This window comes from Streptomyces sp. NPDC041784 (assembly GCF_055591025.1).
Genome location: NZ_JBVJAB010000022.1, coordinates 57,672 through 115,342 on the forward strand (window position 1 = coordinate 57,672; position 57,671 = coordinate 115,342).

The window sequence follows — 57,671 nt, forward strand, 5'->3', positions numbered from 1 at the left end:
CAGCCAGTTGGTCAACAGCCTGGAGGCCGGCGCCACCGTCAAGAGCTTCTGTACCGAGGAGTACGAGGCGGAACGCGTCGACCGGCTCAGCGAGGTCTGCCGCGAGAGCAGCCACCGTACCGACCGCTCCACCGTCCGCCACGCCGAGACCATCCGCGCCGTCACCACCGCCTCCATGACCGGCACCCTCCTCCTCGGCGGCCGCTCCGTCCTCAACGGCACCCTGCCCTTCGAGGTGTTCAGCCCGCTCATCGGACTGCCCCAGCAGGTCCTGCTGCGGCTCACCCGGCTCGGCGGCATCGTCGACCAGTACCAGCGCACCCTCGCCGCCCACGACCGCGTCCGCCACCTCCACACCCTGCCGTCCGAACCCGTCGGACACGACCACCCCGTGCACGCCGACGACGTCAAGGGCGCGGTCACCCTGGACCGGGTCACCTTCGCCTACCCCGGCCGGCCGCCCGTCCTCACGGACCTCTCCCTGCGCATCGCACCGGGCCGGGTCACCGGCATCGTCGGCCCCACCGGCTCCGGCAAGACCACCATCGCCAAACTCCTCCTGCGCTTCCAGGACACCGACTCCGGCCGCGTCCTGCTCGACGGCCGCGACGTTCGCGACCTGTCCCGGCAGGGACTGCGCCAAGCCGTGGGCTTCGTCGCCCAGGACCCCTTCCTCTTCGACGGCACCATCGCCGACAACATCCGGTACGGCAGTTTCGACGCCACCGGCGATCAACTGGAGCGCGCCGCCCGCATGGCCGAGGCCCACCCCTTCATCGAGGCCCTGCCCGACGGGTACGACACGCTGATCGGGGAACGCGGCGCGGCCCTGTCCGGCGGCCAGAAGCAACGGCTCGCGCTCGCCCGGGCCATCCTCAAGGACCCACCCGTCGTCATCCTCGACGAGGCCACCTCGGCCGTGGACAACGAGACCGAGGCCGCGATCCAGCGCACGCTGCGGACCTTCGCCGAGAACCGCACCCTGATCATCATCGCCCACCGCCTGTCGACCATCCGCAACGCCGACTGGATCCACGTCCTGGACAAGGGCGGGCTGGTGGCGGAACAGGGCACACACACCGAACTCCTCGCGCGAGGCGGGCTCTACGCCTCGCTGTGGGATCTCCAGTCGGGAGAGAGAGCGGCGTGAGGGTACGTGAGGGGAGGGGACGGGGGAGCAGGCCGTGTGATGCCGGGGCGGGGGACTGATCGCGGCCGCGTGGTGCTGAGCTGTGTCCGGACGTTCGGCCTGACGACCTGACCGCCGGCGAACTGACCGCTGGCGAACTGGCCGCTGCGAACAGGCTGTTGGCGATCTGACCGTTGACGACCTGACTCCTTCCGATGGGACCCGGCCGAGCCGGGTCCCCCGCGCCCCCCACGCCCCTCACGTGGGCGCGCATTGCCCTGCCGCGGGCCGGTCCCCCCGCGGCCGCCCGGCCGCTGCCCTGTCCCACTCGGCGCCCCCCACGCCCTCTCGCCCCATGGCCATGCCCCCGGCCCCGTAGGCAAGACCGACTCCCGCCCGCCGAATCGTCCCTCATGTCCCCCGCGCCCGGCGGTCCCGGCTCCGCACAGCAACTCTGGAGGTACCCCCATGTCTGCTCGCGATGATGTCGCCCTGCCCCTGACGGCGGCTCAGCGCGAACTCTGGTTCGCCGAACAGCGCACGGACGGGGTGATCCCGACGTACCGCATCGGCGAGTACCTGGACATCGCAGGGCCCGTCGACACCGACCTGTTCGTCACCGCGCTGCGTCAGGTCGTCGCCGAGAACGAGGCCCTGCACGTGGGGTTCACCGAGGACGGTGACGGGCCACGCCAGATCCTGAGGCAACCGGGGAGCCTGGCAAGCCAGGGGAGCAAGGCAAGCCAAGTGACTGCCCCGGCCGAGGCCGAGTGGAGCCCCCGCCAGCTCGACCTCAGCGCGCACGACAACCCCCGCGCCGCCGCCCTCGCCTGGATGACCGCCGACCGTCTCCGTCCCCTCGACCTCAGCCGCGACCGCCTCTTCAGCCAGGCCCTGATCAAGCTGTCCGACGACCACCACCTCTGGTACCACAGCTACCACCACCTCCTCTCCGACGGCCTCGGCTACGCGCTCGTCGTCCGCCGGGTCGCCGCCGTGTACACGGCGCTGGCCGAGGGCCGGACCCCGGAGCCCACCCCGTTCCCGTCCCTGCGGGCCGTCGTCGACAGCGACACCGCCTACCGCGCCTCCGACCGCTTCACCACCGACCGCGCGTACTGGACGCAGCGCCTCGCCGACCTCCCCGAACCCGCCCGCATCGGCCGTTCCGCGGGCCATCTCACCGCCGGCCCGCGCCACACCCCGCTGCCCACCGACCGCGTACGCCACGCCCTGGAGACGCTCGCCGCCCGCGGCGGAACCCGCTGGTCACGTGTGCTGATCGCGGCCACCGCGCTCTACGTCCACCGCCGCACCGGCGCCCACGATCTCCTCCTCGGCCTGCCCGTCACCGGGCGCGACCGCGCCGAGCCCGTCCTCGCGGCCACCCCGGCCGTGGTGTCCAACATGGTGCCCCTGAGGCTGACCGTACGGCCCGGCACCCGCTGGTCCGCGCTCCTCGACCAGGTCGACACCGAGGTCCGGGCCGCGCTGTGCCACCAGCGCTACCGGGGCGAAGACCTGCACCGCGACCTGGGCCTGCCCGGCGCCCCCGGCTCGGCGTACTCCGCGGTCGTCAACATCATGTCCTTCGACAGCGACCTGAGCTTCGCCGGCGTGCCCGCCACCGCGCACAGCCTCGCCGAGGGCCCCGCCACCGAACTCGCCGTATGGGCGCTGGACCGCCACGACGGCACCGGCCCGCACCTCCAGCTCCAGGCCGCCGCCGACGCCTGGGACGACGACGAACGCCAAGCTCACCAGCACGGCCTGACCATGCTCCTCGAGGCGCTCGCCGACGCCGTCGGCGACGGCGACCATGCCGTCGGCCGCATCGCCCTGCCCAGGCCTGCCGAACCGGCCTCGAACCCGGCCCCCCTCCCGGCCCGCGCCGCCCACCTCGCCGACCTGTTCGAGCGGCAGGTGCTCCGCACCCCGGACGCCGTCGCCGTCGTGGGTCCCGACGCCACCACCCTCACCTACGCCGCACTCGACGCCCGCGCCAACCGCCTCGCCCGGCTGCTCACCGCGCACGGCGCCGCCCCGGAACGCCTGGTCGCCCTGGCGCTGCCGCGCTCCGCCGCGCTGGTCACGGCCGTCCTGGCGGTCCTGAAGACCGGTGCCGCGTACGTCCCGCTCGACCCGGACCTGCCGGGCGCCCGCCTCGCCCGGCTCCTCGACGACACCCGCCCGGCCGTCCTCGTCACCGACGCCGCCACCCGCCCCCGACTCCCGTACGACACCGATCTCGCCGATCTCGTCGTCCTCGACGCCCCGGAGACGGCGGCTCGGCTCGCCGCGTGTCCGGCGACCGCTCCGGACGTGCCCCGCGACCCCCGCCATCCGGCCTACGTCATCCACACCTCGGGCTCCACCGGCCGGCCCAAGGGTGTCGTCACCCCGCACGCGGCGGTGGCGAACCTGGTCCGCCACCAGCTCGGCACCCTGTACCCCCGCCCCCGGGCGCGGGTGGCGCTGACCACCTCCGTCTCCTTCGACGCCTCCTGGGACCAGCTCGCCTGTCTGTTCGCCGGGCACGAGCTGCACGTTCTCGACCGCGACACCTGGGCCGACCCGGACGCCTTCCTCGCCCATCTCGACCGCCACCGGCTGGACTTCGTCAACGCCACCCCGTCCTACCTGCGCGTCCTCCTCGACCACGGCCTCCTCGACGGCGAGCGCCGGCCCCCGTCCGTGATCGTCGCCGGCGGCGAGGCCGTACCGGAGCGCCTCTGGGCGGAGCTGCGGGCCGCCGACGGCGTCCGCGTCCACAACTTCTACGGCCCCACCGAGTGCACCGTCGACGCGGTGACCGCTTCCCTCGACGCGACCGACCGCCCCGCGATCGGCCACCCCGTGACCGGCGCGCGCGCCTACGTCCTCGACAACGCGCTGCAACTGGTTCCCGACGGCGCGCCCGGCGAGCTGTACGTCGCCGGCGTCGGCCTGGCCCGCGGCTACCTGAACCGGCCCGCACTCACCGCCGACCGTTTCGTCGCCGACCCCTACGGCCCGTCCGGCGCCCGTATGTACCGCACCGGCGACCTCGTCCGACGCACCTCCCAGGGCGCCCTCGTGTACCTCGGCCGGGCCGACGACCAGGTCAAGATCCGCGGCTTCCGCGTCGAACCCGCCGAGATCGAGGCCGAGTTGGGCACCCACCCGGCCGTGGCCCGTACGGCGGTCGTCGCCCGCCACGACGGTGCGGACGACGGGGCCCACGCAGTCGCCCCGCGTCCGGCCGCCCCGGACCTGGCGGCTCCATGCCTCGTCGCCTATGTCGTCGTCGAGCCCGGTGCCGCCGTGTCCGGCCCGGAGGAGCTGCGCGGGTACCTGCGCGACCGGCTCCCCGACCACATGGTCCCGAGTGCCTTCGTTCCGCTCGACGCGCTGCCCCTCACCCCCACCGGGAAGCTGGACCGCAAGGCACTGCCCGAGCCCCGGACCGCCGACGGCATCACGGGCGCGGGCGCGGGCGTGGGTGCGGGCGCAGGCGCGGGTGGCGGACGGGCTCCCCGCACCGCCCGCGAGGAGCTGCTCTGCGGACTCTTCGCCGACGTCCTCGGTCTGCCCCGGGTCGGCGCGGACGACGACTTCTTCGCCCTCGGCGGCCACTCACTGCTCGCCATGCGCCTGCTGGCCCGCATCCGCTCCACGCTCGCCATCGATCTGAGGCTCGGCGACCTCTTCGGCGCCCCCACCCCCGCCGGCGTCGCCACCGCCCTCACCGCCACGGACACCGGACCCGCACGCCCCGCGCTGCTCCCCTGCGAGCGCCCCGACGCGGTCCCCCTGTCCTCCGCCCAGCGCCGCCTCTGGTTCCTCCAGCGCATCGACGGCACCGGCGCCACCTACCACATCCCCCTCGCCCTGCGCCTGTCCGGCACCCTCGATCGCCCCGCTCTGCGCGCGGCCCTCCGGGACGTCGTCACCCGGCACGAGAGCCTGCGCACGGTCTTCCCCGACGAACGCGGCGTGCCGCGCCAGCTCGTCCTGGACGTCGAACAGGCCTGCCCCGGCCTGACGGTCACCTCCGCCACCGGGTCCGACCTGCCCGAGCTGCTCACCGCGGCCGCCCGCCGCCCCTTCGATCTCGCCGCCGAACCACCCGTCCACACCGAGCTGTTCACGCTCGCCCCAGACGAGCACGTCCTGCTCCTCGTCGTCCACCACATCGTCGGCGACGGCTGGTCCCTGGGCGCCCTGGCCGACGACGTCACCCGCGCCTACGCCGCCCGCTGCCAGGGCGAGGAACCCGACTGGGCTCCGCTGCCGGTGCAGTACGCCGACTACACGCTCTGGCAGCATCGGCTGCTCGGCGACGCAGCCGACCCGGACAGTCTTTCCGCCCGGCAACTCGCCTTCTGGGAACGGAACCTGGCCGGGCTGCCCGAGCGCCTCGACCTGCCCTTCGACCGCCCCCGCCCCGCCGCCACGACCTACCGCGGCGACCAGCTCCCGCTCCACCTCGACGCCGACCTGCACCACCGGCTCCGCGACCTCGCCCGGGGCCACGGCGCGACCCTGTTCATGGTGCTCCAGGCCGGTCTGGCGGCCCTCCTCGGGAAGCTCGGCGCCGGTACCGACATCCCCCTCGGCACCCCGGTCGCCGGCCGCACCGACGAGGCCGCCGACGACCTGGTCGGCTTCTTCGTCAACACCCTGGTCCTGCGCACCGACCTGTCCGGCGACCCCACCTTCACCGAACTCCTCGACCGGGTCCGGCACGACGCACTGGCCGCGTACGCCCACCAGGATCTGCCCTTCGAACATCTGGTGGAGGAACTCAACCCGACCCGCTCCCTAGCCCACCACCCGCTCTTCCAGACGATGCTCGCCCTGCAGAACGCGCCCCTCGGCGAGTTCGATCTGCCCGGCCTGCACGTGACGACGAGCCTGGTCCCCACCCGCACCGCCAAGTGCGACCTCACCTTCAACCTCACCGAACGCACCACCCCCGACGGCACCCCGGCCGGCCTCGCCGGCACCGTGGAGTACAGCACCGACCTCTTCGACCCCGAGACGGTCGAGGCGATCACCCAGCGGTGGATCCGCCTCCTGCACACGGCGGTGACCGAACCCGGCCTACCCCTCAGTCACTTCGACGTCCTCACCGACACCGAGCGCGAACTGCTGCTGCCCGTCGCCGATGCCGCGCCCGGCGTGGAGGGCGACCTCGTGGGGTTGTTCGAGGCTCGGGTGCGGGAGGTGCCGGATGCGGTGGCGGTGGTGTCGGGGGAGGTGGCGCTGTCGTATGCCGAGGTGAACCGGTGGGCGAATCGGGTGGCGCATGGGTTGGTGGGGCGTGGTGTGGGGGTGGAGGACGTGGTGGCGTTGGCGTTGCCGCGTTCGGTGGAGTTGGTGGTGGCGGTGTTGGGGGTGTTGAAGGCGGGGGCCGCGTATCTGCCGTTGGATCCGGATTATCCGGCTGCGCGGCGGGAGTTCATGGTGGGTGATGCGTGTCCGGTGCTGGTGATCGATGATCTGGCGGCGTTGGACACGGACGGGTTTCCGGAGACCGATCCTGCGGTGCCGGTGCTGCCTCAGTCTCCGGCGTATGTGATCTACACGTCGGGGTCGACGGGGCGTCCGAAGGGTGTGGTCGTTCCGCACGGGAATGTGGTGCGGTTGTTCTCGGCGACGCGGGAGTGGTTCGCGTTCGGTCCGGATGATGTGTGGACGCTGTTCCATTCCTACGCGTTCGATTTCTCGGTGTGGGAGTTGTGGGGTCCGCTGCTGCACGGTGGGCGGCTGGTGGTGGTGCCGTTCGAGACGTCGCGTTCGCCGGAGGCGTTCCTGCGGCTGCTCGCTGCGGAGCGGGTGACGGTGCTGAACCAGACGCCGTCGGCGTTCTACCAGCTGATGCGGGCCGACCGGGAGAGTCCGGGCACCGAACTGGCGTTGCGTACGGTGGTGTTCGGTGGTGAGGCGCTGGAGCCGGCCCGGCTGGCGGACTGGTACGCGCGGCACGCGGACGACGCTCCGGTGCTGGTGAACATGTACGGCATCACCGAGACCACGGTGCACGTCACCCACACCACCCTGAACGCGGACTCCGCCGGCCAGTCCGCCAGCGTCATCGGCACCGCCATCCCCGACCTCCGCACCTACGTCCTCGACGACCGTCTGCGCGCCGTACCCCCGGGCGTGGCAGGTGAGTTGTACGTGTCCGGGCCCGGGCTGGCCCGTGGCTACCTGAACCGCCCCGATCTGTCGTCCGCCCGGTTCGTCGCCGATCCGTACGGCCTCCCCGGCACCCGGATGTACCGCTCGGGGGACGTCGTACGCCGCAACGCCCGGGGAGCGCTGGAGTTCGTCGGGCGGGCCGACGACCAGGTGAAGGTGCGGGGCTTCCGGATCGAACTCGGGGAGATCGAGGCCGTGCTGGCCGCGCATCCCGAGGTGGGTGACGTCGCGGTGGTCGCACGGCAGGACCGTACGGACGACACCCGGCTGGTCGCCTACGTCGTCCCCGCGCCCGGTGCCCTCGCGCACTCGGCCACGCTCCGCGAGCACCTTCGTGAGCGCCTGCCCGAGTACATGGTCCCGGCGGCGTTCGTCGCGCTGGACGCGCTGCCGCTGACCGTCAACGGCAAGCTGGACCGGCGGGCCCTGCCGGAGCCGCAGGCCGGCGGTCTGGGGGCGGGGCGGGCACCGCGCACCCCGCAGGAGCAGATCCTGTGCGAGCTGTTCGCCGAGATCCTCGGGGTCGCCGAGGCGGGCGTCGACGACAGCTTCTTCGACCTCGGCGGTCACTCGCTGCTCGCGACCCGGCTGGTCGCCCGTGTACGGGCCACGCTGGGCGTGGAGTTGGAGCTGCGCACGCTCTTCGAGGTACCGACCCCGGCCGGGCTGGCCACGAGTCTGGCGGGTGCCGGACAGGCCCGCCTCGCGCTGACCCCCTACGCCGAGCGGCCCGAGCTGGTCCCGCTGTCGTTCGCCCAGCGCCGCCTGTGGTTCCTGCACCAGTTGGAGGGGGCGAGCGCCAACTACAACATCCCCCTCGCCTGGCGGCTGAACGGCATCCTCGACCGGTCCGCCCTCGACCGCGCCCTCGCCGACGTCGTGGCCCGTCACGAGAGCCTGCGCACCGTCTACCCGCAGATCGACGGCACCCCGTACCAGAGGATCCTCGCTCCCGAGCGGGCCCGGCTGCCGCTGCGGGTGCGCGACACGACCGAGGAGGACCTGGACGCCGTACTCGCCCATGCGCTGCGCTGCCCCTTCGACCTCGCCGTCGATCTGCCGCTGTACGTCGAGCTGTTCGCGCTCGCGCCGGACGAGCATGTGCTGCTCCTGGTGATCCACCACATCGCGGGCGACGGCTGGTCGCTCGGCCCGCTGGCATGCGACCTCGCCGACGCCTACGCGGCCCGCTGCCGGGGCGAGGAGCCCGTGTGGGCTCCGCTGCCGGTGCAGTACGCCGACTACACGCTCTGGCAGCACCGGCTGCTCGGCGACGCAGCCGACCCGGACAGTCTCTTCGCCCGTCAGGCCGCCCACTGGACGAACGCCCTGCAAGGGCTTCCCGAGCAGATCCACCTGCCCACCGACCGGCCCCGCCCCGCCGTCGCCTCCCACCAGGGCGGCTTCGTCCGGGTGCGACTGGAAGCCGAACTGCACCAGGAACTACGGGAATTGGCGCGGACCCAGGGCACCAGCCTCTTCATGGTGCTTCAGGCCGGCCTCGCCGCCCTGCTGAACAAGCTCGGCGCCGGGGACGACATCCCCGTCGGCAGCCTCATCGCCGGCCGCACCGACCAGGCCCTCGACGACCTGATCGGCTACTTCGTCAACACGCTCGTCTTCCGCACCGACCTGTCCGGCGACCCCACCTTCACCGAACTCCTCGACCGGGTCCGGCACGACGCACTGGCCGCGTACGCCCACCAGGATCTGCCCTTCGAATACCTCGTCGAGGCACTCAACCCGGTGCGCTCCCTGGCCCACCACCCGCTGTTCCAGGTCATGCTCGTCCTCCAGAACGCGCCTCGGGCCGACTTCGCCCCGCCCGGACTGCACACCACCGGCGTTCAGCTCACCACCACCACGTCCAAGCTCGACCTGATCTTCTCCATGTCCGAGCGCCACACGGACGACGGGACCCCGCAGGGCATCGACGGCTTCGTCGAGTACGCCGGTGACCTCTACGACCCCGAGACGGTCCGGACGATGTGCGACCGCTGGGTGCGGCTGCTGAGGACAGCGGTCACCGAGCCGGAACGCCGACTGAGCCGCTTCGACGTTCTGACGGGGGCCGAGCGGCGGCTGTCGCTGCCTGCCGCCGTCACGACAGCCCCGGTCGGCGACAGCCTTGTGGGGTTGTTCGAGGCTCGGGTGCGGGAGGTGCCGGATGCGGTGGCGGTGGTGTCGGGGGAGGTGGCGCTGTCGTATGCCGAGGTGAACCGGTGGGCGAATCGGGTGGCGCATGGGTTGGTGGGGCGTGGTGTGGGGGTGGAGGACGTGGTGGCGTTGGCGTTGCCGCGTTCGGTGGAGTTGGTGGTGGCGGTGTTGGGGGTGTTGAAGGCGGGGGCCGCGTATCTGCCGTTGGATCCGGATTATCCGGCTGCGCGGCGGGAGTTCATGGTGGGTGATGCGTGTCCGGTGCTGGTGATCGATGATCTGGCGGCGTTGGACACGGACGGGTTTTCGGAGACCGATCCTGCGGTGCCGGTGCTGCCTCAGTCTCCGGCGTATGTGATCTACACGTCGGGGTCGACGGGGCGTCCGAAGGGTGTGGTCGTTCCGCACGGGAATGTGGTGCGGTTGTTCTCGGCGACGCGGGAGTGGTTCGCGTTCGGTCCGGATGATGTGTGGACGCTGTTCCATTCCTACGCGTTCGATTTCTCGGTGTGGGAGTTGTGGGGTCCGCTGCTGCACGGTGGGCGGCTGGTGGTGGTGCCGTTCGAGACGTCGCGTTCGCCGGAGGCGTTCCTGCGGCTGCTCGCTGCGGAGCGGGTGACGGTGCTGAACCAGACGCCGTCGGCGTTCTACCAGCTGATGCAGGCCGATCGGGAGAGTCCGGGCACCGAACTGGCGTTGCGTACGGTGGTGTTCGGTGGTGAGGCGCTGGAGCCGGCCCGGCTGGCGGACTGGTACGCGCGGCACGCGGACGACGCTCCGGTGCTGGTGAACATGTACGGCATCACCGAGACCACGGTGCACGTCACCCACACCACCCTCAACGCGGACTCCGTCACCGACCCCGCCAGTGCCATCGGCACCGGGATCCCGGATCTGCGGACGTACGTCCTGGACCGGTGGCTGCGGCCCGTGCCCACGGGCGTGGTCGGTGAACTGTACGTCGGGGGGCCAGGGTTGGCCCGGGGCTATCTGAACCGGCCCGCGCTCACCGCCGGCCGCTTCCTGGCCGATCCCTACGGTCCGTCCGGCGCGCGGATGTACCGCACGGGGGACCTGGTCCGGATGCGGGCCGACGTCACCCTGGAGTTCGTCGGGCGGGCCGACGACCAGGTGAAGGTGCGGGGCTTCCGGATCGAACTCGGGGAGATCGAGGCCGTGTTGGCCGCGCATCCCGAGGTCGGGGATGTGGCGGTGGTCGCACGGCAGGACCGTACGGACGACACCCGGCTGGTCGCCTACGTCGTCCCCACGCCCGGAGGTGACGGTGACAGCTTCTCTCTCCGGGAGTACGTGCGGGAGCGCCTGCCGGAGTACATGGTCCCGGGCGCGTTCGTCGCGCTGGACGGGCTGCCGTTGACCGTCAACGGCAAACTGGACCGACGGGCCCTGCCCGAACCGGAGTTCACGCCCGACGCTGCCGGGCGCGTGCCGCGCACGCCGCAGGAGCAGGTGCTCGCCGAGCTGTTCGCCGAGGTGCTGGGTGTCGAACGGGTCGGCGTGGACGACGACTTCTTCGCTCTGGGCGGCCACTCGCTGCTCGCCACCCGGCTCGTGGCCCGGGTCCGCGCCGCTCTCGGGGCCGAGGTGGAGCTGCGGGCCCTGTTCGAGACACCGACGGTGGCCGGGCTGGCCGCGGGGCTGACGGCCGCCGGGGCGGCGCGCCCCGCGCTGGTGTCGGCCGGACGGCCGGAGCGGATGCCGCTGTCCTCCGCTCAGCGCCGTCTGTGGTTCCTGCACCAGCTGGACGGGACCAGCGCCGCCTACCACATCCCGCTCGCCTGGCGGCTCAGCGGTCCGCTCGACCGCGAGGCACTCGCCCGTGCGCTTGCGGACGTCGTGGCCCGTCACGAGAGCCTGCGCACCCTCTACCCGCACGCCGCCGACGGAGTTCCCTACCAGCTCGTGCTCGACGCCGGGCGGGCACGTCCGGAGCTGCCCGCCACCGAGACCGACGAGGCCGGGCTGCCCGCGCTCCTCGACGGCGCCGTACGGCGGACCTTCGACCTGGCCGCCGAACTCCCGCTGCGGGCCCACCTGTTCGTGACGGCGGCCGATCGGCATGTACTGCTCGTCGTCGTGCACCACATCGCCGGCGACGGCTGGTCCCTCGGCCCGCTGTCGCGGGACCTGGCGGCCGCGTACACCGCCCGCCGCCGGGGCGAGGAGCCCGGCTGGGCGCCGCTGCCCGTGCAGTACGCCGACTACACGCTCTGGCAGCGCGACCTGCTCGGCGAGCCGGCCGACCCCGGCAGCCTCTTCGCCCGGCAGGCAGCCCATTGGACGAACGCGCTGAAAGGGCTTCCCGAGCAGATTCCGCTGCCCACCGACCGGCCCCGCCCGGCGACGCCCTCCTTCCACGGACGGCACCTGCCCGTCGCCGTCGACGCCGATCTGCACGCCGGGCTCCTCGGCCTGGCCCGGCAGCACGGCGCCAGCCTCTTCATGGTCCTCCAGGCCGGTCTCGCCGCCCTGCTGAAGAAGCTGGGCGCCGGCGACGACATCCCCGTCGGCAGCCTCATCGCCGGCCGCACCGACCAGGCCCTGGACGACCTCGTCGGGTTCTTCGTCAACACCCTCGTGCTGCGTACCGACACCTCCGGTGACCCGAGCTTCGCCCAACTCGTCGGTCGCGTGCGGGAGTCGGCCCTGGGTGCCTATGCCCACCAGGAGCTGCCCTTCGATCACCTGGTCGAGGCGCTGAACCCGGCCCGGTCACTGTCCCGCCAGCCCCTGTTCCAGGTCATGCTGGCCCTTCAGAACGTGCCGCGCGGCGACTTCGAACTGCCCGGCCTGGACGCGGAGATCGTGCCCGTGCACCCCGCCACGGCCATGTTCGACCTGTCCTTCCACCTCCTCGAACGCGGCACCGGCGAGGCGGCCGGCCTCCACGGCTATGTCGAGTACGCCACCGACCTCTTCGACGAGACCACCGTCGAACGCCTCCTCACCCGCTGGACGCTCCTGCTGCGGCAGGCGGTCACCGAGCCGGACCGGCCGCTGAGCCGCTTCGACCTCCTTCTCGACGACGAGCGCGACCGGATCCTCGCGACCCCGGAGAGCTCCCTGCCGGACGACGTCGGCGTGCCCGAACTGTTCCGCGCCCAGGTCCGGGCCACCCCGGACGCCCCCGCCGTCGTCCTCGAGGACACCGTCCTGACGTACGCCGAGCTGAACGCCCGCGCCGACCGGCTCGCCCACGCGCTCATCGGGCGGGGTATCGGCCCGGAGGACGTCGTCGCGCTCGTCCTGCCGCGTTCGGCGGAACTCGTCGTCGCGATCCTCGCGGTCCTCAAGAGCGGCGCCGCCTACCTGCCCGTCGACCCCGACTACCCCGCCGCCCGGCGCGCCTTCATGCTGGAGGACGCCTGCCCGGCCCTCGTACTCGACGACCCCGACCACATTCTCGCCCTGGCCGACGGGTGCCCGGCCACCGTCCCCACACCCGTCCGCGACGGTCGCCATCCCGCCTACGTCATCTACACCTCCGGCTCGACCGGCCGGCCCAAGGCCGTCGTCATGCCGTCCGTCGCGCTCGTCAACCTGCTGCGCTGGCATCACCGGGTCGTCGGCGGTGGCCCCGGCACCCGGACCGCGCAGTTCACCGCGGTGAGCTTCGACGTATCCGTTCAGGAGACGCTGTCGGCGCTGTTGTTCGGCAAGACGCTCGTCATCCCCACCGACGAGCAGCGGCGCAGCGCCGACCTTCTCACCGTCTGGCTGGAGCGGCACAGGGTGGAGGAGCTGTTCGCGCCGGCGTTGGTGCTGGAGGCCGTCGCCGAGGCCGCCGAGGAGCACGGCCGGGAACTGCCGGACCTGAGGGTGATCGCGCAGGCCGGCGAGGCGATGCGGCTGGGCGACGCCCTGCGCCGCTTCCAGGCCGGCCGTCCCGACCGGCGTCTGCACAACCACTACGGCCCCGCCGAGACACACGTCGTCACCGCGTACACCCTCCCCGCCGACCTCGACGACTGCCCGCTGCCGGTGCCCATCGGCCGGCCCGTGGACCGCACCCGCGCGCTCGTCCTCGACGCCGGGCTGCGCCCCGTACCCCCTGGTGTGCCCGGCGAGCTGTACCTGGCCGGGACCTGCCTGGCCCGCGGGTACCTGGACCGGCCCGCGGCGACCGCCGAGCGGTTCGTCGCCGACCCCTACGGCCCGCCCGGCACCCGTATGTACCGCACCGGCGACCTGGCGCGGTGGCGCACGGACGGCGAGCTGGAGTTCCTCGGGCGCGCCGACCATCAGGTGAAGGTACGCGGCTTCCGTATCGAACCCGGCGAGGTGGAGGCCGCTCTCACCACGCATCCCGCCGTCGCGCAGGCCGTGGTGGTGCCGCGCGAGGACCGGCTCGTCGCCTACGTCGTCCCGGCCGCCGGAGCGGCAGTGGTTCCCGCCGCTCTCCTCGACCACGTCCGCGACCGTCTGCCCGACTACATGGTGCCGAGCGCGGCCGTCACCCTGGACGCCCTCCCGCTCACCCCCAACGGCAAGCTCGATCGTGCCGCCCTGCCCGTCCCCGCCCCGGACTCCAGGGCGAGCCGCGCCCCGCGCACCCCGCGCGAGCAGATCCTGTGCGACCTGTTCGCCGAGGTGCTCGGCCTCGAACGCGCCGGTGTGGACGCCGACTTCTTCGACCTCGGCGGTCACTCCCTGCTCGCCACCCGTCTGGTGTCGCGGGTCCGCGCCACCCTCGGTGTCGAACTGCCCCTGCGGCACCTGTTCGAGGCCCCGACCCCGGCCGGACTCGCCGCCCGCCTCGACGACGCGGCCGACGCGCGTCCCGCGCTGGTCCCGGCCGCGCGCCCCGAGGCCCTGCCACTGTCGTTCGCACAGCGCCGTCTGTGGTTCCTGCACCGGCTGGAGGGCGCGGGCGCCACCTACCACATGCCGCTCGCGCTCCGGCTGCGCGGCCCGCTCGACCGGCCCGCACTGGAAGCCGCCCTCGCCGACGTCGTCGCCCGCCACGAGACCCTGCGTACGGTGTTCCCGCACACCGACGGCATCCCGTGTCAGCGGATCGTGGCCGCCGCCGAGGCCCGCGCCCCGCTCACGGTCACCGAGGCCGGCGAACCGGAACTGCCCGGCCTGCTGGCCGAGGCCGCCCGTCACGACTTCGACCTGGCCACCGAACTCCCCCTGCGCGCCCACCTGTTCGCGCTCGCGGACGACGACCACGTCCTTCTCCTCGCGCTGCACCACATCGCCGCCGACGGCTGGTCCCTGCGCCCCCTCTCCACCGATCTGGCGGCGGCGTACGCGGCCCGCCGTCGGGGCGAGGAGCCCGGCTGGGCGCCGCTGCCCGTGCAGTACGCCGACTACACGCTCTGGCAGCGCGAGCTGCTCGGCGACGAGTCCGACGCGGACAGCACCTACGCCCGCCAGCTCACCCACTGGACCGGCACCCTCGCCGGCCTGCCCGAACGCCTCCACCTCCCCACCGACCGGCCGCGCCCCGCACACACGACCCACCGCGGCGGCCTGCTCACCACCTCCGTCGACGCCGACCTCCACGGCGCGCTCGCCGCCCTCGCCCGGCGCAACGGCGCCAGCCTCTTCATGGTCCTCCAGGCAGGCCTCGCCGCCCTCTACACCCGGCTCGGCGCGGGCACCGACATCCCCGTCGGCAGCCCCTTCGCCGGCCGCACCGACCAGGCCCTGGACGACCTCGTCGGGTTCTTCGTCAACACGCTCGTCCTGCGCACCGACACCTCCGGAGACCCCAGCTTCTCCGAACTCCTGGGCCGCGTAAGGGAATCCGCGCTCGCCGCCTACGCCCACCAGGACGTCCCCTTCGAGCACCTCGTCGAGGCCCTCAACCCGACCCGCTCCCTTGCCCACCACCCTCTCTTCCAGACCCTCCTCGCCGTCCAGAACGTCCCCGCCACCGACTTCGCCCTCGACGGCCTGGACACCACCCCCCATCCGGTCCGCACCGGCACCGCCCGCCTCGACCTGGCCTTCGCCCTCACCGAACGCCGCCGCCCCGACGGCACGCCCGACGGGCTCGACGCGATCGTCGAGTACAGCGCCGACCTGTTCGACGAGCACACCGTCCGCACCCTCTTCGACCGCTGGGTACGCCTCCTCGCCGCCGCCGTCACCACCCCCGACCGGCCGATCGGCACCCTCGACCTCCTCCACCCCGACGAACGCCACGCAACTCTGCACACTGAATCCCGACTCCCGCTCCCCGACGCCACGTTCGTCGACCTGCTCCGGCAGCAGACGGCCCGCCGCCCGGACGCGATCGCTCTCGTGTCCGGTGAGGTCGAGTTGTCGTATGCGGAGCTGGACGCGCGGGCGAATCAGTTCGCGCATGCGGTGATCGAGCGGGGGGTGGGGGCCGAGGACGTGGTGGCGTTGGTGTTGCCGCGTTCGGTGGATCTGGTGGTGGGGATCCTGGGCACGATGAAGGCCGGTGCGGCGTATCTGCCGGTGGATCCGGAGTATCCGCGGGCGCGGATCGCGTACATGCTGGAGGATGCCCGGCCTGCTCTGGTGGTGGACGAGTTGGCGTTCGCCTCTCGTCATTCGCAGGCCGATCCGCGGGTGGGGATCGATGTGCGGCAGCCCGCTTACGTCATCTACACCTCCGGTTCCACCGGACGGCCCAAGGGTGTCGTCGTCACCCACGGCGGTCTGCCCAGCCTGGTCGCGGCCCAGGTCGAACGGCTCGCCCTCGACGAGACCAGCCGCGTCCTCCAGCTCAGCTCGCCGAGCTTCGACGCGTCCTTCTGGGACCTGTGCGCCGCGCTGCTCACAGGCGCCTGCCTGGTCCTGGCACCGGCCGACGACCCGCTGGCCGGCCTCACCGAGACGGTCACGCATGTGACCCTGCCGCCGTCCGCGCTGGTGGCGGTGGAATCGCTCGCGGTGTCGACGCTGGTGGTGGCCGGTGAGGCGTGTGGGGTGGAGTTGGTGGGGCGGTGGGCTCCGGGGCGGCGGATGATCAACGCGTACGGGCCGACGGAGACGACGGTGTGCGCGACGATGAGCGAGCCGCTCACGCCGTCGGGTGGGGTGCCGCCGATCGGTCGGCCGATCGTGAACGCGCGGGTGTATGTGCTGGACGGCGCGTTGCAGCCGGTGGTGCCGGGTGTTTGCGGTGAGCTGTATGTCGCCGGTGCGGGGCTGGCCCGGGGGTATCTGCGGCGGCCGTCGCTGACGGGGTCCCGTTTCGTCGCCGATCCGTTCGGGGTTCCCGGCAGTCGGATGTACCGCACGGGTGATCTGGTGCGCCGACGGGCGGACGGGCAGCTGGAGTTCGTCGGGCGGGCCGACCAGCAGGTCAAGGTACGCGGCTACCGCATCGAACCCGGCGAGATCGAGACCGTCCTCGCCGCCCACCCGAGCATCGCCCACTCGGTGGTGGCGGTCCGCGAGGAACGGCTCGTGGCGTACGTCGTCCCCGAGTGCGTGCCCGAGCGCCTGCCCGAGCGCGATGCCGCACCGCAGCCCACGCGTGTCTCCCTCCCCGTTCCCGCGCTCGTCCCCGCCCTCCTGGCATTCCTGCGAGAGCGGCTGCCGGATCACCTCGTGCCGAGCGCGGTCGTCACCCTCGACGCCCTCCCGCTCACGCCGAACGGCAAGCTGGACAGGGCGGCCCTGCCCACCCCGGAGTTCGGGTCCGAGACCCCGGCACGGGCGCCGCGCAGCCCCCGCGAGCAGATCCTGTGCGACCTGTTCGCCGAGGTGCTGGGCCTGGAACGGGTCGGTGTCGACGACGGCTTCTTCGACCTGGGCGGTCATTCGCTGCTCGCCACCCGGCTGGTGTCCCGCGTCCGGGCCGTGCTGGGCGCCGAACTCGCCCTGCGCACCCTGTTCGAGACGCCGACCGTGGCCGGGCTGGCCGCGGCGCTCGACGGCGCCGGACGGGCCAGGCCCGCGCTGCTGGCCGGGGACCGGCCCGAGCGGACACCGTTGTCGTTCGCGCAGCGCCGACTGTGGTTCCTCCAGCAGATGGAGGGGCCGGGCGCCGGATACAACATCCCGCTCGCCCTGCGCCTGTCCGGCCGGCTCGACCAGCGGGCCCTGACCGAGGCACTCGCGGACGTCGTCGCCCGGCACGAGACGCTGCGCACGGTGTTCCCCGAGGCGCACGGCATCCCCGGCCCCGATGGCGCCCCGTATCAGAGGGTGCTCGACCCCGACATCGCGCGGCCGCGGGTCGATGTGACCGACACCGACGAGTCCCGGCTCGCCGCCGCGCTCGCCGAAGCCGCCCGTCGGCCCTTCGACCTGGCTGCCGAAGTCCCGCTGAGGGCCCATCTGTTCGCGCTCGGCGGAGACGAGCACGTGCTGCTCCTCGTCCTGCACCACATCGCCGGGGACGGCTGGTCCACCGGTCCGCTCTCCCGGGATCTCGCGGAGGCGTACGCGGCCCGTAGCGCGGGTCACAAGCCCGAGTGGGCGCCGCTGCCCGCGCAGTACGCCGACTACACGCTCTGGCAGCGCGACCTGCTCGGCGACCCGGCCGACCCCGGCAGTGTCTTCGCCGCCCAACTCGGCTACTGGAAGGAGAAGTTGGCCGGACTGCCCGACCAGCTCCGGCTCCCCGCCGACCGGTCCCGGCCCGCCGTCGCCTCCTACCGGGGAGAGTACCTGCTGGTCGAGCTGGACGCCGGTCTGCACGCCGGACTCGTGCGGCTCGCGCGCCGCTCGGGGGCGAGCATGTTCATGGTGCTCCGGGCCGCGCTGGCCGCCCTGTTCACCCGGCTCGGCGCGGGCACCGACATCCCCGTCGGCAGCCCGATCGCGGGCCGCACGGACCAGGCGCTGGACGGCCTGGTCGGGTTCTTCGTCAACACGCTCGTGCTGCGCACGGACACCTCCGGCGATCCCACGTTCTCCGAACTCCTGGGCCGGGTAAGGGAGTCGGCGCTGGGCGCCTACGCCCACCAGGACCTGCCGTTCGAGAACCTCGTCGAGGAACTCAACCCCGCCCGCTCGCTCTCCCATCACCCCCTGTTCCAGGTGATGTTCGCCCTCCAGAACGCCCCCATGGGCGCCTTCGACCTGCCCGGTCTGCGGGTCGCGCCCCTGGTCGTGTCCACCGGCACCGCCAAGTTCGACCTCGGGTTCAACCTGTACGAGCGGCACGACGGCGACGGCCGTCCGGCCGGTGTCGCCGGGGCGGTCGAGTACGCCACCGACCTGTACGACCGGGCCACCGTGGCCGACCTCGTCGACCGCTGGACACGGCTGCTGCACGCCGTCGTGGCCGACCCCGATCGGCACCTGGCCCGGATCGACCTCCTCTCGGCCGAGGAGCGCCACCACCTCCTGCACGACGCCGACGACACCGCCGTACCCGCCGTACCCGTCGAACCGGTCCCGCTGCCGACCGCTTTCGCGGCGCAGGTCCGCGCCACACCGGACGCGATCGCTCTCGTGTCCGGTGAGGTCGAGTTGTCGTATGCGGAGCTGGACGCGCGGGCGAATCAGTTCGCGCATGCGGTGATCGAGCGGGGGGTGGGGGCCGAGGACGTGGTGGCGTTGGTGTTGCCGCGTTCGGTGGATCTGGTGGTGGGGATCCTGGGCACGATGAAGGCCGGTGCGGCGTATCTGCCGGTGGATCCGGAGTATCCGCGGGCGCGGATCGCGTACATGCTGGAGGATGCCCGGCCTGCTCTGGTGGTGGACGAGTTGGCGTTCGCCTCTCGTCATTCGCAGGACGATCCGCGGGTGGGGATCGATGTGCGGCAGCCCGCTTACGTCATCTACACCTCCGGTTCCACCGGCCGTCCCAAGGGTGTCGTCGTCAGCCACGCGGGCATCGCGCACCTGGTGGCCGCGCAGGTCGAGCGGTTCGCCATCGACGCGAGCAGCCGGGTGCTCCAGTTCGCCTCGCCGAGCTTCGACGCGTCGGTGTCCGAGCTGTACACCGCCCTGCTGACCGGCGCGACCCTCGTGCTCCCGCCGGCCGGTGACCCGCTGGCCGGCCTCGCCCAGGACATCACGCACGTGACCCTCCCGCCCTCGGTACTGGCGGCCGTCGACTCCCTCGCGGTGTCGACGCTGGTGGTGGCCGGTGAGGCGTGTGGGGTGGAGTTGGTGGGGCGGTGGGCTCCGGGGCGGCGGATGATCAACGCGTACGGGCCGACGGAGACGACGGTGTGCGCGACGATGAGCGAGCCGCTCACGCCGTCGGGTGGGGTGCCGCCGATCGGTCGGCCGATCGTGAACGCGCGGGTGTATGTGCTGGACGGCGCGTTGCAGCCGGTGGTGCCGGGTGTTTGCGGTGAGCTGTATGTCGCCGGTGCGGGGCTGGCCCGGGGGTATCTGCGGCGGCCGTCGCTGACGGGGTCCCGTTTCGTCGCCGATCCGTTCGGGGTTCCCGGCGGTCGGATGTACCGCACGGGTGATCTGGTGCGCCGACGGGCGGACGGGCAGCTGGAGTTCGTCGGGCGGGCCGACCAGCAGGTCAAGGTACGCGGCTACCGCATCGAACCCGGCGAGATCGAGACCGCTCTCGCCGCCCACCCCGGCGTCGGCCGTGCCGTCGTGGCGGTGCGCGAGGAGCGGCTCGTCGGGTACGTCGTCCCCGCGTCTTCCGCGTCCTCCGCTCCCTCTGGGTCCTCCGCTGCCTCTGGGTCCTCCGGGTCCTCCGGGTCCTCCGCGTCTTTCGGGGAACGCGATCACAGCCAGGAGCAGCACCACATCGCGGGCTGGCGGGAGCTCTACGACGCGCTGCCGGTCGCGTCCGCGCGGGCCGCTCTCGGCGAGAACTTCACGGGCTGGAACAGCAGTTACGACGGCCTCCCGCTCCCCGAGGAGGAGATGCGGGAGTGGCGGGACGCCACGGTGGCCCGGATCCGGGCGCTGAATCCGCGCCGGGTTCTCGAGGTCGGCGTCGGGACCGGGCTGCTGCTGGCCCCGCTGGCGCCGGACTGCGAGACGTACTGGGCGACCGACTTCTCGGCCACCGCGATCGACGCGCTCGCCGAACACGTCCGACGGGATCCGGTACTGGCGGAGCGGGTCGTGCTGCGGACCCGGCCCGCGCACGACGTCGAGGGGCTGCCCGGCGGATTCGACACGATCGTCCTCAACTCGGTGATCCAGTACTTCCCGAGCGCCGACTATCTGCTCGACGTCGTCCGGAAGCTGACCTCGCTGCTCGCGCCCGGCGGTGCGCTGTTCGTCGGTGACGTGCGCAACCTGCGGCTGCTGCGGCCCCTCGCGACCGCGATCCAGGCACACCGGGCGCCCGCCGATGCCCCGGAGACGCGCCGGGCCGTCGAGCGGGCGGTGCGCGGGGAGGAGGAACTGCTCGTCGATCCCGACTTCTTCGCCACGCTGCGGGACCGGGTCGAGGGGATCGGCGCGGTGGCCGTCGAGGTCAAGCGGGGCCGCCACCACAACGAACTCACCCGCCACCGCTACGACGTCACCCTGCACACCCGGCCCATCGTGGACGCCCTGCACGCCCGGCCCACCGCGGAGCGGGACGCCGTGGTGGAGGCGGCGTGGGGGGCCGCCGTCGCCACGCCGGAGGAGGTCCGTGACCTTCTGACCTCCGCCGACCCGGCCGTCCTGCGGATCACGGGCGTGCCCAATGCCCGCCTCACCGGCGAGGTCGCCGCGGACCGGGCGCTCCACGCCGAGGGTGCCATCGGCACCGCCGCCGGCACCCTCACCATCCCCGGCATCGACCCCGAGGTATGGCACACGCTCGGTTCCGTGCTCGCCCGTCGCGTGCACATCACCTGGTCGCCGGTCGCCCCGGACGCGCTGGACGTCGTCTTCGTCGACCCGGCCCGGACGGCCGACCCGCAGGCGCCCGTCGAGGCGTACCGGGCCGACCGGGCCCCTGCCGCGGATCGGACAGGGCGGGCCCGGCCGCTCACCAACACGCCCGCCGGCGGGCGCGGCACCCGGGGTTCCCTGGTCCGGGAGCTGCGGGACTTCCTGCGGGCGCGGCTGCCCGAGCACCTCGTCCCGTCCGTCCTCGTCGTCCTCGACGCGCTCCCGCTGACCGCGAGCGGCAAGCTCGACCGGGCCGCGCTGCCCGATCCCGCCGTGGAGAGCCGGGCGGGCCGGGCACCACGCACCCCGCAGGAGGAGCTGCTGACGCAGCTGTTCGCCGAGGTGCTCGGGGTGGGCCGGGTCGCGGTGGACGACAGTTTCTTCGACCTGGGCGGCCACTCGCTGCTCGCCACCCGGCTGGTCTCCCGCGTCCGCGCGACCCTGGGCGCCGAACTCGACGTCCGTGCCCTGTTCGAGGCGCCCACCCCGGCGCTCCTCGCGGCCCGGCTCGACGCGGCCGGCGAGGCCCGGCCGCCGCTCACGGCCCGTGTCCCGCGCCCGGAGCGCGTGCCGCTGTCGTACGCCCAGCGGCGGCTGTGGTTCCTGCACCGGATGGAGGGGCCGGGCGCCGCCACCTACGTCATGCCGCTGGCGCTACGGCTGACCGGCCCCCTCGACCGTACGGCGCTGCGGCTGGCGCTCGGGGACGTGACCGGGCGGCACGAGAGTCTGCGCACAGTGTTCCCCGAGGCGGACGGCGCGCCGTACCAGCGGGTGCTGGACGTCCGTCCGGAGCTGCCGGTCACCGACACCGACGAGGAACGGCTGACGGGGCTGCTCGCCGAGGACGCCCGGCGCGGTTTCGACCTCGCCACCGAACCGCCCCTGCGCGCACGGCTGTTCGCCCTCGCGCCCGACGACCACGTGCTGCTTCTCGCGGTGCACCACATCGCAGGCGACGGCTGGTCGATGGGCCCGCTGGCCCGGGACCTGGCGGCCGCGTACACGGCCCGTCGTGAGGGGGAGGAGCCCGACCGGGCGCCGCTGCCGGTGCAGTACGCCGACTACGCCCTCTGGCAGCGCGAGCTGCTCGGCGAGGCGGGGGACGCGGACAGCCGTCTGGCGGCCCAACTCGCCTACTGGACCGACACGTTGGCCGGGCTGCCGCAGCAGATCCCGCTGCCGGCCGACCGGCCCCGGCCGCCCGTCGCCTCGCAGCGCGGTGCCACGCTGCCGCTGCGCGTCGACGCCCCGCTGCACGGCGCGCTGCGGGACCTCGCGGCCGAGCACGGCGCCAGTCTGTTCATGGCCCTCCAGGCCGCCCTGGCCGCCCTGTTGAGCCGGCTGGGCTCGGGCACCGACATCCCCGTCGGCTCTCCCGTCGCCGGGCGCACCGACCAGGCGCTGGACGACCTCGTCGGGTTCTTCGTCAACACGCTGGTGCTGCGCACGGACACCTCGGGCGACCCGTCCTTCACCGAACTCCTGGGCCGGGTACGGGAGTCGGCGCTCGCCGCCTACGCGCACCAGGACGTGCCGTTCGAGCATCTGGTCGAGGTGCTCAACCCGGCCCGGTCGCTCTCCTGCCACCCGCTCTTCCAGGTGATGCTGGCCCTCCAGAACGCCCCCGGCGGCACCTTCGCGCTGCCCGGTCTGACGACCGAGCCGGTGGCCGTGCCGACCGGCACCGCACGTTGCGACCTCACCCTCAGCCTCGCCGAGCGGTGCGCCGACGACGGCACCCCCGAGGGGCTCACGGGCGCGGTCGAGTACGCCACGGACCTGTTCGACGAGGACACCGTCCGCACCCTCGTCGCCCGCTGGGTCCGGCTGCTGGAGGCCGTCGTCGACCGGCCCGGGGAGCCGCTCGGCGCGATCGACCTGGTCGCGCCCGACGAACGCCGGATGCTCCTCGTCGACCACAACGCCACCGGCGCGCTGCCCGCCGCCCGTTCGCTGCCCGAGCTGTTCGCCGAGCGGGTGCGGGCCACGCCGGACGCCGTGGCCGTGGAGTGCGGCGACACGACCCTGACGTACGCCGGGCTCGACGCCCGCGCCAACCGGCTGGCGCACGCGCTCGCCGGGCAGGGCGTCGGGCCGCAGACCCCGGTGGCCGTGCTCATGGAACGCTCCGCCGACCTGGTCGTGGCGGTCCTGGGCGTGGTCAAGGCCGGCGGGGTGTACGTGCCGCTGGACCCCGGGTTCCCGCCCGCCCGGATCGACCTCGTCGTGCGGGAGACGGGGGCCGCGCTCGTCCTCACCGAGGACGTGCTCACCGCGCTCCTCGCGGCCGAGGCCCGCACCAGCCCACCCGAAGTGACCTGCCGGCCCGCGCAGTTGGCGTACGTGATGTACACCTCCGGCTCGACCGGCCGGCCCAAGGGCATCGCGGTCACCCACGCCGATGTGGCCGGACTCGCGCAGGCGCCCTGCTGGAACACGGGCGCGGAACCCGGTGGGGGCGCGCACGAGCGGGTGCTGATGCACTCGCCGACCGCGTTCGACGCGTCCACCTACGAGCTGTGGGTGCCGCTGCTGGGCGGCGGCCGGGTGGTGGTCGCCCCGCCGGGACGGCTCGGCGTCGGCGAGCTGTGCGCGGCGGTGGCCGGGCACGGTGTGACCGCGCTGTGGCTGACGGCCGGGCTGTTCCGGGTCGTGGCCGAGGAGCGGCCGGACGGGCTCGCCGGGGTGCGCGAGGTGTGGACCGGCGGGGACGTGGTGTCCGCGCAGGCCGTCGCCCGGGTCCTCGCGGCCTGCCCGGGGCTGCGGGTCGTCAACGGCTACGGGCCGACGGAGACGACCACCTTCGCCGCGCACCACCGCATGGACACCGCCCCGGACCCCGCGCGCCCGGTGCCCGTGGGCCGCCCGATGGCCGGGATGCGGCTGTACGTCCTGGACGGGCGGCTGCGGCCCGCCCCGGCCGGCGCGGTGGGGGAGCTGTACATCGCCGGGACGGGCGTCGCCCGCGGCTATGCCGGCCGGCCCGGCGCCACCGCGGAACGGTTCACGGCCGATCCGTACGGTCCGCCCGGCGCCCGTATGTACCGCTCCGGCGACCTGGCCAGGTGGCTCGGCGACGGCACCCTGGAGTTCGCCGGCCGCGCCGACGACCAGGTGAAGGTACGCGGATTCCGCGTCGAGCCCGCCGAGGTCGAGGCCGCCCTGGCCCGCTGCCCCGGCGTCGCCCAGGCCGCCGTGCTCGCCCGCGAGGACCGGCTCGTGGCCTATGTCGTGTCCGGCCCGGAGTTCCGGCCGCGCGACACGGCCGACCGGCTCCGCCGCGACCTCCCCGCCCACCTCGTCCCCGCCGCGTTCGTCACCCTCGACGCGCTCCCGCTGACCGCCAACGGCAAGCTCGACCGGGCCGCTCTGCCGGCGCCCGAGTACGGTCCCGACGGCGACCGTGACCGGGATGGTGACGGGTGCTGGGGCGGGCGCGGGCCGCGCACCCCGCACGAGCAGGTGCTGTGCGATCTGTTCGCCGAGGTGCTCGGGCGGGACCGGGTCGGGGTCGACGACGGGTTCTTCGACCTGGGCGGTCACTCGCTGCTCGCCGCGCGCCTGGTCACCCGGATCCGGAACACCCTCGGCGCCGAACTCGGGCTGCGCACCCTGTTCCGGACACCGACCGTCGCCGGGCTCGCCGAGCGTCTCGCGCTGCGCGACACCGACGACTCCCTGGACGTCCTGCTGCCGCTGCGGCCGGAGGGGCCGGCCACCCCCCTCTTCTGCGTCCACCCGGGCGGCGGCATCAGCTGGTGCTACAGCGGCCTGCTGCACCACATCGCCCCCGAGCACCCCGTGTACGCGCTCCAGGCCCGCAGCCTCGGCCGCGACGAACCCCGGCCCACGTCCTACGAGGAGATGGCCGCCGACTACGTCCAACAGATCCGCAAGGTGCAGCCGGAGGGCCCCTACCTGCTGCTCGGCTGGTCGGCCGGCGGGCTCGTCGCGCACGCCGTCGCCACGGAGCTGAAGCGCCAGGGGCAGCGCACCGCCCTGCTCGCGATCCTCGACGCCTACCCGGTCGCCGACCTCACCTTCGACGAGCCGCCCGTGCCCACCGAACGGGACGTCCTGGTCGGCATGCTCGACTGCGACCCGGACGAGGTCGGCGAGGAGCCCCTCACCCACGACCAGGTCATGGAGGTCCTGCGGCGCCGGGGCAGCGCGCTCGGCGGGCTGACCGAGCGGCATGTCGAGGCCGTCGTCGCCATCATGATCAACAACGCGAGCCTGGCGCTCACCTTCCGGCCGGCCGTGTTCGACGGGGACATGCTCCTGTTCAACTCCACCATCGACCGCGAGCAGGACTCCCCGGGCGCCGACGTCTGGCGCCTCTACGTGACCGGTTCCATCGAGTCGTACGACATCACCGCCCGCCACGACCGCATGACCCAGCCGGGCTCGCTCGCCCAGATCGGCCCGGTCCTCGCCGCCCGGATCACCGAGGTCCAGCGGCGGTTGTCGTCCACCACGGTCTCCCACACCACCTCTACCTCCACCTCTATCTCTACCTCCACCTCCACCTCCGAGAAGCAGGAGAACCCCTCGTGACCAACCCCTTCGACGACCAGGACGCCTCCTTCCTCGTGCTCGTCAACGACGAGGCCCAGTACTCGCTGTGGCCCGCGTTCGCCGACGTCCCCGACGGCTGGAGGGTCGCCCACCCCGAGGACACCCGTGAGGCATGCCTGGACTACGTCGAACGCACCTGGACCGACATGCGGCCCAAGAGCCTCGTCGAGGCGATGGACGCCGCGGATGGCGCGGACGCGGCCTCGTGAGCACCACCGCCTCCTCCACCGCCTCCCTCTCCGCCGCCACCGGTGTGGAGGACTTCGCGGCGGTCATGCGGTCGGACGCGTTCCGCCGCGACCCCTACCCGGTCTACGCCCGGATGCGCGCCGCGTGCCCGGTGTACCGGGCGCCGCAGGGCGTCTGGTACGTCACCCGGCACGCGGACGTCGAGCGGGCCCTCGGCGACCTGCGGCTGTCCAACGACCGTGAGCGCATGACCGACGCCCTGGTGGCCCGCGACGGCCGGATGCGCGACCTGAGCCGGCTCACCGCACGGCTCGGGCGGGTGATGAGCAACACCGACCCGCCGGACCACGCGCGGCTGCGCGGGCTGGTCAACAAGGCGTTCACCGCCCGCCGGGTGCAGGGGCTGCGGGAGCTGATCCAGGCGGTCGTGGACCGGCTGGTCGACGACGCCCTGGCCGCCGGGCCGCCCACCGACCTGCTCACCGCCGTCGCCTCGCCGCTGCCGCACACCGTGGTCTGCGAGCTGTTCGGCATCCCCGAGGCGGACCGGGAGCGGGTCAAGGAGTGGTTCCGCGGGCTCGGCCGGATCCACGAGGACATCGCCCGCGCCGAACAGGTCGTCGACCGGTTCGAGGCGTACCTGATGGAACTCGTCGGCGAGCGGCGCGCCACGCCCGGGGACGACCTGATCAGCGCCCTGGTCGCCGCACAGGCCCGCGGCGACCGGCTCACCGACCACGAACTGCTGTCGACCTGCTTCATGCTCATCACGGCGGGCGACGAGACCACCACCAACCTCATCGGCAACGGCGTCCTCGCTCTCCTGCGCCACCCGGACCAACTGGCCCGGCTGCGCGCCGAACCGGCCCTGATCCGCACGGCCGTCGACGAGATCGTGCGGTACGACAGCCCCACCCAGGCCATCGTCCGGGTGGCCGCCGAGGACGTCCCCCTCGGCGAGGAGACCGTGCCCGCCGGTGATCTCGTCTACCTCGTGCTGGCCTCGGCCGGCCGCGACCCGGAGCACCACGACCGTCCCGACCGGCTCGACCTGACCCGCCCGGCCCACCGCCATCTCGGCTTCGGCCACGGACCGCACTTCTGTCTCGGCGCGCCGCTGGCCCGGCTGGAGACCGAGCTGGCCGTCGGCACCCTGGTGCGCCGGCTGCCGGACCTGAGCCTGGCCGTCGGCCCGGAGGAACTCGACTGGCGGCCCAACCCCCTGCAACGCCGCCTGACGGCGCTGCCCGTCACCCACACCTCCCAGGAAAGCCCCATCACCCAGGAAACCCCCACTCCCCAGGAAAGGAAGTGACCCGCATGTCCCGCGAGTTCCGGGTGCGCCGCGAGCAGGTGCTGCCCGCCCCGCCCGAACAGGTGTGGAACGCGGTCGCCACCGGCGAGGGCAACCTCGGCTGGCTGTACCCGATGGACATCGAGCCCCGGGTCGGCGGTGCCGTCTCGCGCGGCTCGGCCACCGTCGTCACCTGGGAGCCGCCCCACCGGTTCGCCTGCCGCACCCCCGACCAGGACGGCTTCACCAACACCCTCGACTACGCCGTCACCCCGCACGGCGAGGCGGGCGCCCTGTTGTCCATGGGCATCCACTGGGTGCACACCGGCACCCCCGACGACGGCTGGGACACCCGCGCCGACGCCGCCGAGCGGCACTTCGACTTCTACCGGCACAGCCTCGCCGAGTACCTGCGCCACTTCGCCGGCCGCCCCGCCCGTTACGTCAGGGCCACCGGGTCGGGCCCGGCCGGACCCGGCGCCCTCACCGCCGTACGCGAACGGCTCGGGATGCCCGCCGGGGCCGGAGCCGGGGACACGGTGAAGGTGACCCTGCCGCACCGGCCCGGCGGGGTGGACGGGCCCCAGGAGGCGGTCGTCGATCAGGTCGAGACCGGTTTCCTCGGGTTGCGCACCGCCGACGCCCTGTACCGCTTCTACGACGGAAGCCCCTGGGAGTGGCCCCTGTGGCTCGGCCACCACCTGTTCGCGCCGGCCGGGGACAGGGACGGGTCCGCGGATGCCGACACCGAGGCCGCCACGCGTGCCTGGGAGAGCTGGCTGGCGGAGGTGGCCGCCTGATGGAGACCACCCAGGGCACCCAGAGCACCCAGAGCACCCGGACCACCCCCCTCTACTCGGCCGAACTCGTCGAGGAGAACGGCGTCTACACGCTCGTCGTCACCGATCTGCGCCAGGACACCGTGCAGACCGCGCAGGTCCCCAAGCGGGCCGTGGACAAGCTGCCCTACTTCCTGTCGCTCCTCGGCTCCCGTCAGTTCAGCGCGTTCCGCTAGCCCCGTTGGAGGCCGCCCGACCATGGCGCCCACATCTCTCACGACCGCCGCGTTCCCCGCTCCCCGCTCGCACCACGCGGACCGCTGGCTGCGGGTGCACCAGTGCCGCGCGCCCCGGCCCGCCCGCCGCCTGGTGTGCTTCCCGCACGCCGGCGGCACCGCCCACCTCTTCCACGGCTGGCCCGCCCGACTGCCCGACGACGTCGAACTCCTCGCCGTGCGCTACCCCGGCCGCCAGGACCGGCTGGCCGAGCCGTGCGCCGAGGACATGGCCGAACTCGCCGACGCCGTCACCGAGGCCCTCGCCCCGTACACCGGCCTGCCGCTCGCCCTGTTCGGCCACAGCATGGGCTCCGCCGTCGCCTACGAGGTGGCGCTGCGCCTTCAGGCCCGGGGCGCGGGCCCCGCGCACCTGTTGGTCTCCGGGCGCGCCGCCCCGCACCGCGCCCGCCCGGCCGGCGTCCCCGACGGCGACGACGAGGCCCTCCTCGCCACCGTGCGCGCCCTGGGCGACCACCAGTCGGAGGCGTACGACATCCCCGAGCTGAGGGATCTCCTGCTGCCGGCCCTGCGCGCCGACTACCGCCTCATCGAGCACTACCGTCCCTCCCGTCCCGTGCCGCTGCGCGCCCCCGTCACCGCGTACACCGGCCGCGACGACAGCAGTTGCCCGGCGCCGGACGTCGCCGCCTGGGCGGAGCTGACCGGACCCGGCGGCTTCGCCCTGCGCGCCTTCCCCGGCGACCACTTCTTCCTCGTCCCGCACGAGGCGGACCTGGTGGCCGACATCGCCGCCCGGATCCTGTGAACCGGCCCTCATCGCAAGGGAGTCGACCCATGCCGAACCCTGCGGACGTCCTCACTCGGCGCCCGTCCGACGAGCTGTACCTCCTCGACCCCGAACTGCTCGCCGACCCCGTCGGCGGCTACGGCCGGGTCCGGGAACAGGGCCCCGTGGTGCGCGCCTGGCTCACCGACACCCAGCCCGTGTGGCTGGTCACCCGCTACGACGACGTCCGCGAGGGCCTGCGCGACGCCCGCTTCGTCAGCAGCCCCGCAGCCGTCGAGGGCCACACCGGGGAGGACCCGCGCCGCGCCCTCGTCGACATGCTGAACCTGCCGGACGACGTCCGGAAGTACTTCCTCGTCTCCGCCCTGGACACCGACCCGCCGGCCCACACCCGGACCCGCGGCGCCGTCAACCGGGCGTTCGGGGCCCGCCGTATGCAGGCCCTGCGGCCGCGTGTCGGCCAGGTCGCCGCCGCTCTCCTGGACGACCTGCGCCGCGGCTCGGCGGACGGCGTCCTGGAACTGGTCGACGGTTACGCCTACCCGCTGGCCGTCACCGTCGTGTGCGAGCTGGTCGGGGTGCCCGAGGAGGACCGCGCGGCCTTCCGCCGCTGGGGCGACGACATCCTCCTCAGGGAACCGGAGCGGCTGCGGGAGTCCTCCCCGGCCGTCGTCGGGACCGTCCTTCGGCTGCTGGAGCGGCGGCGCCGGGAACCCGCCGACGACCTGCTGAGCGTCCTGGCCGTCGGCGACCCCCGGCACCCGCTGACCGAGGAGGAGGCGGTGGCGATGGTCCTCAACGTCGTCATGGCCGGCTACGACAACACCGCCCAGCTGATCGTCAACAGCCTCGCCGCGCTGCTCACCCACCCGGAGCAGCTGAAGCTCCTCCAGGCCGATCCGCAGCTGATGCCCGGGGCGGTCCAGGAGTTCGTCCGCTGGTGCGGGCCCGACATCATGGTGCGGATGCGGATCGCCGCCGAGGACCTCGATCTCCACGGCACGCCGATCCGGCGCGGCGACTGCGTCCAGTTCGTGCTGGTCTCCGCCAACCGTGATCCGCGCCGGTACCGCGACCCCGACCGCCTGGACCTCACCCGGCTGCCGGCCGACGGCTCCGAGGGGCACATCGGGTTCGGCCACGGCATCCACTACTGCGTGGGCGCCTCCCTCTCCCGGCTCCAGTGCGAGATCGCCCTGCACACCCTCCTCGACCGCCATCCCGGCCTGCGCCTCGCCGAGGGCGCGAGCCTCACGCGCGACGTCATCCTCGGCACACCGCCGCGGCTGCCGAGGCTGCTCGTGACGACGTAGGCCCGGCCTGGATCCGACCGGGTGGAGCGAGTACCCGTCTCGCAGGCAACCTAGAGGCCCCTCCGTCCCTCCTACCGGGCGAAGTACCGGGAAGCGGGTTCGCACCGAACCCGTCCGGGAGGCATGGAGAGGAGTGTCCGGTGGCCCGTCCCCTGTCCCGCCGCAGGTTCATGGTCTACTCGCTCGCGGCGTCCACCCTGACCGTCGCGGCGCCCCTCGGCTGCGACACCTCGTCCGCGGCGGGCGCCGAGCCCGCCCGCGCGGCGTCCGACGTCCTGGTGACCGGCACCGACGAGGAGATGCTCGTCCTCCAGGTCACCCCGGCCAACAGGGTCGTCGTCCGGCTGCCGCGCGTCGAGGTCGGGCAGGGCGTCACCACCGCCGTCGCCATGATGATCGCCGAGGAACTGGACGCCCGGCTCGCCGACGTCGACATCCCCCTCGCCGACGCCCGCCCCCGGGGCAACCAGTACACCGGCGGCTCCAGCTCGGTCCGTTCGTTGTACGGCCCGGCCCGCGAACTGGCCGCCGTGGCGCGCGCCAGGCTGGTGACCGCGGCCGCCCGCCGCTGGGGCCTGCCCGCGTGGACCCTGCGCACCCGGGACACGAAGGTGTTCGCGCCGGACGGCCGCTCGGCCACCTTCGGCTCGCTGACCGCGAGCGCCGCCCGGATCACCCGGACCACCGTGTCGAGTCGGCCCAAACCGGCCTCCCGGCACCGGGTGATCGGCACGCCCACGACCCGGATCGACGCCCGGGACATCGTCACGGGCAAGGCGAAGTACGCCGGTGACCTGGCGGTCGCCGGGGCGAAGCCGACCGTCGTGGCGCGGCCGCCGACGCTGGGCGGGAAACTCGTCTCGGTCGACGACCGGGCGGCCCGCGCGATGCCCGGCGTCCACGCGGTCGTCAAGGTTCCCGGCGGTGTCGCCGTGGTGGCGGACTCCTTCCACCACGCCTTCCAGGCCAAGGACGCGCTGCGGATCACCTGGGCTCCGGGCCCGCTCGCGTCGCTCTCCGACGCCGCGATCCGCTCCCGGCTGCGGGCCGCCGTCCCCCGGCTCGGCACCCCGCCGAGCGGATCGGTACAGACGGAGGGCGAGTTCGAGTTCGCCTTCGTCGGCCACGCCCCCATGGAGGTGCTCACCGCGGTCGCGGACGTCCGCGCCGACCGGGCCGAGATCTGGTTCTCCTCCCAGGCGCCGATGGACGCGCGGGACGCCGTCGCCTCGCTGGTCGGGCTGCCCGCGGCGAAGGTGAAGGTTCATGTCCTGCGCGGCGGCGGCTCGTTCGGCCGGCGGCTGAACCATGACGCCGCGATCGAGGCGGCCCTGATCTCGAAGAAGGCCCGGCGGCCGGTCAAGCTGATGTGGAGCCGCGCGGACGACGTCCGGCACGGCCGGATGCGCCCGGCCAGCCACCACCGGATCCGGGCCAGCCACGCCCGGGGCCGGGTGGTCGCCTTCACCCACGCGACGGCCTCGGTCAGCGAGGCGTACGACGGACAGGGACTGTCCGCGCAGGGCGGCGCGTCCCCCCTCGCCACCCCCCTCGCCTCTCCCTTCGCGACCGCGCTGGTCGCCCGCGCCGCGGGACCGCTGCCCAGTGACAGCGGCCTCTACAACTTCGGCCGCGTCGACGGGGACTCGGGCTCCGTCGACCTCGCGGCGATCCCCCTCGGACCCTGGCGCTCGGTGGACTCCGGGACCATGCGCACCGCCGAGGAGATCCTCGTCGACGAGGTGGCCCGGGCCCTGCGCAAGGACCCGGTCGCCTTCCGGCGCACCACTCTGCGCAGCAAGACCCTCAGAGCCGTGCTCAACAAGGCCGCGTCCGCCGGGCACTGGGGCCGGACCCTGCCGGCCGGCCAGGCCCAGGGCGTCGCCGTCCACGAGGAGTACGGCTCGTGCGTGGCCTGCCTCGCCGAGATCGACGTCACCGACCCGGAACACCCCCGGGTGACCAGAGTGGTGATGGCGGCCGACGTCGGAACGGCCGTCAACCCGCGAGGACTCGAGGCCCAGCTCATGGGTACCGCCGTCGACGGCATCTCCACCGTCCTGACGGCCGGCCTCCACATCGACCGGGGCGCGGTCCGGGAGAGCAGTTACGCCGACTTCCGCTACGCCCGCCAGCGCGACGCCCCGCTGCACTTCGAGGCGCATCTGATGCCCTCGCGGCGGGAGCCGGGCGGCGCGGGCGAACTCGGCGTCCCCGCCGCGGCTGCCGCGGTCGCCAACGCCTACGCCCGCGCCACCGGCACCAGGCCCCGCCGATTCCCGCTGGACTTCTGAGCCACCGCCCTCAGGGCCCTGGACTCCCCGACCTCTGGAAGGTGCAGATGCCGTCCCACTCCTTCGTCCTCAACGGCGAACCGGTCACCGTCGACGCGCCGGCCGACATGCCGCTGCTGTGGGTGCTGCGGGACCTGCTGAACGTCACCGGGCCCAAGTACGGCTGCGGCGTGGGCGTCTGCCGTGCCTGTACGAGCCACCTCGACGGCGCGGAGATCCAGCCCTGTGTCGTCCCGGTCGCCGACTGCGCGGGCCGCGAGGTCACCACTATCGAGGGCCTGGCCGACGGCGACGAACTGCACCCCGTGCAACAGGCCTGGCTCGACTGCGACGTGGCGCAGTGCGGCTTCTGCCAGCCGGGCCAGATCATGACGGCGGCCGCCCTGCTCGCGCGGACGCCCGAGCCGACCGACGCCGACATCGACCGGATCGAGAACGTCTGCCGCTGCGGCACGTACGCCCGGATCCGCGAGGCGATCAAGAAGGCCGCGGCCCAGGGCTGACCGCCACCGCAGCCGGGCGGTTCCCGGCGGCACGGACGCGCGGCGCGCCCGTGCCGCCGGCGGCCGTCACGCGCCGGTCAGCCCGTTGGTGCAGGCGGCACCGGGCTCCGGGGTCTGCGCCCCCTGGACGTACTTGGTGAAGAACTGCTCGACCCGGGGGTCGGACGCCTTCGCCACGACGAGCTGGCGGCCCCAGGCCGACAGCGTGATCGCCCCGGACTGGTCCTCGACCGGGCTCATCAGCGTGTAGGGCGTCCTGGAGACCTTGTCGGTCAGCGCCTCGACGTCGGCCTTCGCCGCCTTCGCGTTGTACGTGACCCAGACCGCGCCGTGCTCCAGCGAGTGCACGGCGTTCTCGTTCGGTATGGCCTTCGTGTAGACCGTGCCGTCACAGGTCATCCACGCCTGGTGGTGGTCGCCGCCGACGGGCGGGTTCATCGGGTAGTCGACCGCTTCCTTGACGTGGTTGCGCGCGAGCTTCTTCGCGTCCCAGCTCTTCTCGCCCCGCACCGGCTTCTTCGCCTCGGCGGCCCGCTGCTCCTCCTTCTCGTCGGCGCGGTTGATCGCGTACGCGCCCCAGCCGATCAGCCCGGCGACGATGACCGTGCTCAGGGTGATGGTGATGGCCCGGTTGCGCCGCTCGCGGGCCTGCTCGGCGCGGCGCATCGCCTCGATGCGCTCCTTGCGGCCGGCGGCCGCGGCCTTCTTGCTGGTCTTGCTCATGGGGATGTCCTCGTTTCTCCCGCGCACGGGGTCGCCGTGCGGCGGGACGGATACGACGGGAAGACGGACGGCGTACGCCACGGAGCCCATCGGAGAACACATGCGTGAGCTGCGTGAGCACCTGCGTGAGCCCATGGGTGAGCACCTGCGTGCGCGTGTGCACGCGGTGGCCGTGGCGCCGGGCGGCCGTCTAGGTCCGCTGTACCTGGAGGACGTGGAGATCGGGCGCGGCGTCGGGGGGTGGGCGTCCGGTGGGGAGCGCGGGGGCGTCCGGCGGAGCGGGAGGGCCCAGGACACGGCGCAGCAGGGTCGGCGCGGCCTGGACGGGCGCGGCGAGCACCGCGCCGTCGGCGTGGACGGCCGGGACGCAGCAGCTGCCGCCCGCCGGGCAGACCCCCCGGAACACGGTCCGCTCGGGGTGGTGCGCGGCCGGATCGTCCGCCGTCGGCCGCCCCGAAGAGGCCGTGCCGGACGCGGCGGGGACGGTGTGCTGGGCGACCACGCCCGGTGTCCCGTGGCCCAGGCACGTCAGCAGCGCGGCGAGCAGCACGGCCAGGGCAGGCAACAGCGCCACGGTCCGCGTGGCCCCCCACGCGCCGCGGTTCCCGCGCTGCGCCAGCGGCGCCCTGCTCGTCATCACGGGTGATGCTATGCCGTGCCTGTGGATCGCGTGCCGGTCGGGTCGGCATCGGCGATCACGGCAGCCCGGCGTACCAGGCGTACCAGGTGAACGAGGCGAACGCGGTGAACAAGGTGAACAACCGTCACGGACCGTCCGTACCTCTGGGCAGTCGTCGTCCCGTCCGCCCCGTCCGCCGGTGCGGGCGGGAACAGGGTGGACCGGAACACGGAGAGGCACGTGCCACAGCAGTCGCAGCGAGGAACCACCGGCCGAAGCACATCCACCGCCCGCCTGCTGCGCGGCGCCGCGCTCGTCGTGGGGCTGGCGCTGCTTCCGCTGGCGACGGCGTGCGACGGGGGCACGGACACCGCCGCGGACGCCACGGCGAGCAGCGACCCGTCGAAGGTCTCCGCCGCCCCCGCGGCCGGTGTCGTGGCCCCGGCGAAGGTCGAGGTGATCGCCGGACTGATCGGGTGCGAGTCGGAGATCCGCACCGACGCCGACGAACTGCGCGAGGGCACCTGCCACTCCGCGAAGGCCGACTACCTCATCACCACCTTTCCCGCGGAGAAGTTCAAGCTGACCTGGCTGGACGCCGCCGCCATCTACGGGGGCACCTACCTGGTCGGCCCCCAGTGGGTCGTCAGCGCCAAGCCCGAACTGCTGGAACAGGCCCGCGACAAGATCGGCGGGAACATCCAGCAGCTCCGGGGCATGAACGGCGCCACGCCCGCCCCGAGCGCTTCCTGAACGGTCGTCGACGGCCGGGCGTGCGGGGCAAGGGAAAATCCACTACCCGGCGGTAGCAACTGGCCTACGCTGTCGTGGATTTGACCACTTACCAGCGCTTGAGAGGTGGTAGTGCGTATGTCCCGCACACCGTCCAGACGTACCGTTTTACGGGGACTCACCGTCACCGGCACGGCGGTGATCGGCTTCGACACCGCGGCCCGCACCTGGACCGCGACCGCGGCGGAGTCCAGCGCCCAGCCGGCCGGGATCCCCCGGCTGGACGGCACGCTCGTCACCGACACGGCGTCGCGCACCGCCGCGGCCGACGACTACGGACACATCGTCCACCGCCGTCCGCTGGCGGTCCTGCGCCCGGGCTCGGTCCGGGACGTCGTCGCCATGGTCCGGTTCTGCAACGACCACTGTCTGCCGGTCGCGCCGCGCGGCCAGGGACACGCCCCGTACGGCCAGGCGCAGGTGGCGGACGGCCTGGTCATCGAGACCACGCCGCTCGCGGCCATCGGCGCCGTGGGGCCGAACAGCACCACCATCACCGTAGGGGCGGGCGCCAAGTGGAGCGACGTGGCCAGGGCCACCCTCGCCCACGGCCTCACCCCGCCCGTCTTCACCGACTACCTCGAACTGTCCGTCGGCGGCACCCTGTCCGTCGGCGGCCTCGGCGGGCAGGTCCACCGGCACGGCGCCCAGGTCGACAACGTCACCGAACTCCGGGTCGTCACCGGAGCGGGCGAGCTGGTCCGCTGCTCCCCGTCCAAGCGCCCCGACCTCTTCCACGCCGTCCTGGCCGGCCTAGGCCAGTGCGCGATCATCATCGAGGCCACCCTGCGCCTGGTGCCCGCGCCCGAGACGGTCCGCCACTACCAACTGCCCTACGACGACCTGGAGACGTTCCTGGACGACCAGCGCGTGCTCGTCCAGGAAGGCCGGTTCGACTACGTGGAAGGTCAGGTCCACGTAGACGCCCAAGGGGCCTTCCGCGCGTACAGCCTGGAGGCGGTGGCCTACGGTCCGCCGGTCGGCCCCGCACCGGACGACGCGGCCCTGCTGAGCGGTCTGCGCCACGATCCGGCCGGGGTGCAGTACACCGACCGGTCCTACTTCGACTTCCTCGACCGGCTGGCACCGCTGATCGCCTCCCTCAAGGAGGCCGGCTTCTGGACGTACGCCCACCCATGGCTCAACCTCATGCTGCCGGGCTCGGCCGCCGCGTCCGTCAGCGCACCGCTGCTGGAGAATCTCACCCCGGCCGAGCTCGGTCCAGGGGTCATCCTCTTCTACCCGATGCTGAAGGAACGTCTCACCACCCCGCTGCTGCGCACCGCCGACGAGGACGTGTCGTACCTCTTCGACATCCTCGGCGCCACCCCGCCGGACGACACGGCCGCCGTCGACCGTCGGCTGGCGGCCAACCGGTCCGCGTACGAAGCAGCCGTCGCGGCGGGCGGCACGCAGTACCCGGTGGGCAGCATCCCGTTCACGCCCGAGGACTGGCGGGACCACTTCGGCCCGGCCTGGCCGGCGCTGGAGGCCGCGAAGGGCACGTACGACCCGCAGGGGATCCTCGTCCCCGGCCAGGGCGTCTTCTGAGCCCCCGGCACCCGGCGCCGTGAGCGCGGCGCCGGGTGCCGGCCGTCGCCCCGGGGCGGCCCGTGCGGCCCCGGGGCGACGGCGGTTTCGGGTCAGCCCTCGGACGCGCCGGCGGCCCGGCGCCGGACGAGCCACCAGGCCACGCCGCCGAGGACCAGTAGCACGGCGACGGCCCCGCCGACCACCGCGCCGGTGGACGGCCCAGAGTCCTCGTCGGCCGACGCCTGCTTCGGCGACGCCGACGCCGATGCCGAGACCGACTCCGAGGCCGACGGGGGCGTGGAGGGCGACGCCGCCGCCGTCTCGGCGGGCGTGGGGCTCGCGTCGACCGGCTTCGCCCCGGGGGCCGCGGCCTTCAGCTTCAGCAGCGGCGCGGGCTGCTCGGCCTCCTCGCCGTCGGCGGGCAGCTCGATCCACCGGGAGACCTCGCCGTCGCCGTACGTCTCGACGGTCTTGAACGCCAGTTCCTCGGCGTCCGGCAGCTGACGGACCTTCACGCTGTACTCGGCGTCGACACCGGTCTTCAGCGCCGGACCGGCCAGGGTGTAGCCGTCCTTCGACACCGTGAACTTCCAGCCCTCGGGGGCCTTGGCGAGGGTGACGTCGGCGGGGGCGATGCCCTCGGGCAGGACGACCCGCACCTCACGGAAACCGGCGGAGGCGGACTCGGCCTCGGAGACGAAGGTCAGGGTGACGTTCTCCGCGAGCGCCTGGGGGCGGTCGGCCTCGACCTCGGCGTGCGCGGCGGCCGGTGCCGCCAGGGCGAGCGTGGCCGTCAGGACGAGGGCACCGACGACGCCGAGACGGCGGCCGGCCCGCGCCGGGGGACGGACGGGGTGGGACACGGACACAGGGGAACTCCTTGCTGGAACGGGAGGATCCGGCACCGTGACGACCGGTGCCGGTGAAGGACCGAGGGGTTCTCCCGACGCGGTGGGCCCCTGCGCCCCACCGCGTGCTCCAGTACGTCCTCCCACCCCGGCGCCGCCGGCGCCAGGAACGCGCCGCTGCGCCGGCCGGGCGACCTGGGCCGTACCGCCTCCGGGCGGCGCACCGGGCGGGGCAGCACCTGGGCCAGGGCGGCCGCGGCGGCCTTGCCCAGGGTACGCAGCGTGCCGAGCGCGTCCGCCATCCGGGCGTCCGCCCGGTGCAGCAGCCAGGCCACCGCCAGCGCGGCCGCCATGTGCAGCGCGGTCATCGCCGCTCCGCCGTGGTGCCAGGCGTGCCCGTCCCCGGTCGCCGCCGGATGCCCGGCGTGCGCGGGGTGCCCCGGCAGCACCGCGGGCGCGTGGCCGTCCGCGAAGGACAGCGCGAGATGCAGGGCGCCCTGGTTGACCAGCGTGGCCCCGAGGGTCACGGCCGGCGTGAGACGGCGCCGGGCCAGCGGCAGGAACGCGGCGAGCTGGAGGACGACGAGTCCCCCCACGGCCCGCCACGGCACCGCCGCCTCGGCGACCGCCTGATGCCCGAGCAGCGCGAGCACGGTGCCGAGCACGGAGAACATCCCCGCCCGCACCCACACGACCCCGCCCCGCTCCGCACGCCCGCTCACCTCGTCGTATACGGCGGCGCCCGGGGAGCCGTTCACCGGCGGGGGCCGGGAAGCCGGCCTCGGCGAGGACGGGTCACGGTCCGGTGCGCGCCGTCGTCAGGGAGGCCAGTTCCTCCGCGGTGCGGGGGCCGGGTGCCGTGGCGGGCAACAGGCCCTGCGCGCGGAGCAGTTCGGCGGCGGCGATGCCCCACGGCAGCCGCAGCCCCGCCTGTCCGAGCAGGTCCGTACGGGCGAGCATGGCCGCCGCGGGTCCGGTGTGCGCGCCGGACGGGGTGAGCAGGGCCGCGTCGTCGGCCCAGCGCAGCGCGAGGTCGACGTCGTGGGTGGCCATGACCACCGTCGTGCCGGACGCGCGCAGCCCGTCGAGGGTGGCGAGCAGCCGTTCCTGGCCGTCGGGGTCGAGCCCGGCGGTCGGCTCGTCGAGGATCAGGACGCGCGGCCGCATCGCGACGGCGCCCGCGATGGCGGTCCGCTTGCGCTGCCCGTACGACAGCAGATGGGTCGGCCGGTCGGCCAGGCCCGTGATGTCCAGGGCGGCGAGCGCCTCGTCGACCCGGGCCCGCACCTCGGCGTCGGACAGGCCGAGGTTCAGCGGCCCGAACGACACGTCCTGGCCGACGGACGCGGCGAACAGCTGGTCGTCGGGGTCCTGCACCACCAGCTGCACGGTCGTCCGCAGCCGGGTCAGGCCCTTGCGGTCGTACCCGACCGGGCGCCCCTCGACGGCCAGTTCGCCGGTGCGAGGCCGCAGCCCGCCGCTGAGCAGCCGCATCAGCGTGGTCTTGCCGCTGCCGTTGCGGCCCAGCAGGGCGAGCGCCCGTCCGGCGCGGATCTCGAAGTCCAGCCCGTCGAGCACGACGGGGCCGTCCTCGTAGGCGAAGGAGGCGCCGCGCAGGGCGACCAGCACGGGCTCGCTCATGTCAGCGGCCTTTCCAGGACGAAGGTGAGGACGGCCAGCGCCGCGAGGAGCGCGACGCTGACCGCCGTGAAGCGGACGGAGACCCGGGCCTCGGGCACGAGGACGCGCAGGGTGCCGTCGTAGCCGCGCCCGGCCAGCCCGGCCTGGAGCCGCGCGGCCCGGTCGAAGGCCCGGACGAACGCCGTCGCCCCGAGCCCGGCCAGCGCACGCCACTCCGCCGCCCGGCTGGTGTGCCCGAGCCGGGCCGCCTGGGCCTCGCGGATCCGGCGCACGGAGTCCAGCAGCAGGAAGCTCATGCGGTACGTCACCAGCGCCACGTCCACCACGGGCGCGGGCACCCCGGCCTTGACCAGGCGCGGCAGCAGATCGGACATCGGTGTGGTGAAGGCGAACAGCAGGACGCCGAGGGAGGCGGCCGAGGTACGCAGCATCAGCTCCCCGGCGCGCACCGCGCCACCGTCGGCCGGGGCGACGAACCCGTCGGGTCCGCCGACCTGGACGAGCAGCGTGACCGCGCCGGTCGCACAGAATCCCAGCGGCACCCGGTAGGCCCGCCACAGCCGACGGCCCGGCACGCCCGCCGGGCCCAGCAGCACCCCGAGCGCGGTCACCAGCACGAGGGCGGCGCCGGGCCAGGGCGGCAGCGAGACGGCGAGCACGGTCAGGCCCAGTCCGAGCACGGCCTTGTCCACGGGGTGACGGCGGCGCCAGCGACTGCTGTGCGCCGCCGCGTCGATCGGCAGCATCGGCTAGGCCCGTTCGGCGGACTCGGCGACGGGCTTGTCGGACTTCTCGGCGGACGTGTCGGCGGACTCGGTGGCGGGCTTGTCAGCGGACTCGCGGGCCGACTCGGCGGCCGACTCGTGGACGGATGCGTGGACGGATGCGTGGACGGGCCCGTCGGCGGTCGCCGAGTCCTGCCGTGCCAGCGCCCGGAGTTCGCCCTGGCGCCGCCCCCGGTGCAGACCGAAGTAGTAGGCGAGGACCCCCGCGCCGAGCGCCGCCTGGAAGGCGAACAGCGCGGACTCGATGTCCCCGGACGGCGGCTCGTACAGCGGCGAGAACCAGGGCTCGTAGTCCGGCTCGAGCTCGGTGATCGCCGTCTCGGCCTCGGCGTCCGCGCCCGTGAACGGCTCTTCCTTGTGGTCGCCGAGCCCGAGGGCCAGCGGCAGGACGGCCAGCGCGGCCACCACGAACAGCAGCAGGGCGTTGATCTTCGCGTTGCGGCTCATCGGGCCACCGCCCCGGTGCCGGTGCCGGTCTCGGTGCCGGTCTCGGTGCCGGTCTCGGCCTTGGTCCCGGTCCCGGCCTCGGTCCGACCACCGGTCACCAGCACGCCCAGCCGGGTCAGTTCGCCCTTGCTGGACTGCACCAGCAGCCGCATCACGAACACCGTGAGCAGGCCCTCGCTGACCGCGAGCGGGATCTGGGTGACGGCGAAGATGGAGCCGAACTTGCCGAGCGCGCCCAGGAATCCGCTGCCCGGGTCGGGGAACGCCAGCGCCAGCTGCACGCTGGTCACGCAGTAGGTGGACAGGTCGGCGGCGAACGCGCCGAAGAACACCGCGACCATCAGCGGCGCGTCGTAGCGTCGCAGCAGCCGGTAGACCGCGTAACCGGTCCAGGGCCCGACGATCGCCATCGAGAAGACGTTGGCGCCGAGCGTGGTGAGGCCGCCGTGGGCGAGCAGCAGCGCCTGGAAGAGCAGGGTGATGGTGCCCAGTACGGCCATGATCGGCGGCCGGAACAGGATGGCGCCCAGGCCGGTGCCGGTGGGGTGTGAGCAACTTCCCGTCACCGAGGGCAGTTTCAGTGCGGACAGTACGAACGTGAAGGCCCCGGAGGCCCCGAGCAGCAGGGTGCTCTCGGGGTGTTCCCTGACCTCACGGGTGAGCGAGCGGACTCCGTGGACGACGAAGGGTGCGGACGCGACGCCCCAGGCGACCGCGTGCGCCGGCGGGAGGAAACCCTCGGCTATGTGCATGGTTCAGCAGACCCTCTCCAGCACCTCGTGGATGGTTGACGCGCCCCGGCCGGTCTCCTGGCTGACGGGTACCACCGCCCGTGCTCCGCCTTCCCGGGTCCGAAGACCCAGTGGCTGCCCGTGAGGGCTGGAGCCGGACTTCCCGATCACAGTGGCGAGGGCCGCACCGGTTTGACACCGGATTTCCCGTTCACCGAGGCGTGGTGACAGTAGTGCCCGCACAAGGGCCCTGACAAGCGGCAACGGGGGGCGCGAGGGCGTCGTGGTACGGCTCACTCACCGGCGCACACCCCGGTGTGCTTGAGTGGAGAACGCGCCCGCCGCCCGCCCCCTCACTCCCTCCCCCTCCTCCCCTCTTCCCCTCTTCACCCCTTCACCGCCTCACCTCTTCAGGAACGGATCCGGACTCTCGTGCGTGTACTGATCCTCGGCGGCACCACGGAGGCCCGCCGACTGGCCGAGCTGCTGGACGGCGTTCCCGGTCTGACGGTGACCAGTTCGCTCGCCGGGCGGGTCGCCGCTCCCCGGCCGCTCCCGGGTGAGGTCCGCGTCGGCGGGTTCGGCGGAGCGGAGGGGCTGGCCGCCTGGCTGCGGGAGCACGCGGTCGACGCGCTCGTCGACGCCACACATCCCTTCGCCGGGACCATCGCCCGGCACGCGGCGCGGGCCGCCGCCGGCACCGGCGTGCCCCTGCTCGCCGTGCGCCGGCCCGGCTGGGTGCCGGTGCCCGGTGACCGCTGGCACGAGGCCGGTTCGCTGGAGGAGGCCGCCGCGCTGCTGCCCGGGCTCGGCCGGCGGGTGTTCCTCACCACCGGGCGGATCGGTCTGGCCACCTTCGCGGACCTCACCGAACCGTGGTTCCTCGTGCGGTCCGTCGACCCGCCCGAGCCTCCGTACCCGCCCCGGACGGAGGTGCTGCTGGACCGTGGCCCCTTCACCCTCGACGGCGAACGCGAGCTGTTGCGCCGTCACCGGGTGGACGTGGTGGTGACGAAGGACAGCGGGGGAGCGGCCACCGCGCCGAAGCTGACGGCGGCCCGTGAGGCCGGGCTGCCCGTGATCGTGGTCCGCCGGCCTCCGTCCCCCGAGGGCGTTCCGGTCGTCCCCGACCCGGAGGCGGCGGCGCGCTGGATCGCGGAGCACCTGGACCGCGGTCCTCGGGGCGTGCCGACTGAAGGGCGCCCTGACGGAAAGGCATCCTGACGGAAAGGCATCCTGACGGAAGGCGCCCTGACGGAAACCTGACGCGGGCTTTGCCGCTGCCTTCTTGTGCCTGCAAAGGATGCGCAGAAGCCTGGAGGGCGTGGCCGGGAACGGCCGTTCACCGAGAGGTGAGGCCCGCGCCCCCATGAGCACCGCCCCGGAATCCGCCCGTCCCACGAAGGCCGCCGGACGCGGTCCGTCGTGGCGCCGCATCAATACGTCCCTGACCCGCGAGACGTGGACGAGCCTCGCCGGGATGGCCGCGTTCGTCCTGGCCCTGCACGTCGTCGGCTGGGTCACGCTGGTGGCGGTCGTCGTCCCGGCGCACTACAGCGTGGGCGGCGGCGGGACCTTCGGCATCGGGATCGGGGTCACCGCGTACACGCTCGGCATGAGGCACGCCGACCGGGCCGGTCTGCACGGCCCCTTCTGGGACCGGATCGCGGGCCTGGACCTGAACGCTGTCGGCTATGTCGTCGTAGGCCTCTTCCTCGCCACCTGGCTGCTGGCCCTCGTCGTGTGGAAGGCCGGCCGCATCGAGGAGAAGTGGACGGCCCACCCGGCCGGGGCCGGGGCGGCGACACGTCCGGAGTCCTAGGACCGACGACTGATCGGCAGAACAGCACTCTTGCTGTTAGCGTGCAGCTGCATATCACTCGCAATAATGTCGGAGGACGTCGGACATGTCCGTTTACACGCTCCCGGAGCTTCCGTACGACTACGCGGCGCTCGCCCCGGTGATCAGCCCCGAGATCATCGAGCTGCACCACGACAAGCACCACGCGGCGTACGTCAAGGGCGCGAACGACACCCTGGAGCAGCTCGCCGAGGCCCGGGACAAGGCGTCGTGGGGCTCGATCAACGGTCTGGAGAAGAACCTGGCGTTCCATCTCTCCGGGCACATCCTGCACAGCATCTACTGGCACAACATGACCGGCGACGGCGGCGGCGAGCCGTTGGAGGCGGACGGCGTGGGCGAGCTGGCGGACGCGATCGCCGAGTCCTTCGGCTCGTTCGCGAACTTCAAGGCGCAGCTGTCCAAGGCGTCGGCCACGACCCAGGGTTCGGGCTGGGGCGTGCTCGCCTACGAGCCGCTCAGCGGCCACCTGATCGTCGAGCAGGTCTACGACCACCAGGGCAACGTCGGCCAGGGCTCCACCCCGATCCTGGTCTTCGACGCCTGGGAGCACGCCTTCTACCTCCAGTACCGGAACCAGAAGGTCGACTTCATCGAGGCGATGTGGCAGGTCGTCAACTGGCAGGACGTCGCACGGCGCTACGCCGCCGCCAAGGAGCGCGGCGACAGCCTGCTGCTCGCGCCGTGACACCGTGACCCGCTGAGCCCCGGGCCGTCGTCGGTCGACGCCGGCGGCGGCCGGCCCGGGCGGCTCACCACCCGGTGAGCAGCAGATGGTTGAGGAGCAGGGCGAGGACCGCCTGGGCGGCCAGCCAGGCGCGGGGACGGGTGAGGAACGCGCAGGACGGCAGCAGCCACATCGCGAACGGGAGCCAGATCCGCTCCGTCTCCGCCTTGCTCATCCCGGAGAGGTCCGCGACCAGCAGGGCGACGAGAGCGGCGGTTACGAGCAGCGCGAGCCGGACCTCGCCGCGCGGTGCGGTGCGCCGCCGCAGCAGCACGGCCCCCGTGCGCCGCAGCCCCGCCGCCGTCGCCAGGCCCGTGATCAGCACCGCGCAGGCGAGATTGGCCCACACCCAGTAGCCGTACGGGCGCACGCCCCCGGCGCCCTCGTGGTAGCGCGTGACCAGCAGCCGGTACGCCTCCCACCAGTCGAACCCGGCGAGCGTGAACGCCGTCGGCACGACGGCCAGCCCGGCGAGCAGCGCCACGAGCATCACCGGCCGCTCCCGGACCCCGGCCCGGCCGAGCAGCAGCACCGCCGCGCCGAGCGCGGCGAAGAGCGTGAGGCCGTAGGAGAGGTAGCAGGTGAGCCCGAACAGGAGGCCGGACGCCGCCGCCGAGCCCGCCGCCCGGCCCGCCGACCGTGCGGTGACCGCCGTCGCCAGCAGCGCCACCGCCCACGCGGCGACCGCCGCGAAGTACGCGTCGGCCGAGGTGCCCATCCACACCGCCGCCGGGGCCAGCACCAGGAAGGGGGCCGCCCGCCGCGCGAGGTCCTCGCCGGCCAGCGCCCGCACCGCGACGAGCACGGCCACGCACGCCGTCGCGCCGGCCACGACGCACCAGATCCCGGCCCAGCCGCCGCCCCGCAGCCCGATCCGGTCGAGCAGCACGAAGGTCAGCGTGGCCGCCGGCGGGTGTCCGGCGACATGGGCGGGCCAGTTGTCGGGGGAGTCGAGCAGGATGTGCCCGGTGAAGCCCCGCAGGGCGGCGGGGACGTCGTGGAACCGGTCGACGACCTGGAGATACTCGTGGCGGGTGGTGAGCCGTGCGGCGATACCCCGCTGCCAGCCGTCGATGAGGGCGAGGGAGACGATCCACGCCGTGGCCGTGCCCCAGACGGCCGCCGACAGGGCGCGCCAGGGCAGCCGTACGGCCAGGACGGGGCCGTACGCCGTCACGGCCGCGGCCACCAGCAGGGCGGCCGGGGTGCCGGGTCCGGTGTGCGGACCCCAGGTGGCCAGCAGCGGGGGCCAGTTCACGAACAGCGTGTGGTGGGTGTCCTGGAGGTGGCCGCCGACCAGCACGGCCACGACGACGAGCAGGGCGGCGGCAGAGGCGGCGCACAGATCACGCGGGAGGGAGCGGGTCACACCGGCACGCTAGGCCGAGCGGAGGGCGGCGAACCGCGTCCGGGCCGGACGTCAGCGTTTCGTCATGGGTCGCGGAGCCCGTTCAGGGGGTGCCCCGGCCTACGGTCGGCTCATGCGCGACGATCCACGGCTCCCCACCTCTCCCGGCTTCTGGCGCAGCCCGCTGCGCGGCCCCTGGTTCACGTCCCTGCTCGGCGTCGTCCTGCTCGTCGGCATCACGGTGCTGTTCGTGACGGGCCTGGTCTCGTACGCCGCCTACAACCCGGATCTGTCGCCGGTGAACGACAAGACGCCGGACAAGGGCGTCCTCGGCTTCTACCTCTTCGCCTGGCCGACGGACCCGCACTGGCTGTACCGGCTCAACCAGGGCGTCCACGTCACCCTCGGCATCACCCTGATCCCGGTGCTGCTGGCCAAGCTGTGGTCGGTGGTGCCGAAGCTGTTCGCGCTGCCGCCGGCCCGCTCGCTCGCCCACGCCCTGGAGCGGATCTCCCTGCTGCTGCTGGTCGGCGGCGGCCTCTTCGAGTTCGTGACCGGCGTCCTCAACATCCAGCTCGACTACGTCTTCCCGGGCTCCTTCTACCCGCTGCACTTCTACGGCGCGTGGGTGTTCTTCGCCGCGTTCGTCGCCCACGCCGTCCTGAAGGCGCCCAAGGCGCTGCGCAATCTGCGCCACCTGCGCCACCCGCGCGAGGAGGAGCAGGACGACCTGGTGTCCCCGCGCCCCGCCGAGCCGACCGTGTCCCGGCGGGGTGCCCTGTGGTTCGTCGGGGGCGGCTCGCTGCTGCTGTTCCTGACGTCCGTCGGGCAGAACGTCGACGCCCTGCGCCGCACGGCCCTCCTCGCCCCGCACGGCGGAGCCGACCCCGGCAGTGGCCCGAACGGCTTCCAGATCAACAAGACCGCCGCGTACGCCGGCATCGACCCGGCGGAGACGAGCGCCGACGCCTGGCGGCTCGTGGTCACCGGACGCACCGGCACCGTCCGCCTCAGCCGCGCCCAGCTCGCCGAACTCCCCCTGCACAGCTCGGCGTTGCCCATCGCCTGCGTCGAGGGCTGGTCGACGTCCGACCAGTGGTGGCGCGGCGTACGGCTGCGCGACCTCGCCGCGCTCGTCGGGTACGAGGACGACCCGCCGGACGTGCTCGTCGAGTCCCTCCAGCGGCACGGCGCGTTCCGCCGCGCCGCCCTGCGCGCCAACCAGGTCGCGGATCCGCGCTCCCTGCTCGCCCTGTACGTCAACGGCGAGGACCTGTCCCCCGACCACGGCCACCCCGCCCGGGTGATCGTGCCCGCCGCGCCCGGTGTGCTGAACACCAAGTGGGTGGCCCGGATGACGTTCGGAGACCTGTGATGCGACGCCCCATCCCGCTCGGCAGTCCCTTCCAACTGCTGCTGCTCGCCTGCTCGTTCGCGCTCGCCGCCTACGCGGGCGTCCGGCTGCTCGCGGACGACTGGTTCGGCGTCGCGCTGTGGATCGTGGGCGCCGCGCTGCTGCACGACCTCGTCCTGCTGCCCCTGTACGCGGCGGCGGACCGGGCGCTCTCGGGCGGGCTCGGCGCGGCGGGCCACCGCGAGTGGACGATGTACGTGCGCGTCCCGGCCGCCCTGTCCGGCCTGCTCCTGCTCGTGTGGTTCCCGCTGATCGGCGGCATGGTGGACCGGCGCTACCGCCTGGGCACGGGCCTGTCGCCGGACGGCTTCGCGGTCCGCTGGCTGCTGATCACCGCCGTCCTCTTCGGCGGCTCGGCACTGCTGTTGGCGCTGCGGCTGCGCAGGGCGAGGAAGCGGCGGTCACCGGCCGCCCACTGACCGGCCCTCCGCCAGCCCCGCGCGTACCGCAGCAGGGCCGGGGTGCCGAGCCGCGCCCAGGGGAAGGGGGCGCCGGTGGCGGCGCGGGCGTCGGTGAGGCGGACCTGAACGCGTTCGTCGACGTCCACCGGCGCGGTCTCGGCGATCAGCAGCCCGCCGGGGACGAGCAGCTCCGCCGTCCGCTCCAGGAGGGCGCGCGGATCGCCGCCGATGCCCAGGTTGCCGTCCATGAGCAGGACGGTGTCCCAGCGGCCCTCGCCGGGCAGCGGCTCGAACACCGACCGTCGCAGCGCCGGGCCGCCGAGCCGCGCGGTGCGGTCGACGGCGGCCTCGCTGACGTCGATGCCGAGGACGGTCCGGCCCCGGGCGGCGAGTTCGGCGACCAGCCGCCCCGGGCCGCAGCCGACGTCCAGCACGGCGCCCTCGCACCGGTCCAGGACGTCCAGGTCGACCGGGTCGGCCCGGGCGCACCAGCGTTCCACCTCCAGCGGCAGCAGGCGGCCGTCGGCGCGGCGCAGGAACAGCGGGCCACGGCCGGCCCGCAGAGCGGCGGCGTACGGGTCGGCACCCGCCCACGCCGAGTACGGGGAGCCTGAGGGCCCGGCGTACGGGACCGCGTACGGATGCGTGTACGGGTCCGCGTACGGGTCCCTGTGCGGGTCCGCGTACGGATCGGCCGAGGTCCGGGCTGCGGGCAGGGCGGCCGGCAGGGCTGCGGGCAGGGCGGCGGGCAGGGCGTTCGACGGCGCGCGCAGCGGCGCGGTCATCGGCGGGTCCCCGCCGTGCACCTGGCCAGCCGCGCCGCGAAACGGCCGTGCGGGGCCAGCGCGGCGACGGCGTGGGCGTCGGCGGCCGTGTCGACGTCCCGCAGCCGGGGCAGATCACGCACCCGCAGCCCGGCCGAGACCAGCCGCTCCCGCTGGACGGCCCCGGTCCCCGGTGTCGACATGGGCACGCCCCGCAGCAGGGCCGGATCGGGCTCGGCCAGCCCGAGGGACCAGAAGCCGCCGTCCTCGGCCGGTCCGAAGTACGCGTCGCAGTCCGCGAAGTCGACGCCCAGCAGGTCCGGCGTCACCTGCGGGGTGTCCATGCCGATCAGCAGGGCCGGCCCGTCGCAGCGGGCGAAGGCGTCCGCGAGCCGTTCGTCGAGACCGCCCGGGCACTGCGGTACGACGTCGAAGCCGGGCGGGAGCCAGGGGCCGGGGGTGCCGTCCAGCACGAGGACACGGCGCGCGGCAGGTGCCGCGGCCACCGCCCGGAGGGTGTCCGCGAGGGACGCCTCCGCGAGCGCCGCCGCCTCGCGCGGGGTGAACGGCGGGGTGAGCCGGGTCTTGACCCGCCCCGGCAGCGGCTCCTTGGCGATGACGAGCAGGGTGGTCATCGGGCCGTCCCTTCCGGGGCCGGGGACTCGTGCAGGACGCGGCTCATGTCCCGCACCGCGTGCCAGGTGCCGCGCCAGGTGCCCGTCACCTTCGAGGCACCGGCCCGCGGCAGGTAGGGGACGTCGTGCTCGGTGATCCGCCAGCCCGCGTCGGCGGCGCGCACCACCATCTGGAGCGGGTAGCCGCTGCGCCGGTCGGTGAGGCCGAGGGCGAGCAGCGGCTCGCGGCGGGCGGCCCGCAGCGGGCCGAGGTCGTGCAGGGCGAGACCGGTGCGGCGGCGCAGCAGCCGGGCGAGCGCGAGGTTGCCGGCCCGGGCGTGCACCGGCCAGGTGCCCCGGCCGCGCGGACGTCTGCGGCCCAGCACCAGGTCGGCGGTGCCGGCCCGGACCTCGGTCACGAAGGGCACGAGCAGCGACGGGTCCAGGGAGGCGTCGCAGTCGCAGAAGCACACGATGCCGGCGGTGGCGGCGGCCAGCCCGGCGTGGCAGGCGGCGCCGAAGCCGCGCCGCGGCTCGTGGACGACCGTCGCGCCGAGGTCCCGGGCGAGGTCCGCCGAGCCGTCGGTGGAACCGTTGTCCACGACCAGGGCGCGCCAGCCGGCCGGGATCCGGGCCAGCACCCAGGGCAGGGCCTGCGCCTCGTCCAGACAGGGGAGCACGACATCGACGTCGCCCGGCGGCGAGGGGGAGAGGGTCACGCTCTTCACCCTACGAACGTGAATCGGGCATATCGGGCTGCGGCTCCTTACGAAACGCGGACGTCGCGCCGCCGGGAGCCCTCCCGCGCCGTGCCGGCGCACGCGTGGTGCGAGGCTGGAGGCATGCAGCAGCGAGGTGATGTCCCAGAGGCCGCCCGGGTCCTGGTCGTCGACGACGACCCCACGGTCGCGGAGGTCGTCGCAGGCTATCTGGACCGGGCCGGCTACACCGTCGACCGGGCCGACGACGGCCCCACGGCCCTGACCCGGGCCGCCGCACACTGGCCCGACCTGGTCGTCCTCGACCTGATGCTGCCCGGCATGGACGGCCTGGAGGTGTGCCGCCGGATGCGCGGCCACGGGCCCGTGCCGGTCATCATGCTCACCGCGCGCGGCGACGAGGACGACCGCATCCTCGGCCTGGAGGTCGGCGCCGACGACTACGTCACCAAGCCGTTCAGCCCGCGCGAGCTGGTCCTGCGGGTGGAGTCGGTGCTGCGCCGCGCCCTGCCCCGCGCCCGGCTCCAGCCGAGTGGGGACGACCCCGCCCCCACCGGCGCCGGGGTGCTGGCCGCCGGTGGTCTGACCGTCGACCCCGCCGCCCGCCGCGCCACCCGCGACGGCGCCGAACTCGCCCTCACCCTGCGCGAGTTCGACCTCCTGGCCTTCTTCCTGCGGCACCCGGGAAGGGCGTTCGGCCGGGAGGACCTGATGCGGGAGGTGTGGGGCTGGGACTTCGGCGACCTGTCCACCGTCACCGTCCATGTCCGCCGGCTGCGCGGCAAGGTCGAGGACGACCCCGCCCGGCCCCGGCTCATCCAAACGGTGTGGGGCGTGGGCTACCGCTTCGAACCGGAACCCGAACCCGAATCCGGCGGGGAGTGACCATGCGGGACACGATGCTCATCGCCCTGTACGCCTTCGCCGGGGCGGCGGTCACCGGCCTGGCCGGGGCGGGCGCGCTGCGCCTGCTGCGCCGCCGCTCGCTCACGGCCTCCCTCACCGTGGTGGCGGCGGTCGGGGTGGTCGCGATGCTCGCGGGCACGCTGGCCGTCGCCTGGGCGATGTTCCTGTCGCCGCACGACCTGACCGTGGTGACGACGGTCGTGGCGATGGCGGCGGTCGCCGCCCTGGCCACCGCGCTGCTGCTGGGCCGCCGGGTGGTCGCGCGCAGCCGCGAACTCGCTCTCGCGGCACGCTCGTTCGGCGACAGCGGCGACTTCGCCGTCCCGGACGGCCCCGCCACCGCCGAACTCGACGCGCTCAGCCGTGAGTTGACGGCGACCAGCGCCAGACTGGCCGAATCCCGCGACCGCGAACGGGCGTTGGAGACCTCGCGGCGCGAGCTGGTCGCCTGGATCTCGCACGACCTGCGCACCCCGCTGGCCGGTCTGCGCGCGATGTCCGAGGCGCTGGAGGACGGGGTGGCCGCCGACCCCGACCGCTACCTGAGACAGATCCGCACCGAGGTCGAGCGCCTCGACGTCATGGTCGGCGACCTCTTCGAACTGTCCCGCATCCACGCCGGCACCCTGCCGCTGGCCTGCTCCCGGATCTCGCTCTACGACCTCATCGGCGACGCCCTGGCGGGCGCGGACCCGCTCGCCCGGGAGCACGGCGTGCGGCTCGTCGGCGACCGGGTGGAGCCGGTCCCGGTGGAGGTCGACGGCAAGGAGATGAGCCGGGTGCTGGGAAACCTCCTGGTCAACGCGATCCGCCGGACCCCCGCCGACGGCACGGTCGCAGTGGCGGCCGAGCGTTCGCCGGAGGGTGTGGTGGTGTCGGTGACCGACGGCTGCGGCGGCATCCCCGAGGAGGACCTCTCCCGGGTCTTCGACACCGGCTGGCGCGGCACCCACGCCCGGACCCCGCCGGCCGGCGCGGGCCTCGGCCTCGCCATCGTCCGGGGCATCGTGGAGGCGCACCAGGGCCGGGCCACCGTACGCAACATCCCGGGCGGCTGCCGCTTCGAGGTACTCCTGCCGACGGCACCCTGAGGCTTCGAGGCGGTGCCGCCGGCGGCGCCGCGAAGCTCATTCGACCGCCGCGAACTCCCGCATGCCCTCCGCGAAGCCGACCCGGGGCGTCCAGCCGAGGTCGGCCCGCAGGCGGGAGGAGTCCGCGGTGATGTGGCGGACGTCCCCCAGCCGGTACTCGCCGGTGACGACGGGCTCGGGCCCGCCGTGCGCGGCGGCCAGGGCGCGGGCCATCTCGCCGACGGTGTGCGGCTCGCCGCTGCCGGTGTTGTACACCGTCAGCACCCCGTTCCCCGTCCCGTTCCGTGTCCCGCTTCCTGGTCCGTTTCCTGGTCCGTCCCCTGTTCCGGCCTCCAGTGCGGCCACGTTGGCGGCGGCCACGTCCCGGACGTGCACGAAGTCCCGCCGCTGCCGCCCGTCCTCGAAGACCCGCGGGGCCTCGCCGCGGGCCAGCGAGGAGCGGAAGAAGGAGGCCACGCCGGCGTACGGGGTGTCGCGGGGCATCCGGGGCCCGTACACGTTGTGGTAGCGCAGCGACACCGCCGCCCCGCCCGTGCAGCGCGCCCACGCCGCGGCCAGATGCTCCTGGGCGAGCTTGGTCGTGGCGTACACGTTCCGCGGATCGGCCGGGGCGTCCTCGCCGGCCAGGCCGGGGGCGAGGTCGTCCCCGCACACCGGACAGGCGGGCTCGAACCGTCCCGCGTCGAGATCGGCGACCGCCCGGGGCCCGGGCCGTACGACCCCGTGCCGCGCGCACGCGTACCGCCCCTCCCCGTAGACGACCATCGACCCGGCCAGCACCAGACGCCCGACGCCCGCCTCCGCCATGGCGGTGAGGAGGACGGCGGTACCGAGGTCGTTGCGCGAGACGTACTCCGCCGCGTCGGCGACCCCGTCGCCGAGGCCGACCATCGCCGCCTGGTGACAGACCGCGTCGACGCCGACGAGGGCCCGGGCCACGGCGACGGGGTCGCGCACATCGGCGCCGGGATCCGCCCGGACGTCGTACACGAGCGGCTCGTGCCCGCGTGCCCGCAGCGCGTCGACGACATGGGACCCGATGAACCCGGCACCGCCGGTGACCAGTACACGCATACGGCCACGCTAGGTCCGCCGCGACCCCGCGCCCCGTGACCCGCCGGGCACGTCATCACTCCGTAAGACCTGCGCGGGGCGCGTCGAACAGGGACGGAACGGGCACGGCGCGAGACCCTTGCGCCCTGATCAACGCGTCGCTCGGCGGAGGAGGGTCCGGCGCGGCGACGGGGGACCGCGCCGGGCCCGCCCCCTTCCACCGAACGGAATCGGCACTGGAACCCGAACCGGAAACGGAACTTGAGCCGGAACGTGACTCGGAACCGGAGCTTGAACCGGGGAGCGGGCCGGCGCAGCCCGCCCCGGCCCCGCCTCCCGCCCCGCCTCCGGACTCGTCGCCGGACACAGAACCGGCAGCGTCCGCCCGGCGCGGCATCTGGAACCTGCGGGGCCGGCCGGCCCTCGGCGTGAGCGCCGCGATCCTGGTGCTCGCGGCGGGAGCATGGGCACTGATCCCAGGGACGCCGCCACCGGCGAAGACGAAGACCACGACGACGACCACGACCACAACCACAACCACAACCACAACCACGAAGGACAGCCGACTCCTCTTCTCGGACGCGTGCGCCGGGACGGTGAGCATAGGCCAACAGGACGCCTGCCTACGCGAGGTACAGCGGCTCATCGCCCGGGTTCCCCGTCCCCTTCACCGTCGGGTACCGGCCGGTGAGGTGGACACGCGTGACGCGCGCCACATATTCGCTCCGGAACCCGTGCGGCGGCCGTTCCGACTATTGAGTCGGTACGGCGCGATCCGAGTGACGCCGTACGACGTGACCTGGAGACGCGGTTGATGGACGAGTCCCGGCAATCCTCCTCGAGCGGCGCGGCCGCACTCCTGCGGAGAGCGGCGCCTCCGCCCGCGCTCTGCGGCTTTCTCCTCCTGCTGGCCCTGATCTTCACGGTGTCCTACGCCGTGGGTGTCGGCGTCGGCCCTGTCGCCCCCGGCATGCACGGCACCGGCACGAGCACGGGCACGGGCACGAGCGGCGACGACGAGGGCGGTGGCGGTGACGGGGGGATGGATGACATGGATGACATGGGAGATATGGGAGACATGCAGGGGGGACACGGCTGATGGGTGCTGAACCGTCGGCCGTTCTCGTGACGACCGATCTGACCGTCGGCGGCATGACCTGTGCGGCCTGTGTGACCCGTGTCGAGAAGAAGCTCGGCAAGCTGGACGGGGTCACGGCGACCGTCAATCTCGCCACCGGGATGGCTCGGGTGAGTCATCCGGCGGACCTCGGCCCGGACGAACTCGTCGCGACCATCGAGAAGGCCGGCTACACGGCCGCCCTGCCCCGGCCGCCCCGGAGACAGGAGTCCGCCGACGACGGCGGTGAGCCCGAGGACACCCGGCGGGAACGGCACCGCCTGGTCGTCACCACCCTGCTCGCACTCCCCGTGCTCGTGCTGTCGATGGCGCCGGGCCTGCAGTTCCGCAACTGGCAGTGGCTGTGCTTCGCGCTCGCCGCGCCCGTGGCCGTGTGGGGTGCCTTCCCCTTCCACGCGCGGGCGGTACGCGGGCTGCGGCACTCGGCGGCGACCATGGACACCCTGGTGTCACTCGGTGTGGTGGCGTCCTTCGCCTGGTCGACGTACGCGCTCTTCCTCGGGGGCGCCGGCGATCCCTGGATGCGGATGCCGTTCACGCTTGTACCGACCGCCTCGGACGGCGTCGCGCACATTTACCTGGAAGCGGCCGTCGGCGTACCGCTGTTCGTGCTGGCGGGGCGGTTCCTGGAAGCCAGGGCACGGCACGGTACGGGGGCGGCGCTGCGGTCGCTGGCCCGGCTCGCGGCCAAGGACGTGTCCGTACGGGAGGGCAGCGGAGCCGAACGGCTCGTTCCCATCGAGGAGCTGAGGGCGGGGCAGGTCTTCGTCGTACGTCCGGGGGAGCGGGTCGCCACCGACGGCAGGGTGACGGAGGGCAGTTCGGCCGTGGACCTCTCCCTGGTCACCGGGGAGAGCGATCCCGTCGAGGTCGGACCCGGTTCGGCCGTGGTCGGCGGGGCCGTGAACGCCGGCGGGCTGCTGCTCGTACGGGCCACCGCCGTGGGGGCGGACACGCAGCTCGCCCGGATCACCCGGCTGGTGACCGAGGCGCAGGCCGGGAAGGCGCGGGCGCAGCGGCTGGCGGACTCGGTGGCCGGTGTCTTCGTACCGGTCGTACTGGCGCTCGCCGTTACCGCGCTCGGGTTCTGGCTGGGCGCCGGGGCCGATCCGCAGGCGGCGCTCACGGCGTGCGTGGCCGTGCTGGTCGTGGCCTGCCCGTGCGCGCTGGGGCTCGCGACCCCGACCGCGCTGATGGCCGCGACCGGCCGGGGCGCCCAGCTCGGTGTCCTGGTCACCGGCCCCCAGGCGCTGGAGGGGCTTCAGCACGTCGACGCCGTCGTCCTGGACAAGACCGGCACGCTCACGTCCGGCCATATGACCGTCGCCCGGATCACCGCCGTACCGGACGGGCTCGGCCGCGATGAGGTGCTGCGGCTGGCGGGGGCCGTGGAGCAGGGCTCGGAGCATCCGCTCGGCCGGGCCGTCACCGCGTACGCCCGGCGGGAGCCGGCCGAGCAACGGCTGCCGGACGTGGGCGACTTCGACGCCCTGCCGGGACGGGGAGTGCGCGGCCGGGTGGAGGGACGGCTGGTCGAGGTCCTCGCGCCGGACGGCGAGGTGCCACCGGCTCTCGCGCAGGCCCTGGCGCACGCCGAAGAGGCCGCGCACACGGCGGTCCTGGTCCGCGTCGACGGGGTGGTCGAGGCGCTGATCGAGATCGGGGACGTCGTACGACCCGGCAGCTACCGGGCCGTCGAGCGGCTGCGGCGTCTCGGTGTCCGCCCCGTGCTCGCCACGGGCGACCGGGAGGCGCCCGCCCGTGCCGTGGCGCGGGCGCTGGGCATCGAGGAGGTGCACGCCCGCTGCACCCCCGAGGGCAAGGCCGACCTCGTACGGGAGCTGAAGGAGCAGGGGTACCGGGTCGCGGTGGTCGGCGACGGTGTGAACGACGCCGCCGCGCTGGCCGGCGCCGACCTGGGCATCGCCATGGGCAGCGGGACGGACGTGGCCATCGGGGCCGCCGATGTGACCCTGGTCCGCGGTGACATCGAGGCCCTCGCCGACGCGGTCCGGCTCGCCCGGCGCACGCTGGGCACGATCCGGGTCAACCTCGTGTGGGCCTTCGGCTACAACGTCGTCACCGTGCCGCTGGCCATGGTGGGCTTGCTGAACCCGATGCTCGCGGCGGCGGCGATGTCGGCCAGCTCCGTGCTGGTGGTCGCCAACAGCCTGCGGCTGCGCGCCTGGCAGCCGTCGCCGTCGCCGTCGTCGCCGTCGCCGTCGCCGTCGTCGCCGTCGCCGTCGCCGTCGTCGCCGTCGTCGGCGGCTCGCAGGAGTGCCCGATGAACGGACAGCGCCTCGGGCGGCCGACCCGTCGCCGGCTCACGGGCGCCCTGCTCGCCGCGCTCGCGCCCGTCGCCGCCTGCGGCCTCGCCCTCGGCGGGCTGAGCATGTGGACCGCCTACGGAAACGCCGGCAGCCCCGCCCGGATCGGCGTCACCGACGGCAAGGTGTTCCTGCCCTCCGGCGACACCCCGGAGACGGCGGCCTTCTTCCGGATCACCAACAGCGGCGGCTCGGCGGACCGGCTGCTGAGGGTGACGACCGCCGAGGCCGGCGACGGCACGCCCACCCTGAGCCGTCACGTCATGACCGGCGGCAACGCGGCCTCCGACCGGACGGTGGCCTCCGTCGCCGTGCCGGCCGGAGACAGCCTCGCCATGTCCCCGGACGGCCTCGACGTGATCGTGCCGGCGAAGGAGGGCTGGCAGCCTGGTGATCTCGTCTCGTTCACGCTGCACTTCGAGCACAGCGGGGCGGTGGAGACCCTCGCGGTGGTGGTCCGTCCGGGCCGGGACGGCGTATGACGCCTCGTCCGTGGAGCCGACCGGATCGTCCGTCGCGTTCCGGCGGGGCGCCGTGTCCTGTATCACTCTCTTTGGGGTGAGTGGCAGGCCCGGGTTCCGTGCGTACCCACCGGTGGCGGGCGGAGCCCGATGCGAGGATGAGGCCGTCATGACTGCTGGGTGGTGTGCGCGCACGGTACGCGCCGCGGTGTTCGCGGCCGTCTGTGTGCTGCTCGCCGCCCTCGGACACGTGCTGATGTCCGGCTCCACCGTGCCGTGGTGGACGATGGCCGCCGGGTTCGGCGCCACGAGTGGCGTCGGCTGGGGCCTGGCGGGCCGTGAACGCGGCCTCCCGCTGGTGGTGTCCGTCGTGGTCGTCGCGCAGGGGGCTCTCCACTCGGTCTTCTCGGCGGTCCCGTCGGTGCCGTCGGTGCCTTCGGGATCCGGCGCGGGCGCCGCGCAGCGGGACATGAGCGGCATGGCGACGAACGCGACGAACGCGACGGACGCGATGGACGCGATGTACATGGGGTCCATGCCGTCCATGCCGTCCATGCCGTCCATGTCGTCCATGGCCTCCATGGCCATGGGTCACTCGGCGGATGAGGGCCACTTCGGGCACCTGGCGCACGGCACGGGCGGCACGTCGTCGCTCGGCATGCTCGCCGCCCACGCGCTGGCCGCGCTGCTGAGCGGTCTGTGGCTGGCCTACGGCGAGCGGGCCGCGTTCCGTCTTCTTCGGGCCGTCGCCGGATGGCTCGCCGCCCCGCTTCGGCTGCCGCTCGGCGCCCTGCCCGCTCCGTGGTGCCGGCCCCGGCTGCGGCCGACGCGCGAACGTGCGGAGCGGGTGCCGCGGCTGACATTCCCGCACACGATCATCTCTCGGGGGCCTCCGGCCGGGATCGCTGTCGTCTGAGACAGCCGGTTTCCCGAGGCCGTCCCACGGGCGGCGCCGCGTCTGCCGGCGCCGAGGCCTCGGGCCCGGGTCGTGCACCCGCCGTACGACCCGCTCCCACTTCCGTCCCGGGACCTTTCCGCAGCGGCACGCCGTACGCCCGGCCGGCCAGGGCGCCGTACGCCCGGCCTGTCAGGGCGCTCACGCCCGGCGTCTGTCAGGGCGCTCGTACGCGCGCCGTCGTGCCGGATCGAACCCGGATCACCCGAGAAGGACATCAGGTGATCACTTCTGTCCTCCCCCCGACGGCGTCGCCCGACGACCCGGCCACGGCCTGGGCCCTCGCCGCCCGCACCGGCGACCCCGACGCCGTCGACCGCTTCGTACGCGCCCTGCATCCCGACGTCGTCCGCTACGTCAGCTACCTCTCCGCCGACCGCCAGCTGGCCGACGACCTGGCGCAGGACACGTTTCTGCGGGCACTGGGGAGCCTGCACCGGTTCGAGGGGCGCTCGTCGGCGCGCACCTGGCTGCTGTCCATCGCCCGCCGCACGGTGGTCGACAGCCTGCGGTACGCCGCCACCCGGCCGAGGCCGGCCGACGTCGACGACTG

At 73.9% G+C, this 57,671-nt stretch carries 36 protein-coding genes and 1 riboswitch (2 of these 37 cut by a window edge); of the genes, 23 read left to right on the forward strand and 13 right to left on the reverse strand.

The window, feature by feature from the left end:
• From ACZ6D7_RS34865 to ACZ6D7_RS34910, 10 genes are all read left to right on the forward strand, one after another.
• Positions 1–1,150, forward strand: the 3' portion of a protein-coding gene (locus ACZ6D7_RS34865) for an ABC transporter ATP-binding protein (RefSeq protein WP_469499824.1). The gene continues 962 nt to the left of window position 1, outside the view; only the last 1,150 of its 2,112 coding nucleotides appear in the window; the start codon falls outside the window, past its left edge; it ends in the stop codon at positions 1,148–1,150.
• Between the two features lie 447 nt (positions 1,151–1,597).
• Positions 1,598–25,801: a non-ribosomal peptide synthase/polyketide synthase gene (locus tag ACZ6D7_RS34870; protein ID WP_469499826.1), complete on the forward strand. Its 24,204-nt coding sequence runs from the start codon at positions 1,598–1,600 to the stop codon at positions 25,799–25,801.
• On the forward strand, positions 25,798–26,031 hold the full coding sequence (locus ACZ6D7_RS34875) for an MbtH family protein (RefSeq protein ID WP_469499828.1): 234 nt from the start codon (positions 25,798–25,800) through the stop codon (positions 26,029–26,031). Before ACZ6D7_RS34870 ends, ACZ6D7_RS34875 begins: the two co-directional genes overlap by 4 nt.
• Positions 26,028–27,326, forward strand: coding sequence for a cytochrome P450 family protein (locus tag ACZ6D7_RS34880; RefSeq protein ID WP_469499830.1), 1,299 nt, complete (start codon positions 26,028–26,030; stop codon positions 27,324–27,326). The genes ACZ6D7_RS34875 and ACZ6D7_RS34880 overlap by 4 nt, the downstream gene beginning before the upstream one ends.
• A 5-nt stretch (positions 27,327–27,331) precedes the next feature.
• Complete coding sequence (locus ACZ6D7_RS34885) at positions 27,332–28,105, forward strand: SRPBCC family protein (protein WP_469499832.1); 774 nt, start codon at positions 27,332–27,334, stop codon at positions 28,103–28,105.
• Positions 28,105–28,320 carry a hypothetical protein gene (locus tag ACZ6D7_RS34890; protein WP_469499834.1) on the forward strand — a complete coding sequence of 72 codons (216 nt, stop codon included), beginning with the start codon at positions 28,105–28,107 and terminating at the stop codon, positions 28,318–28,320. The genes ACZ6D7_RS34885 and ACZ6D7_RS34890 overlap by 1 nt, the downstream gene beginning before the upstream one ends.
• Before the next feature lie 22 nt (positions 28,321–28,342).
• Positions 28,343–29,128, forward strand: coding sequence for a thioesterase II family protein (locus ACZ6D7_RS34895; protein WP_469499836.1), 786 nt, complete (start codon positions 28,343–28,345; stop codon positions 29,126–29,128).
• 29 nt (positions 29,129–29,157) lie between these two features.
• Positions 29,158–30,423: a cytochrome P450 gene (locus ACZ6D7_RS34900; protein WP_469499838.1), complete on the forward strand. Its 1,266-nt coding sequence runs from the start codon at positions 29,158–29,160 to the stop codon at positions 30,421–30,423.
• Positions 30,424–30,593: 170 nt separating this feature from the next.
• Entirely contained in the window at positions 30,594–32,717 is a 2,124-nt protein-coding gene (locus ACZ6D7_RS34905; protein ID WP_469499919.1) for a xanthine dehydrogenase family protein molybdopterin-binding subunit, read from the forward strand.
• Between the two features lie 47 nt (positions 32,718–32,764).
• Positions 32,765–33,220: a (2Fe-2S)-binding protein gene (locus ACZ6D7_RS34910; RefSeq protein WP_469499839.1), complete on the forward strand. Its 456-nt coding sequence runs from the start codon at positions 32,765–32,767 to the stop codon at positions 33,218–33,220.
• A 66-nt stretch (positions 33,221–33,286) separates the two neighbouring features.
• Here ACZ6D7_RS34910 and ACZ6D7_RS34915 read toward each other — a convergent pair whose 3' ends face one another.
• Complete coding sequence (locus ACZ6D7_RS34915) at positions 33,287–33,943, reverse strand: DUF3105 domain-containing protein (protein ID WP_469499841.1); 657 nt, start codon at positions 33,941–33,943, stop codon at positions 33,287–33,289.
• Between the two features lie 190 nt (positions 33,944–34,133).
• Positions 34,134–34,580: a hypothetical protein gene (locus ACZ6D7_RS34920; RefSeq protein WP_469499843.1), complete on the reverse strand. Its 447-nt coding sequence runs from the start codon at positions 34,578–34,580 to the stop codon at positions 34,134–34,136.
• 222 nt (positions 34,581–34,802) lie between these two features.
• On the opposite strand from ACZ6D7_RS34920, the gene ACZ6D7_RS34925 reads away from it, so the two are divergent.
• Together ACZ6D7_RS34925 and ACZ6D7_RS34930 are read left to right on the forward strand one after the other, a co-directional pair.
• The gene (locus ACZ6D7_RS34925) at positions 34,803–35,315 is read left to right on the forward strand and encodes a hypothetical protein (protein WP_469499845.1); all 513 of its coding nucleotides are present in this window, start codon (positions 34,803–34,805) and stop codon (positions 35,313–35,315) included.
• Positions 35,316–35,432: 117 nt separating this feature from the next.
• Entirely contained in the window at positions 35,433–36,905 is a 1,473-nt protein-coding gene (locus ACZ6D7_RS34930) for an FAD-binding protein (RefSeq protein ID WP_469499847.1), read from the forward strand.
• Between the two features lie 92 nt (positions 36,906–36,997).
• Here the strand turns inward: ACZ6D7_RS34930 and ACZ6D7_RS34935 are convergent, their stop codons facing one another.
• From ACZ6D7_RS34935 to ACZ6D7_RS34960, 6 genes are read right to left on the reverse strand one after another with little or no spacing between them, the layout of a single operon-like run.
• On the reverse strand, positions 36,998–37,750 hold the full coding sequence (locus tag ACZ6D7_RS34935; protein WP_469499849.1) for a DUF1775 domain-containing protein: 753 nt from the start codon (positions 37,748–37,750) through the stop codon (positions 36,998–37,000).
• Positions 37,681–38,493, reverse strand: coding sequence for a hypothetical protein (locus ACZ6D7_RS34940; protein WP_469499851.1), 813 nt, complete (start codon positions 38,491–38,493; stop codon positions 37,681–37,683). Before ACZ6D7_RS34940 ends, ACZ6D7_RS34935 begins: the two co-directional genes overlap by 70 nt.
• A 37-nt stretch (positions 38,494–38,530) precedes the next feature.
• Positions 38,531–39,376: an energy-coupling factor ABC transporter ATP-binding protein gene (locus ACZ6D7_RS34945; protein ID WP_469499852.1), complete on the reverse strand. Its 846-nt coding sequence runs from the start codon at positions 39,374–39,376 to the stop codon at positions 38,531–38,533.
• Positions 39,373–40,122 (reverse strand): cobalt ECF transporter T component CbiQ, encoded by a 750-nt coding sequence (cbiQ, locus tag ACZ6D7_RS34950; protein WP_469499854.1) that lies wholly within the window; start codon positions 40,120–40,122, stop codon positions 39,373–39,375. Before cbiQ ends, ACZ6D7_RS34945 begins: the two co-directional genes overlap by 4 nt.
• 3 nt (positions 40,123–40,125) lie before the next feature.
• Entirely contained in the window at positions 40,126–40,608 is a 483-nt protein-coding gene (locus tag ACZ6D7_RS34955; RefSeq protein ID WP_469499856.1) for an energy-coupling factor ABC transporter substrate-binding protein, read from the reverse strand.
• The gene (locus tag ACZ6D7_RS34960; RefSeq protein WP_469499857.1) at positions 40,605–41,360 is read right to left on the reverse strand and encodes an energy-coupling factor ABC transporter permease; all 756 of its coding nucleotides are present in this window, start codon (positions 41,358–41,360) and stop codon (positions 40,605–40,607) included. Before ACZ6D7_RS34960 ends, ACZ6D7_RS34955 begins: the two co-directional genes overlap by 4 nt.
• A gap of 30 nt (positions 41,361–41,390) precedes the next feature.
• Positions 41,391–41,573: riboswitch (cobalamin riboswitch) on the reverse strand.
• A gap of 198 nt (positions 41,574–41,771) precedes the next feature.
• Between ACZ6D7_RS34960 and ACZ6D7_RS34965 the strand changes: the two genes are divergently transcribed.
• The 3 genes from ACZ6D7_RS34965 (at position 41,772) to ACZ6D7_RS34975 (ending at position 43,888) form a co-directional block, all read left to right on the forward strand.
• Positions 41,772–42,563, forward strand: coding sequence for a cobalt-precorrin-6A reductase (locus ACZ6D7_RS34965; protein ID WP_469499858.1), 792 nt, complete (start codon positions 41,772–41,774; stop codon positions 42,561–42,563).
• A gap of 145 nt (positions 42,564–42,708) precedes the next feature.
• The gene (locus tag ACZ6D7_RS34970) at positions 42,709–43,161 is read left to right on the forward strand and encodes a hypothetical protein (protein ID WP_469499860.1); all 453 of its coding nucleotides are present in this window, start codon (positions 42,709–42,711) and stop codon (positions 43,159–43,161) included.
• A gap of 85 nt (positions 43,162–43,246) precedes the next feature.
• Positions 43,247–43,888, forward strand: a complete 642-nt coding sequence (locus tag ACZ6D7_RS34975) for a superoxide dismutase (protein WP_469499862.1) — start codon at positions 43,247–43,249, stop codon at positions 43,886–43,888.
• 64 nt (positions 43,889–43,952) lie between these two features.
• On the opposite strand, the gene ACZ6D7_RS34980 is transcribed toward ACZ6D7_RS34975, so the two are convergent.
• Complete coding sequence (locus ACZ6D7_RS34980; protein WP_469499864.1) at positions 43,953–45,296, reverse strand: hypothetical protein; 1,344 nt, start codon at positions 45,294–45,296, stop codon at positions 43,953–43,955.
• Positions 45,297–45,408: 112 nt separating this feature from the next.
• Here ACZ6D7_RS34980 and ACZ6D7_RS34985 point away from each other — a divergent pair, with 112 nt between their 5' ends.
• Complete coding sequence (locus ACZ6D7_RS34985; protein ID WP_469499865.1) at positions 45,409–46,650, forward strand: molybdopterin-dependent oxidoreductase; 1,242 nt, start codon at positions 45,409–45,411, stop codon at positions 46,648–46,650.
• A gap of 313 nt (positions 46,651–46,963) precedes the next feature.
• On the opposite strand, the gene ACZ6D7_RS34990 is transcribed toward ACZ6D7_RS34985, so the two are convergent.
• The 3 genes from ACZ6D7_RS34990 to ACZ6D7_RS35000 are packed head-to-tail and all read right to left on the reverse strand — an operon-like array spanning position 46,964 to position 49,196.
• Positions 46,964–47,875: a class I SAM-dependent methyltransferase gene (locus ACZ6D7_RS34990; RefSeq protein WP_469499866.1), complete on the reverse strand. Its 912-nt coding sequence runs from the start codon at positions 47,873–47,875 to the stop codon at positions 46,964–46,966.
• A complete protein-coding gene (locus tag ACZ6D7_RS34995; RefSeq protein ID WP_469499868.1) occupies positions 47,872–48,489 on the reverse strand; it encodes a TIGR04282 family arsenosugar biosynthesis glycosyltransferase in 618 nt (205 codons plus the stop codon). The genes ACZ6D7_RS34990 and ACZ6D7_RS34995 overlap by 4 nt, the downstream gene beginning before the upstream one ends.
• On the reverse strand, positions 48,486–49,196 hold the full coding sequence (locus ACZ6D7_RS35000) for a glycosyltransferase family 2 protein (RefSeq protein ID WP_469499871.1): 711 nt from the start codon (positions 49,194–49,196) through the stop codon (positions 48,486–48,488). Before ACZ6D7_RS35000 ends, ACZ6D7_RS34995 begins: the two co-directional genes overlap by 4 nt.
• A 114-nt stretch (positions 49,197–49,310) precedes the next feature.
• On the opposite strand from ACZ6D7_RS35000, the gene ACZ6D7_RS35005 reads away from it, so the two are divergent.
• Positions 49,311–50,072 carry a response regulator transcription factor gene (locus ACZ6D7_RS35005; RefSeq protein WP_469499872.1) on the forward strand — a complete coding sequence of 254 codons (762 nt, stop codon included), beginning with the start codon at positions 49,311–49,313 and terminating at the stop codon, positions 50,070–50,072.
• A gap of 2 nt (positions 50,073–50,074) precedes the next feature.
• Positions 50,075–51,184, forward strand: coding sequence for a sensor histidine kinase (locus tag ACZ6D7_RS35010; RefSeq protein ID WP_469499874.1), 1,110 nt, complete (start codon positions 50,075–50,077; stop codon positions 51,182–51,184).
• A 36-nt stretch (positions 51,185–51,220) separates the two neighbouring features.
• Here ACZ6D7_RS35010 and ACZ6D7_RS35015 read toward each other — a convergent pair whose 3' ends face one another.
• On the reverse strand, positions 51,221–52,258 hold the full coding sequence (locus ACZ6D7_RS35015; protein WP_469499875.1) for an NAD-dependent epimerase/dehydratase family protein: 1,038 nt from the start codon (positions 52,256–52,258) through the stop codon (positions 51,221–51,223).
• Between the two features lie 793 nt (positions 52,259–53,051).
• Between ACZ6D7_RS35015 and ACZ6D7_RS35020 the strand changes: the two genes are divergently transcribed.
• The 5 genes from ACZ6D7_RS35020 to ACZ6D7_RS35040 all read left to right on the forward strand — a co-directional run.
• Positions 53,052–53,336, forward strand: coding sequence for a hypothetical protein (locus tag ACZ6D7_RS35020; RefSeq protein ID WP_469499877.1), 285 nt, complete (start codon positions 53,052–53,054; stop codon positions 53,334–53,336).
• Positions 53,336–55,663 carry a heavy metal translocating P-type ATPase gene (locus ACZ6D7_RS35025; RefSeq protein ID WP_469499879.1) on the forward strand — a complete coding sequence of 776 codons (2,328 nt, stop codon included), beginning with the start codon at positions 53,336–53,338 and terminating at the stop codon, positions 55,661–55,663. Before ACZ6D7_RS35020 ends, ACZ6D7_RS35025 begins: the two co-directional genes overlap by 1 nt.
• A complete protein-coding gene (locus ACZ6D7_RS35030) occupies positions 55,660–56,184 on the forward strand; it encodes a copper chaperone PCu(A)C (RefSeq protein ID WP_469499880.1) in 525 nt (174 codons plus the stop codon). The genes ACZ6D7_RS35025 and ACZ6D7_RS35030 overlap by 4 nt, the downstream gene beginning before the upstream one ends.
• Before the next feature lie 148 nt (positions 56,185–56,332).
• On the forward strand, positions 56,333–57,079 hold the full coding sequence (locus ACZ6D7_RS35035; protein ID WP_469499881.1) for a hypothetical protein: 747 nt from the start codon (positions 56,333–56,335) through the stop codon (positions 57,077–57,079).
• Between the two features lie 260 nt (positions 57,080–57,339).
• On the forward strand, positions 57,340–57,671 hold the 5' portion of the coding sequence (locus ACZ6D7_RS35040) for a sigma-70 family RNA polymerase sigma factor (protein WP_469499883.1). It continues 358 nt past the right edge of the window; only the first 332 of its 690 coding nucleotides appear in the window; the start codon lies at positions 57,340–57,342; its stop codon lies off the right edge, out of view.

Bases quoted from the DNA above. Each gene is read 5' to 3' on its own strand.
- ACZ6D7_RS34890 (WP_469499834.1), top strand. From the start codon at position 28,105: ATGGAGACCACCCAGGGCACCCAGAGCACCCAGAGCACCCGGACCACC.
- ACZ6D7_RS34915 (WP_469499841.1), bottom strand. From the start codon at position 33,943: ATGAGCAAGACCAGCAAGAAGGCCGCGGCCGCCGGCCGCAAGGAGCGC.
- ACZ6D7_RS35015 (WP_469499875.1), bottom strand. From the start codon at position 52,258: ATGCGTGTACTGGTCACCGGCGGTGCCGGGTTCATCGGGTCCCATGTC.
- ACZ6D7_RS35020 (WP_469499877.1), top strand. From the start codon at position 53,052: ATGGACGAGTCCCGGCAATCCTCCTCGAGCGGCGCGGCCGCACTCCTG.
- ACZ6D7_RS34900 (WP_469499838.1), top strand. From the start codon at position 29,158: ATGCCGAACCCTGCGGACGTCCTCACTCGGCGCCCGTCCGACGAGCTG.
- ACZ6D7_RS34905 (WP_469499919.1), top strand. From the start codon at position 30,594: ATGGTCTACTCGCTCGCGGCGTCCACCCTGACCGTCGCGGCGCCCCTC.
- ACZ6D7_RS34920 (WP_469499843.1), bottom strand. From the start codon at position 34,580: ATGACGAGCAGGGCGCCGCTGGCGCAGCGCGGGAACCGCGGCGCGTGG.
- ACZ6D7_RS34995 (WP_469499868.1), bottom strand. From the start codon at position 48,489: ATGACCACCCTGCTCGTCATCGCCAAGGAGCCGCTGCCGGGGCGGGTC.
- ACZ6D7_RS34955 (WP_469499856.1), bottom strand. From the start codon at position 40,608: ATGAGCCGCAACGCGAAGATCAACGCCCTGCTGCTGTTCGTGGTGGCC.
- ACZ6D7_RS34970 (WP_469499860.1), top strand. From the start codon at position 42,709: ATGAGCACCGCCCCGGAATCCGCCCGTCCCACGAAGGCCGCCGGACGC.
- ACZ6D7_RS35035 (WP_469499881.1), top strand. From the start codon at position 56,333: ATGACTGCTGGGTGGTGTGCGCGCACGGTACGCGCCGCGGTGTTCGCG.
- ACZ6D7_RS34895 (WP_469499836.1), top strand. From the start codon at position 28,343: ATGGCGCCCACATCTCTCACGACCGCCGCGTTCCCCGCTCCCCGCTCG.
- cbiQ (WP_469499854.1), bottom strand. From the start codon at position 40,122: ATGCTGCCGATCGACGCGGCGGCGCACAGCAGTCGCTGGCGCCGCCGT.
- ACZ6D7_RS35010 (WP_469499874.1), top strand. From the start codon at position 50,075: ATGCGGGACACGATGCTCATCGCCCTGTACGCCTTCGCCGGGGCGGCG.
- ACZ6D7_RS34885 (WP_469499832.1), top strand. From the start codon at position 27,332: ATGTCCCGCGAGTTCCGGGTGCGCCGCGAGCAGGTGCTGCCCGCCCCG.
- ACZ6D7_RS34945 (WP_469499852.1), bottom strand. From the start codon at position 39,376: ATGAGCGAGCCCGTGCTGGTCGCCCTGCGCGGCGCCTCCTTCGCCTAC.
- ACZ6D7_RS34960 (WP_469499857.1), bottom strand. From the start codon at position 41,360: ATGCACATAGCCGAGGGTTTCCTCCCGCCGGCGCACGCGGTCGCCTGG.
- ACZ6D7_RS35005 (WP_469499872.1), top strand. From the start codon at position 49,311: ATGCAGCAGCGAGGTGATGTCCCAGAGGCCGCCCGGGTCCTGGTCGTC.
- ACZ6D7_RS35030 (WP_469499880.1), top strand. From the start codon at position 55,660: ATGAACGGACAGCGCCTCGGGCGGCCGACCCGTCGCCGGCTCACGGGC.
- ACZ6D7_RS34975 (WP_469499862.1), top strand. From the start codon at position 43,247: ATGTCCGTTTACACGCTCCCGGAGCTTCCGTACGACTACGCGGCGCTC.
- ACZ6D7_RS34990 (WP_469499866.1), bottom strand. From the start codon at position 47,875: ATGACCGCGCCGCTGCGCGCGCCGTCGAACGCCCTGCCCGCCGCCCTG.
- ACZ6D7_RS35025 (WP_469499879.1), top strand. From the start codon at position 53,336: ATGGGTGCTGAACCGTCGGCCGTTCTCGTGACGACCGATCTGACCGTC.
- ACZ6D7_RS34870 (WP_469499826.1), top strand. From the start codon at position 1,598: ATGTCTGCTCGCGATGATGTCGCCCTGCCCCTGACGGCGGCTCAGCGC.
- ACZ6D7_RS34985 (WP_469499865.1), top strand. From the start codon at position 45,409: ATGCGCGACGATCCACGGCTCCCCACCTCTCCCGGCTTCTGGCGCAGC.
- ACZ6D7_RS34910 (WP_469499839.1), top strand. From the start codon at position 32,765: ATGCCGTCCCACTCCTTCGTCCTCAACGGCGAACCGGTCACCGTCGAC.
- ACZ6D7_RS34930 (WP_469499847.1), top strand. From the start codon at position 35,433: ATGTCCCGCACACCGTCCAGACGTACCGTTTTACGGGGACTCACCGTC.